This window comes from Streptomyces echinatus (assembly GCF_014203595.1).
GTDB lineage: Bacteria > Actinomycetota > Actinomycetes > Streptomycetales > Streptomycetaceae > Streptomyces > Streptomyces echinatus.
Window position 1 is genome coordinate 1 of record NZ_JACHJK010000007.1, and the last position, 57671, is coordinate 57671.

General features: G+C 72.3%; 44 protein-coding genes and 1 tRNA gene (1 of these 45 running past the window's edge). 14 read left to right on the forward strand and 31 right to left on the reverse strand.

All coding sequences use genetic code 11. The features are described 5' to 3' along the window. The first annotated feature begins 175 nt into the window (after positions 1 to 175). Complete coding sequence (locus FHS34_RS19890) at positions 176 to 1360, forward strand: IS701 family transposase (RefSeq protein WP_184968070.1); 1185 nt, start codon at positions 176 to 178, stop codon at positions 1358 to 1360. Between the two features lie 235 nt (positions 1361 to 1595). On the opposite strand, the gene FHS34_RS19895 is transcribed toward FHS34_RS19890, so the two are convergent. The 4 genes from FHS34_RS19895 to FHS34_RS19910 form a co-directional block, all read right to left on the reverse strand. Continuing rightward, entirely contained in the window at positions 1596 to 2237 is a 642-nt protein-coding gene (locus FHS34_RS19895; RefSeq protein ID WP_184967254.1) for a PadR family transcriptional regulator, read from the reverse strand. Positions 2238 to 2283: 46 nt separating this feature from the next. Next, positions 2284 to 2829: a DinB family protein gene (locus FHS34_RS19900; RefSeq protein WP_184967256.1), complete on the reverse strand. Its 546-nt coding sequence runs from the start codon at positions 2827 to 2829 to the stop codon at positions 2284 to 2286. A 125-nt stretch (positions 2830 to 2954) separates the two neighbouring features. Continuing rightward, positions 2955 to 4415: an aldehyde dehydrogenase family protein gene (locus FHS34_RS19905; protein WP_184967258.1), complete on the reverse strand. Its 1461-nt coding sequence runs from the start codon at positions 4413 to 4415 to the stop codon at positions 2955 to 2957. A gap of 95 nt (positions 4416 to 4510) precedes the next feature. Further along, positions 4511 to 5347 (reverse strand): Sco1979 family transcriptional regulator, encoded by an 837-nt coding sequence (locus FHS34_RS19910; protein WP_505383587.1) that lies wholly within the window; start codon positions 5345 to 5347, stop codon positions 4511 to 4513. Between the two features lie 354 nt (positions 5348 to 5701). On the opposite strand from FHS34_RS19910, the gene FHS34_RS19915 reads away from it, so the two are divergent. After that, entirely contained in the window at positions 5702 to 6178 is a 477-nt protein-coding gene (locus FHS34_RS19915) for an ATP-binding protein (RefSeq protein ID WP_184967260.1), read from the forward strand. A 119-nt stretch (positions 6179 to 6297) separates the two neighbouring features. Here FHS34_RS19915 and FHS34_RS19920 read toward each other — a convergent pair whose 3' ends face one another. The 4 genes from FHS34_RS19920 to FHS34_RS19935 all read right to left on the reverse strand — a co-directional run bounded on the left by FHS34_RS19920 (position 6298) and on the right by FHS34_RS19935 (position 7916). Continuing rightward, a complete protein-coding gene (locus tag FHS34_RS19920) occupies positions 6298 to 6570 on the reverse strand; it encodes a DUF397 domain-containing protein (RefSeq protein ID WP_184967262.1) in 273 nt (90 codons plus the stop codon). A gap of 146 nt (positions 6571 to 6716) precedes the next feature. Next, positions 6717 to 7190: an SRPBCC family protein gene (locus tag FHS34_RS19925; RefSeq protein WP_184967264.1), complete on the reverse strand. Its 474-nt coding sequence runs from the start codon at positions 7188 to 7190 to the stop codon at positions 6717 to 6719. Continuing rightward, positions 7187 to 7534 (reverse strand): ArsR/SmtB family transcription factor, encoded by a 348-nt coding sequence (locus FHS34_RS19930; protein WP_184967266.1) that lies wholly within the window; start codon positions 7532 to 7534, stop codon positions 7187 to 7189. The genes FHS34_RS19925 and FHS34_RS19930 overlap by 4 nt, the downstream gene beginning before the upstream one ends. Positions 7535 to 7541: 7 nt before the next feature. Beyond that, positions 7542 to 7916 (reverse strand): VOC family protein, encoded by a 375-nt coding sequence (locus tag FHS34_RS19935; protein WP_184967268.1) that lies wholly within the window; start codon positions 7914 to 7916, stop codon positions 7542 to 7544. Positions 7917 to 8347: 431 nt separating this feature from the next. On the opposite strand from FHS34_RS19935, the gene FHS34_RS19940 reads away from it, so the two are divergent. Together FHS34_RS19940 and FHS34_RS19945 are read left to right on the forward strand one after the other, a co-directional pair. Then, positions 8348 to 8800: a hypothetical protein gene (locus FHS34_RS19940; RefSeq protein ID WP_225817470.1), complete on the forward strand. Its 453-nt coding sequence runs from the start codon at positions 8348 to 8350 to the stop codon at positions 8798 to 8800. A 264-nt stretch (positions 8801 to 9064) separates the two neighbouring features. Beyond that, on the forward strand, positions 9065 to 9580 hold the full coding sequence (locus tag FHS34_RS19945; protein WP_184967273.1) for a DUF4232 domain-containing protein: 516 nt from the start codon (positions 9065 to 9067) through the stop codon (positions 9578 to 9580). 3 nt (positions 9581 to 9583) lie between these two features. On the opposite strand, the gene FHS34_RS19950 is transcribed toward FHS34_RS19945, so the two are convergent. After that, positions 9584 to 10690, reverse strand: coding sequence for a DUF2786 domain-containing protein (locus tag FHS34_RS19950; protein ID WP_184967275.1), 1107 nt, complete (start codon positions 10688 to 10690; stop codon positions 9584 to 9586). 194 nt (positions 10691 to 10884) lie between these two features. Between FHS34_RS19950 and FHS34_RS19955 the strand changes: the two genes are divergently transcribed. The 3 genes from FHS34_RS19955 (at position 10885) to FHS34_RS19965 (ending at position 14122) form a co-directional block, all read left to right on the forward strand. Next, complete coding sequence (locus FHS34_RS19955; protein ID WP_184967277.1) at positions 10885 to 11511, forward strand: LysE family translocator; 627 nt, start codon at positions 10885 to 10887, stop codon at positions 11509 to 11511. A 97-nt stretch (positions 11512 to 11608) separates the two neighbouring features. After that, on the forward strand, positions 11609 to 12385 hold the full coding sequence (locus FHS34_RS19960; protein ID WP_184967279.1) for a Clp protease N-terminal domain-containing protein: 777 nt from the start codon (positions 11609 to 11611) through the stop codon (positions 12383 to 12385). Positions 12386 to 12433: 48 nt separating this feature from the next. Further along, positions 12434 to 14122, forward strand: a complete 1689-nt coding sequence (locus FHS34_RS19965; protein ID WP_184967282.1) for a bifunctional 3'-5' exonuclease/DNA polymerase — start codon at positions 12434 to 12436, stop codon at positions 14120 to 14122. A 19-nt stretch (positions 14123 to 14141) separates the two neighbouring features. Here the strand turns inward: FHS34_RS19965 and FHS34_RS19970 are convergent, their stop codons facing one another. Both FHS34_RS19970 and FHS34_RS19975 read right to left on the reverse strand, forming a co-directional pair. After that, a complete protein-coding gene (locus FHS34_RS19970) occupies positions 14142 to 17582 on the reverse strand; it encodes an AfsR/SARP family transcriptional regulator (RefSeq protein WP_184967284.1) in 3441 nt (1146 codons plus the stop codon). A gap of 571 nt (positions 17583 to 18153) precedes the next feature. Continuing rightward, positions 18154 to 19047: a glycosyltransferase family 2 protein gene (locus FHS34_RS19975; protein WP_184967286.1), complete on the reverse strand. Its 894-nt coding sequence runs from the start codon at positions 19045 to 19047 to the stop codon at positions 18154 to 18156. A gap of 359 nt (positions 19048 to 19406) precedes the next feature. On the opposite strand from FHS34_RS19975, the gene FHS34_RS19980 reads away from it, so the two are divergent. Then, positions 19407 to 21128, forward strand: a complete 1722-nt coding sequence (locus FHS34_RS19980) for a SpoIIE family protein phosphatase (RefSeq protein ID WP_184967288.1) — start codon at positions 19407 to 19409, stop codon at positions 21126 to 21128. 84 nt (positions 21129 to 21212) lie between these two features. Here FHS34_RS19980 and FHS34_RS19985 read toward each other — a convergent pair. The 11 genes from FHS34_RS19985 to bldG all read right to left on the reverse strand — a co-directional run bounded on the left by FHS34_RS19985 (position 21213) and on the right by bldG (position 38647). Further along, positions 21213 to 21289: transfer RNA gene (locus FHS34_RS19985), tRNA-Thr, on the reverse strand. A 107-nt stretch (positions 21290 to 21396) separates the two neighbouring features. Beyond that, on the reverse strand, positions 21397 to 23007 hold the full coding sequence (locus FHS34_RS19990; RefSeq protein ID WP_184967290.1) for an alpha/beta hydrolase: 1611 nt from the start codon (positions 23005 to 23007) through the stop codon (positions 21397 to 21399). A 165-nt stretch (positions 23008 to 23172) separates the two neighbouring features. Continuing rightward, complete coding sequence (locus tag FHS34_RS19995) at positions 23173 to 24378, reverse strand: DNA polymerase III subunit delta' (RefSeq protein WP_184967292.1); 1206 nt, start codon at positions 24376 to 24378, stop codon at positions 23173 to 23175. A 484-nt stretch (positions 24379 to 24862) separates the two neighbouring features. Beyond that, entirely contained in the window at positions 24863 to 28318 is a 3456-nt protein-coding gene (gene tmk, locus FHS34_RS20000) for a dTMP kinase (protein WP_184967294.1), read from the reverse strand. A 177-nt stretch (positions 28319 to 28495) separates the two neighbouring features. Next, a complete protein-coding gene (topA, locus tag FHS34_RS20005; RefSeq protein ID WP_184967296.1) occupies positions 28496 to 31321 on the reverse strand; it encodes a type I DNA topoisomerase in 2826 nt (941 codons plus the stop codon). Between the two features lie 257 nt (positions 31322 to 31578). Further along, positions 31579 to 31776, reverse strand: a complete 198-nt coding sequence (locus FHS34_RS20010) for a hypothetical protein (RefSeq protein WP_184967298.1) — start codon at positions 31774 to 31776, stop codon at positions 31579 to 31581. A 644-nt stretch (positions 31777 to 32420) separates the two neighbouring features. Further along, positions 32421 to 33941 (reverse strand): N5-glutamine methyltransferase family protein, encoded by a 1521-nt coding sequence (locus tag FHS34_RS20015; protein WP_184967300.1) that lies wholly within the window; start codon positions 33939 to 33941, stop codon positions 32421 to 32423. 61 nt (positions 33942 to 34002) lie between these two features. Further along, the gene (locus FHS34_RS20020) at positions 34003 to 34638 is read right to left on the reverse strand and encodes a small secreted protein (protein ID WP_225817469.1); all 636 of its coding nucleotides are present in this window, start codon (positions 34636 to 34638) and stop codon (positions 34003 to 34005) included. A gap of 212 nt (positions 34639 to 34850) precedes the next feature. Next, positions 34851 to 37262, reverse strand: coding sequence for a sodium-translocating pyrophosphatase (locus FHS34_RS20025; RefSeq protein WP_184967304.1), 2412 nt, complete (start codon positions 37260 to 37262; stop codon positions 34851 to 34853). A 316-nt stretch (positions 37263 to 37578) separates the two neighbouring features. Further along, positions 37579 to 38010, reverse strand: a complete 432-nt coding sequence (locus tag FHS34_RS20030) for an ATP-binding protein (protein WP_184967306.1) — start codon at positions 38008 to 38010, stop codon at positions 37579 to 37581. Between the two features lie 295 nt (positions 38011 to 38305). After that, positions 38306 to 38647, reverse strand: coding sequence for an anti-sigma factor antagonist BldG (gene bldG, locus FHS34_RS20035; protein WP_010986038.1), 342 nt, complete (start codon positions 38645 to 38647; stop codon positions 38306 to 38308). Between the two features lie 81 nt (positions 38648 to 38728). On the opposite strand from bldG, the gene FHS34_RS20040 reads away from it, so the two are divergent. Beyond that, positions 38729 to 41362: a DNA 3'-5' helicase SftH gene (locus FHS34_RS20040; protein ID WP_225817468.1), complete on the forward strand. Its 2634-nt coding sequence runs from the start codon at positions 38729 to 38731 to the stop codon at positions 41360 to 41362. 39 nt (positions 41363 to 41401) lie between these two features. On the opposite strand, the gene FHS34_RS20045 is transcribed toward FHS34_RS20040, so the two are convergent. The 7 genes from FHS34_RS20045 to ssd form a co-directional block, all read right to left on the reverse strand. Then, complete coding sequence (locus FHS34_RS20045) at positions 41402 to 41743, reverse strand: Rv3654c family TadE-like protein (RefSeq protein WP_225817467.1); 342 nt, start codon at positions 41741 to 41743, stop codon at positions 41402 to 41404. A 206-nt stretch (positions 41744 to 41949) separates the two neighbouring features. Continuing rightward, positions 41950 to 42300 carry a TadE family type IV pilus minor pilin gene (locus FHS34_RS20050; protein ID WP_184967308.1) on the reverse strand — a complete coding sequence of 117 codons (351 nt, stop codon included), beginning with the start codon at positions 42298 to 42300 and terminating at the stop codon, positions 41950 to 41952. A gap of 22 nt (positions 42301 to 42322) precedes the next feature. Next, positions 42323 to 42523, reverse strand: coding sequence for a DUF4244 domain-containing protein (locus FHS34_RS20055; RefSeq protein ID WP_184967310.1), 201 nt, complete (start codon positions 42521 to 42523; stop codon positions 42323 to 42325). 93 nt (positions 42524 to 42616) lie between these two features. Continuing rightward, positions 42617 to 43396 carry a type II secretion system F family protein gene (locus FHS34_RS20060; RefSeq protein WP_372478569.1) on the reverse strand — a complete coding sequence of 260 codons (780 nt, stop codon included), beginning with the start codon at positions 43394 to 43396 and terminating at the stop codon, positions 42617 to 42619. Positions 43397 to 43517: 121 nt separating this feature from the next. Then, complete coding sequence (locus FHS34_RS20065) at positions 43518 to 44363, reverse strand: type II secretion system F family protein (RefSeq protein WP_184968077.1); 846 nt, start codon at positions 44361 to 44363, stop codon at positions 43518 to 43520. Between the two features lie 263 nt (positions 44364 to 44626). Then, positions 44627 to 45817 (reverse strand): TadA family conjugal transfer-associated ATPase, encoded by a 1191-nt coding sequence (locus FHS34_RS20070; RefSeq protein WP_184967321.1) that lies wholly within the window; start codon positions 45815 to 45817, stop codon positions 44627 to 44629. Next, positions 45814 to 46920 carry a septum site-determining protein Ssd gene (gene ssd, locus FHS34_RS20075; RefSeq protein WP_184967322.1) on the reverse strand — a complete coding sequence of 369 codons (1107 nt, stop codon included), beginning with the start codon at positions 46918 to 46920 and terminating at the stop codon, positions 45814 to 45816. The genes FHS34_RS20070 and ssd overlap by 4 nt, the downstream gene beginning before the upstream one ends. A 593-nt stretch (positions 46921 to 47513) precedes the next feature. On the opposite strand from ssd, the gene FHS34_RS20080 reads away from it, so the two are divergent. After that, positions 47514 to 48344 carry an HAD family hydrolase gene (locus tag FHS34_RS20080; RefSeq protein ID WP_184967324.1) on the forward strand — a complete coding sequence of 277 codons (831 nt, stop codon included), beginning with the start codon at positions 47514 to 47516 and terminating at the stop codon, positions 48342 to 48344. A gap of 336 nt (positions 48345 to 48680) precedes the next feature. Here the strand turns inward: FHS34_RS20080 and FHS34_RS20085 are convergent, their stop codons facing one another. After that, positions 48681 to 49505, reverse strand: coding sequence for a Fic family protein (locus tag FHS34_RS20085; protein ID WP_184967327.1), 825 nt, complete (start codon positions 49503 to 49505; stop codon positions 48681 to 48683). Between the two features lie 100 nt (positions 49506 to 49605). On the opposite strand from FHS34_RS20085, the gene FHS34_RS20090 reads away from it, so the two are divergent. Then, a complete protein-coding gene (locus FHS34_RS20090; RefSeq protein WP_184967329.1) occupies positions 49606 to 50586 on the forward strand; it encodes an ATP-binding protein in 981 nt (326 codons plus the stop codon). Positions 50587 to 50589: 3 nt separating this feature from the next. On the opposite strand, the gene FHS34_RS20095 is transcribed toward FHS34_RS20090, so the two are convergent. After that, the gene (locus FHS34_RS20095; protein ID WP_184967331.1) at positions 50590 to 51855 is read right to left on the reverse strand and encodes a polysaccharide deacetylase family protein; all 1266 of its coding nucleotides are present in this window, start codon (positions 51853 to 51855) and stop codon (positions 50590 to 50592) included. Positions 51856 to 52191: 336 nt separating this feature from the next. Between FHS34_RS20095 and FHS34_RS20100 the strand changes: the two genes are divergently transcribed. From FHS34_RS20100 to nhaA, 3 genes are all read left to right on the forward strand, one after another. Next, a complete protein-coding gene (locus FHS34_RS20100) occupies positions 52192 to 54537 on the forward strand; it encodes a SulP family inorganic anion transporter (protein ID WP_184967333.1) in 2346 nt (781 codons plus the stop codon). Between the two features lie 92 nt (positions 54538 to 54629). Then, positions 54630 to 56585 (forward strand): acetate--CoA ligase, encoded by a 1956-nt coding sequence (acs, locus tag FHS34_RS20105; protein WP_184967336.1) that lies wholly within the window; start codon positions 54630 to 54632, stop codon positions 56583 to 56585. 204 nt (positions 56586 to 56789) lie between these two features. Then, on the forward strand, positions 56790 to 57671 hold the 5' portion of the coding sequence (gene nhaA, locus FHS34_RS20110) for a Na+/H+ antiporter NhaA (RefSeq protein ID WP_184967338.1). The gene runs 555 nt beyond the window's last position; the window shows 882 of its 1437 coding nt (coding positions 1-882); it begins with the start codon at positions 56790 to 56792; the stop codon falls past the right edge of the window.

The following is a 57671-nucleotide window of genomic DNA, read 5'->3' on the forward strand; positions in this document are numbered from 1 at the left end:
ACCACGAGGTAAGAACGACTCCAGCCGATCCCACTCCGCATTCGTCAGGTCACCACGTCCCATGCAGCCAGCCTGCCCCCAACGCCCCACTCACGCAGGGAGATCCGAGAAACAGCGCCTAGTACTGCAACGGTGCTTGCTGTGACTGATGACCAGGTCGGTCGTTGGTGTGGTTATGGGTGGGGACCTTGCTGATGTCAGGTCGTGGGCGGGTGAACTGGAGGCTGTGCATGAGCGGTTCGCGCACCGTTTCAGCAGGTCGGAGCCGCGTGAGTCGACACTGGCCTATATGCGGGGGCTGATCGCTCCACTGCAGCGGAAGAACGGCTGGACGCTGGCGGAGGAAGCCGGCCACGCGGGCCCGGACCGCATCCACCGGATGTTGAATCGGATTGAGTGGGACGCCGATGAGGTCCTCGACGATGTGCGTCAGTACGTGGTCGACAACCTCGGCGACCCCGGCGCCGTCCTGGTCGTGGACGACACGGGCTTCTTGAAGAAGGGGACGCGGTCGGCCGGGGTGCAGCGGCAGTACTCCGGCACCGCCGGACGCACGGAGAACTGCCAGGTCGGTGTCTTCCTCGCCTATGCCACTGAGCGCGGGCGGACATTGATCGACCGCCGTCTGTATCTGCCCACCTCCTGGACTGATGACCGCGACAGGTGCCGCCGGGCCGGCATCGACGACGAGGTTGGCTTCGAGACGAAGGTGGCCATGGCCAAGGCGATGGTCCGCCGCGCCATCACGGACAAGATCCCGTTTCGATGGGTGACCGCAGATGCCGCCTACGGCTTCTCCAAGGGCTGGCGCTCGGAGCTGGAGCGGGCGGACGTCTTCCACGTCATGGCCACCACCCGGCACGACACCGTGGTCACCCGCTGGGCGATCGACCATCCCGTCCACGACCTGTTCAACGGCCTTGCCCGGCAGAAATGGAAGCGCCGTTCCTGCGGCAGTGGGGCTCACGGCCTGCGGATCTACGACTGGGCACGTGTCGAGGTGCGGCCCTGGCACCGGCCCGACCGCCGCCACTGGGTGATCGCCCGCCGCAGCGTGGCCCGCCCGCAGGAGATCTCCTACTACATCGCCTACTGCCCCGCCGAGACCACGCTTGATGACCTGATCCGCATCGCGGGCAGCCGATGGGCCATCGAAGAATGCTTCCAGAGCGCGAAACAGGAGTGCGGCCTGGACGACTACCAGGTCCGCCGCTACCCCGGATGGCACCGCCACATGACGCTCGCCATGGCCGCCCACGCCTGCCTGACCGTCCTGCGAGCCCGCGAACTGGATGCCGGGAAAGCAGAAACGGATCCTCCCAGCTCATCCACCTCAGCCTCGCCGAGATACGACGGCTGATCACCCGCCTCACCAACCGCCGGCCCACACCCGTCGAGCACATCCTGCACTGGTCGACCTGGCGCCGACGACGCCAACACCAAGCCCGCACCAGCCACTACAGACGACGCGGACACATCCCCTGACCTGGCCATCAGTCACGGCAAGCACCGTTGCAGTACTAGGACCGTCCCCGGCACCCGACCGGCCCCGGACGGCGGCGTCTCGTCGCCTCCCGGGGCGGGCCCTGAGGTCGTCAGCGGTCGTCGTCCGGATGCCGCTCCGCCGTCGCGTACGGGTTCTCCTGACCGTCGGCGAGCACACCGACGAAGGGCTCGCCCTCGCCCGCGAAGGTGTACGCGCCCGCCTCCAGGCGGTCGATCAGGCCCTGGGTCCAGGCCGCGTCGGAGTCGGCCGTGTGCAGCCAGAGGTTCATGATCTCGCCGATGTGGCCGAGCTGCCCGGGGCCGTCCTCGGGGACGTAGTCCTCGGTGACCGCGGCCCGCCACCGCCCGATCCCTTCGATCCGCTCCCGGAGCAGCTCCAGCACCTCGGCGCGGGGCAGTTCGACCAGGAATCCGATGGCCGCCGACTGGATGTCCGTCTTCTGGTCGTAGGCGACCAGGGACTCGCGCAGCAGCCGGAAGAACTCCTCGTCGCCGCGGTCCGTGATCTCGTACTCGGTGCGCGGCGGACCGCCCGCCGTGGACGGCGCGATCTCGTGCGCGTGCAGCAGTCCCTGCCGGGCCATCTGCTTGAGAGCGTGGTAGATCGAGCCCGGCTTGGCGTGGGACCACTCGTGCGCGCCCCAGTACTCCAGGTCGTTGCGGATCTGGTAGCCGTGGGCCCGCCCGTGCTGGCGCACCGCGCCCAGTACGAGAAGACGGATCGCTGACATGCGGTCCAGGTTATGGCCGGGGAGCCGCCCGGACCGCCGCGGAGCCTTACGCCTGTCCGGCCTGCGCCAGTGCCACCAGCTCGAACGCGGTCTTCCCGTCCAGCGACTCGCGGATGATGTCGGCGTGGCCGGCGTGCCGGGCCGTCTCGCGGATCAGGTGCAGGCACAGCCAGCGCAGCGAGACACGGCCCTCCGGCGGAAACCAGGGGTCGGGCGGCAGCGGGAAGGTGTCGTCCAGGCTGGGCGCGGAGCGGATGTACTTCTCCGTCTCGGCGGCCACCTGCTCCCAGTACGCCAGCTGCGAGGCGACCGTCTCGTCACCGACCAGCTGGAAGGTCTCGTGCCAGTTCGTCTCGTCCCGCTGCACCCGCGGCGGCTCCTGCCTGGCCCGGGCCAGCCAGCCCTGCTCCACCTCGGCGACGTGCTTGAGCAGGCCGCCGAGGGACAGCTCGCTGGCGCTGGGCCGGGTACGGGCCTGCTCCTCGGTCAGCCCGAGCAGCGCCCGGCGGATTCCGCCGCGCTGTTCCTCGATGAACGCGAGAAGCGCTCCGCGCTCGTCGCCCTTCGCCTCCGCCGGAACGTGCATGACCATGGCACGCCGCCTTTCGTCTGGCTGTCCGCCGGGGCCGTTTCCCCGACATGGAAGACGCTACGGGCCATTGCGGTCAGCAGCTGTCCGCAATGGCCCGGCGCCTCGAAAAAGGCGACCAGAGGTGACTAGAACGGGAATCCGCTGCGGCCGTGCTGCACCGAGATCCACTTGACCGTGGTGAACGCCTCCAGCGTCGTCTCGCCGTTGAGGCGGCCGAGGCCGGAGTGCTTCTCGCCGCCGAAGGGCACGATCGGCTCGTCGTGGACGGTGCCGTCGTTCACGTGGAACATGCCGGTGTCGATCCGCTTGGCGAAGGCCACGCCCCGCTCGACGTCCCCCGTGTGGACCGCGCCGCTGAGGCCGTAGGGGGTGCCGTTGACGATCCCGACCGCCTCCTCCTCGCCGTCGAACGGGACGAGGAAGACGACCGGGCCGAAGACCTCCTGCTGGAGCAGCGCGGAGTCGGCGGGGATGCCGGTCAGCACGCTCGGCTCGACCAGGTTGTCGGTCGTGGTGCCGCGCACCAGGGCGGTGGCGCCCTCGGCGAGCGCCTGCTCGACGGTGCCGGAGATCGCGCCCGCCTGCGCGGAGTTGATCACCGGGCCGATCACGGTCTCCGGGTCCCGCGGGTCGCCGACCTTGAGGGTGCGGACCTTGGCGACGAACTTCTCGGTGAACTCCTCGGCGACAGAACGGTCCACCAGGACGCGGTTCGCGGCCATGCAGACCTGGCCCTGGTGCACGAACCGGCTGAAGACCGCCGCGTCCACCGCGTAGTCGATGTCGGCGTCGTCCAGCACCACCAGCGCGCTGTTGCCGCCCAGTTCGAGGACCGAGCGCTTGAAGTGCTTGGCACAGACGGTGGCGACATGCCGGCCGATCTTGTCGGAACCGGTGAAGGAGATGACCTTCGGGACCGGGTGCTCGATGAACGCGTCGCCGATCTCGGCGATGTCGGTGACGACGACGTTCAGCAGGCCGCCGGGCAGCCCGGCCTCCTCGAAGATCTTCGCGATCAGGGTGCCGCCGGCGATCGGGGTGTTCTGGTGCGGCTTGAGCACCACGCCGTTGCCCAGCGCGAGGGCCGGTGCGACCGACTTCAGCGACAGCAGGAAGGGGAAGTTGAAGGGGCTGATCACGCCCACGACGCCGACCGGCACGCGGTAGACGCGGTTCTCCTTGCCCTCGGTCGGGGAGGGCAGGATCTTCCCCTCGGGGCGCAGCGCGAGGTGGATCGACTCGCGCAGGAACTCCTTGGCCAGGTGCAGCTCGAAACCGGCCTTCACGCGCGTGCCGCCCAGTTCCGCGATGATCAGGTCGGCTATCTCCTGCTCGCGGTCCTCTATCCACCGCAGCGCCCGCTCGAAGACCGCGCGCCGGGTGTAGGGGTTGGTCTCGCCCCACTTCTTCTGGGCACGGGCGGCCGCCCGGTAGGCCTCGTCCACCTCGTCGACCGTGGCCACCGTGATCGAGGCCAGTTTCTCGTCGTCGTAGGGGTTGAAGTCGATGACGTCCCAGGAGCCCGTGCCCGGGCGCCACTCGCCGTCGATGTACTGCTGGGACAGGTCGGTGAACCAGGACGCCATGTCATCCCTCAATCGCTAGCGGACACCAGATCTACGCCGGGTCTGATCGGTTGTCATCGTACTTGCGACAGAAGGGAGTTGAGCAGATCGATCGGTCAGGAGAGTTGCAGGAGGCCGCGGAGCAGGTCCCGGCTCTCGTCCGGGCCGGGGCTGTCCTGCTGCAGTTCCTTCAGGGCCTGCTCGTACTGGGCGACGTCCTCGCGCTTGTCCAGGTAGAGGGCACTGGTCAGCTGCTCCAGGTAGACGACGTCGGACAGGTCCGCGTCGGGGAAGCTGAGGATGGTGAACGCGCCGCTCTCGCCGGAGTGCCCGCCGAAGCTGAACGGCATGACCTGCAGCCGCACGTTGGGCCGCTCGGAGATGTCGATCAGGTGCTGCAGCTGGCCGCGCATCACCTCGCGGTCCCCGTAGGGACGGCGCAGGGCGGCCTCGTCCAGGACGATGTGGAACTCGGGGGCGTTGTCGGCGAGAAGGTACTTCTGCCGCTCCAGGCGCAGCGCGACCCGGCGTTCGACGTCGGCGACGCTCGCGCCCTGCATGCCGCGCCGGACCACCACGCGGGCGTACTCCTCGGTCTGCAGCAGGCCGTGCACGAACTGCACCTCGTAGGCGCGGATCAGTGAGGCGGCGCCCTCCAGGCCGACGTAGGTGGGGAACCAGGTGGGCAGGACGTCGGTGTAACTGTGCCACCAGCCCGCCACGTTGGCCTCCCGGGCGAGGGAGAGCAGCGACTCGCGCTCCGCCTCGTCGGTGATGCCGTAGAGCGTCAGCAGGTCCTCGACGTCTCTGGTCTTGAAGCTCACCCGGCCCAGCTCCATCCGGCTGATCTTCGACTCGGAGGCGCGGATCGAGTAACCCGCCGCCTCACGCGTGATCCCGCGCGCTTCCCGCAGCCGCCTGAGTTGCGAGCCGAGCAGCATCCGCCGCACCACCGATCCGGGCTCTCCCGCGCTCACGTTCGCCAGCCTCCCCAACCGTCTTCAGGGGCCGAAGTCTGCCACTAAAACACTCCGAGCAGTACTCGTCCGGTTACGGAAACGGAAAGAGCTCGGCCGTTTCTGGCGCGTTGAGACCGGGAAGAGGTCCGGACCTCTGACAGGACCGTCAGGAAGATGGCAGAAAAAATGGCCAAGAAGCGGTACGGGCAGTGCCATTTCGGTCGCGTGCACGTGCATCTGCCCTTGCATCTGCTCTACGCATCCGAAACCATGGGAGCCGCGCCACCGCTGCATCGCAACGACCGCGAATTCCCGGGAGTGCCTCGCATGGGGACGAATGGATCGACCATGCTCAAGCCGTTACGGCAGGGCCTTCCGCCGCTGGATCCCGCGGCCGTGTCCGATGCCGCCTCGTGCGCCCTCCCCGCCCGCTACGAAGCGGTGCGCGAAGCCCGGCACTTCACCCGGGACACCCTGGACAAGTGGGACGTCGGAGATCACTTCGACGACATATGCCTCGTCGTCTCCGAGCTCGTCACCAACGCCCTGCGCCACGCCGTGCCGGCCGACCCGTGCCGTACCGACGAGCGTCACCCGTCGGTACGGCTGCACCTGATGCGCTGGACCGAGCGGCTGGTGTGCGCGGTGCGCGACCCGAGCCACGAGACGCCGGTCCCGCGGGACTCGGACGACTTCTCCGCCGAGTCGGGCCGCGGCCTCTTCCTGGTCGACTCCTTCGCCGACAGCTGGGGCTGGCACCCGCTGGCCGGCACGCTGGAGGGCAAGGTGGTCTGGGCGCTGTTCCGGCTCCGGACGGCCGGCTGATCCGGTGACGACGCCGCACGCAGGGGATGTCTACGCGCGTATATCCATCGCGGACACCGCCTGTGCGCCGGCGCCCGCCCGACATCGTTGCCACCCTCCGCGGCGGCCGGCGCCGACGCTCAGCTGGCGATCAGGTGGTCGAACTCCCCGTCCTTGATGCCGAGGAGCATCGCCTCGATCTCCGCACGCGTGTAGACGAGCGCGGGGCCGTCCGGGAAACGCGAGTTGCGTACGGCGACCTCGCCCCCCGGCAGCCGCGCGAACTCCACGCAGGAGCCCTGCGAGTTGCTGTGCCTGCTCTTCTGCCAGGCCACTCCGTCCAGCTGCGTGGCAGCCATGCCGTTGTACACGTCGTCGTACCCCCCGTACACGCCGTCAACGTCGCGGTCCACAGGTCGCTCCCCGGTGGTGCACTGGCTGGTGAGGCCATAGATGCTGTGGTCAACTGACCCGGATCATAGCTCTCTTCACGTGCAGGTGCATGAGCAAATGCACGTGCACGAGGGGTGTTCCCGTGGTTACAGCTTTGACGTGCCCTTTACCCGAGCCGCTCCAGCGCCTGCCCAAGAGCAGGCAGGACATGTCCCCTCCAGCCCCCGTTCATGATGGTGCGCGCCATCATCTGAGCCGGGTCGTCCGGATCGAATCCCTCGTGCACTAGGAAGAGACGCGTACCGCGCCCTTCGTGTTCCAGGGTCCAGGTGATGGTCCAGTCCGCGGGATTGGCCGGATCGGCGTCCGTCCAGCGGAGGGACAGCATCCGCTCGGTGTCGTAGGCGAGCACCCGCACCTCTACGACGCCGGAGAAGCGGGAGTTGGGACGGGGGACGGAAGTCATCCGGTACCGGTGGCCGACCCGGAGCCGGAAGTCCTCCGCGCCGGGCATCTGCCAGCGCGCGAGCAGTTCGGGGTCGGTCAGGGCCCGCCAGACCTTGGCGGGCGGGTGCGGAAAGAATTGGTCGACGCGGATCGTGGTGAGGTCGTCCTCGTCACCGCCGGCTGCCGGGCTCATGACTCGCCATCGTCGGGCATCCGGTCGAGCAGATCACCGAGGCCCCTCAGCCGGTCGCGCCAGAACCGCTCGTACGGATGGAGCCAGTCCTGCACCTCGGCGAGCGGGGCCGCCTCCAGGCGGTAGATCCGCTGCCGTCCGGAGCGCTGCTCGGAGACGAGGCCGGCCTCCCGGAGCACCCTGAGGTGTTCCGAGAGGCTGGGGCGGCGCATCTCGAAGTGGTCGGCCAGGGCCTGCACGGCCTGGGGCCCGCGCTCGCGCAGCAGCCGCAGCACCTCGCGGCGGGTGGCGTTGGCGAGCGCGGCGAAGACCCGGTCCTCGGCGGCGGTACCCGTCGCGTTCATGGTGCGGTCAGAAGCCTTCCTTCTCCGTCAGCAGCATCAGACCGTTGCCGTCGGGGTCCGTGAAGGAGGCCATCCGCCCCCAGGGGAGTTCGTCCGGCCCCTGCACCGGGACGCCTGCCGCGGCGAGCCGGGCGCAGTCCGCGTCGACGTCGGTCGTGACCAACATGATCCCCCGGGCGGACCCGGGCTCGAAACCGCCCATCCCCGGGCCCGAGAGGGTGAAGACGGTCTGCGCGCCCTCGGGGGCGACCTGCAGCCAGCGGCCCGGGGGCAGCTCCCGGTCGACGGTGACCTCGAAGCCGAGGACGTCGGTGTAGAAGCGCAGGGCCCGGTCCTGGTCGGTGACGGGGAGCGTGACGAAAGAGGCGTGCGTGATGGTCATGCCGGGAGGATAGGTAGGGAATCACCTACGCGTCAATCGTAGGAGAATTCCTACCTATGGGCCTCGCCTGCTGGAGCAGGGCAGCAATACCGACTCCCGCGCGTGTCTGAGGCCTGCGTCGGCTGCCGCTGCTGCTGGGCGGCCGGCCCGATGTGGCCGGTGTGCCCGTGCCCCGGCGGCTCGGGGGCTCGGGGCCCCGGCGGCTCGGCGGCTCGGCGGCTCGGCGGCTCGGCGGCTGGCGGCTCGGCGGCTCTTGCCGCGGTCGGAGGCGGACTTCCGCGGCGGGTCGGTGGTCGTCACGGCACTCTTTCCGGTGGTCCTGCCGGTGACTGCTGGTAGCTTGCGCTGCGGGCCGTCCGGCTCGGCGGCCGGCCGATACCGCTTGGGGGATTCCGGTGACGAGTGCGACTGCGAAAGTACGGAGCGCGGCCGTGGCCGCGGGACTGGTGGGCACGTTGGCGCTGACGGCGTGCAGCGGCGGCTCCGGGGACGGGGACGGTTCCTCGTCCGCTCCGAGCACGTCCACGGCCCCGTCCGGGGCGGCGTCCTCCCCGGACGCGAGCGGTGCCTCCGCCGACATCCAGGGCAGCTGGATCACCACCGTCGGCGGCAAGGTCGTGGCCCTGGTGATCAACGGGAAGCAGGCCGGGAGCTTCGAGACCGGCGGGGCCGTGTGCAACGGGACCGCCGGAGCCGAGAACGGCATGCAGATGATCCACCTGACCTGCGCCGACGGCAGCGAGAACCGCACCACCGGCATGGTCGACTCGGTCGACGGTACGACGCTGAAGGTGACCTGGTCGGGCAAGACCGGCCAGGAGACCTACACCAAGGCGGACGGCGGCAAGCTGCCGTCGGGCCTGCCGACAGCGCTGACTCGGTGAGACGGGGGCGGCGACGGGGGTAGCGGGACGGGTTGTCTTCCGTTCCGAGGAGTGAGGCCAGGGCGCGAGTGGTTCGTTCCGGAGGAGTGAGGCCGCGGCGCGAGTGGTTCGTTCCGGAGGAGTGAGGCCGCGGCGCGAGTGGTTCGTTCCGCGGTGGACGGGGTCCTCGGTGAAGGTGGTTCTTCCGGAGGGGCGGGCGAGCGGGGGCCGGGCGCAGGCGCCATGATGCAAGGGCACCGTCACCACCAGGACAGGGACCTGCCCATGCGCGTCATTCCGCTCACCGTCACCGCCCTCGCCGCCGCCCTGCTGCTGACCGCCTGCGACGACGGTGGCGGCAAGAACGGCGAGAACGCCGGCTCGGCCTGCGAGATCGGCGGGGTCTCCGTGGAGATCGGGTCGGCGAGCGTGGCCCCGGCCGCCGGGGACAGCGGCGAGATCCCGGTCAGCATCACCAACCAGAGCGCCTCCTGCACCCTGGACCACTTCCCCGGCGTCTCGCTGAACGCCGGCGACGGCGAGAAGGCCGTGCCCGTGCTCAAGGGGGCGAAGGCCCAGACGCTGAAGCTCGCCAAGGGCGACTCCGCGAGCTTCTCCATCAGCTACGTGCGCGGCAAGGACGGCGACAAGAACGCCGTGGCGGCGCAGACCGTGAAGATCACCCTGCCAGGCTCGGACACCAGCCGGAGCTTCCCGTGGAAGTACGGCCCGGTGGCCGGCAAGGCCGACGGGAGCGGGCCGGACGCTTCGGTGAGCGCCTTCCAGCAGGTCGGCGACTGACGCTCACTCCAGCCGCGGGCGTGCCCTGACCTGCGCCCGGTCCGCCGCGCGTGCGCCCTCGGTCCAGCCCGCCGCGTCACTGACACCGCGCAGCCGGGTCGTGGTGGTCTCCGGGAACATGCGCTCCAGCCGGCCGGTGACGGCCGTCTCGCGCGTGGCCAGCACCGGCAGCAGGTCCTGGGTCACCTGGGTCTCGGCGGCGGCCGCGAGGCGGTCGCCGACGCGGTGGGCGTAGGCGGCGAGGAACGACTGCCGGAAGGTCTTGGTCCGCTTGCGCCCGCCGGCCCGCTGGGCGGCTTCCGCCGCCGTCATCGCGTGCGTGGCCTGCACCAGCAGCGAGGTGTAGAGCAGCTCGACCGCCTCCAGGTCCGCCTCGAAGCCGACGACCGTGGAGAAGGCGAGCGGTTCGTTCCACACCGCCCGGCAGTGGTTCGCGGTGGCCACCGCGTCCAGCAGGACGGCCTTGGCCTGTTCGTACGGCGGCTCGACCCCCAAGCGACAGGCGCCGGGCGCGTCCGGCGCGGGTGCCTCGGCGGCGAGCAGCGCCTCGTCGACGCTGTGCCGGGCCATCAGCTCCTGCGCCTTGGCGCTGAGCGCCTCCGCCTCCTCCGGATAGCCGGTGGCCTCGGCCTTGGCGAGCAGCGCGCGGATGCGGGTGAGCATGCGGGAGGCGGCCGGGCCGGTGGCGCGGCGGGGCTCCTCCAGGGGCTCCAGGGCGGGCAGGCCCAGCAGCAGGCGGTACAGCTCCAGGACGGCCGTGGAGTGCGAGAAGCGGTCGGCGGTGCGCTCGGGGGCGGCGGGCAGCGCCGCCAGCTGGTCGGCCCAGCGGCGCCCGCGCGGGCGGTCCTGCCCGGCCTGCGCCCGGATCAGCGTGGCGGCCAGCCGGACGTGTGTGTCCTCCAGTTCGCGCCGCACCAGCCGTACGACGTCGGCGGGCTGCCAGCCGCGCCGCCAGGCCTGCGCGACGAAGTCCTCACCGCGCCGCGTGAGTTCGGTGTCGGCGGCCGGGTCGGCGGCGAGCAGGGAGGCGCCCGTGTCGAGGCCGGTGTCGGTGTCGTCGTAGAGGGCCGCCCGGAAGGCCCGCTCGACGGTGCTGGCGGTACTGGTCACACCGCCGATCGTGCCACGCGCCACCGACAGGGGGCGCGGGCCGTCCACAACCTGTGGACAGCGGTCCGGGCGCGGCGGCTGCTCGACGGAATCGGCGCGACGGCCCACGGACGGCGCCCCGGGCGGCAGCGGCGCCGCTGTCTCACTCCCCGGAATTTCGCCCGCGCGCGTGGGCGGGTGCCAAGCATGGCCGCATGATGGACGCTTCTCTCTACGCGGCGTTCCTGGTCGCCGCGTTCGCACTCTGCATCACTCCCGGGCCCGACATGATGTTCATCGTGGCGGTGGGCGGCCGGGGCGGCCCGCTGACCGGGGTGACGGCCGCCGCGGGGGTGGCCTGCGCGATGTTCGCGCACGCCGTCGCCGCGGCGCTCGGCCTGTCCGCGCTGTTTCTGACCCTGCCCGCGCTGTACCACGTGCTGCGCTGGGCCGGCGCGGCCTATCTCCTGTTCCTCGCGGTCAGGGCGTTCCGCGGCGAGGGCGGGCCGACCGGGGCGGGGCCGGTGCCCGGGAAGGGACGCCGGCGGGCCTTCTGGCGCGGTGCCGTCACCAATCTCCTCAACCCGAAGGTGATCCTCTTCAACGTCTCCTTCCTGCCGCAGTTCGTGAACCCGGACCTGGGACACGTACGGGAACAGTTCCTCGTGCTGGGCTGCACGATCACGGTGATGGGCCTCCTGGTGGACGGCTCGGTCGGGCTGCTCTCCGGCAAACTCGCCTCGCTGCTGCGGCGCAGCCGGCGAGTGGCGCGGGGCCTGGACTGCTTCAGCGGGACGGTGTTCGCCGGGCTCGCGGTACGGCTGGCCGCCACGCCCAAGTAGGCCGCAGGAGGACCCCGAACCGACCGGAGGAGGACAGGGCATGGACATTGTCAACCATCGGTTGACACTCCCTAAGTGACAACCTACGGTTGACATCATGGCGAGCAACCCGAACCCCACGGCATCCGTGCGCCTCGACGACCTCATCGAGGCCATCAAGAAGGTTCACCACGAACCCCTCGACCAGCTCCAGGACGCGGTGATCGCCGCCGACCACCTCGGCGACGTGGCCGATCACCTGATCGGCCACTTTGTCGACCAGGCCCGGCGCTCGGGCGCGTCCTGGACCGACATCGGCCGGAGCATGGGCGTGACCCGGCAGGCGGCACAGAAGCGGTTCGTGCCCAAGGAGTCCGCCGACCTCGACCCCAGCCAGGGCTTCAGCCGCTACACCCCGCGCGCGCGGAACGTGGTCATGGCCGCGCACAACGAGGCCGTGGCCGCCCGCAGCCCCGAAGGACGCCCCGCGCACCTGGTCCTCGGCCTGCTGACCGAGCCCGAGGGCCTGGCCGCGAAGGCGATCACCACCCAGGGCGTCCTCCTGGACGCCGTACGCCAGGCCGCGACCGCCGCGCTGCCGCCCGCCGCGGACGAGGTCCCCGACCTCGTCCCGTACGGCCCCGAGGCCAAGAAGGTCCTGGAACTCACCTTCCGCGAGGCCCTCCGGCTCGGCCACAACTACATCGGCACCGAGCACCTCCTGCTGGCCCTGCTGGAGCACGAGAACGGCCGGGGCGTCCTCAACGGCCTGGGCATCACCAAGGCGTCCACCGAGGAGCGGCTCGCCGAGATGTTCGCGCTGCTGCTGGAGGGCACGCCCGACACCGGCGGCACGCAGGAGCAGAGCCGCGACACCGACGGCACGCAGAAGTAGAGCCGCAGGTCAGGCGCATTGTCAGACCTCCCTGCCACACTCGCATGCATGACCGACCGGTGGGCGCTCGCACCGGCCGAGGACGGAGGCGTGGACGTCGCCCCCCTCGGCCCGGACGGGCTGCCCAGCGGGCCGGTGCGGCGGGAGAGCGATCTCGCCGGGGCGGTGCGGAGCCGCCCGGAGGTGACGCGCTGGGTGTGGCGGTCGACCGCCGAGGTCTATCCGCGTCTGCTCGCCACGGGGGTGCGAGTGGAGCGGTGCTACGACATCGAGGACGCCGAGACACTCCTGCTGGGCCACGAGGGGCGGTACGGCGAGCCACGCTCGGCCGCCGCCGCCCTGGCCCGCCTCCGGGGCGGCCCCGTCCCGCCCGACCCGCCGCAGCGGTCGGCCGAACCGGGCGCCCAGTCACCGCTGTTCGAGCCCGCCGGCATCCGCCTGCCCCTGCCGGACCTGCTCGCGGTCTACGCCGACCAGCTGCGCCGGCACGAGAAGGCCGCCCATCCCGACCGGATGCGGCTGCTGACTGCCGCCGAGTCGGCCGGGATGCTGGTGGCCGCCGAGATGAACCGCACGGGTCTGCCCTGGAGCACCGAGGTCCACCGCGAGCTGCTGCACACCCTGCTCGGCGAACGCTACGCGGGCGGCGGCGAGCCGCGCCGCCTCGCCGAGCTGGCCGACGAGGTGTCCGCCGCCTTCGGCCGGCGGGTGCGCCCCGATCTGCCCGCCGACGTGGTCAAGGCCTTCGCCCAGGCCGGGATCAAGGTGAAGTCCACCCGCCGCTGGGAGATCCGGTCCGTCGACCACCCGGCCGTCGAGCCGTTGCTGGAGTACAAGAAGCTGTACCGCATCTGGGTGGCGCACGGCTGGTCCTGGCTGCAGGACTGGGTGCGCGACGGCCGCTTCCGCCCCGAGTTCCTCGCCGGCGGCACGGTCACCGGGCGCTGGGTGACGAACGGCGGGGGCGGCCTGCAGATCCCCAAGGTGATCCGCCGGGCCGTCGTCGCCGACCCCGGCTGGCGGCTGGTGGTGGCCGACGCCGACCAGATGGAACCGCGCGTGCTGGCCGCGATCTCCCGCGACCCCGGCCTGATGGAGGTGGCGGCCCGCGAGAGCGACCTGTACCAGTCCGTCTCCGACCGCGCCTTCTCCGGCGACCGTGACCAGGCCAAGATCGCCGTGCTCGGCGCGGTCTACGGCCAGACGTCCGGCGACGGCCTGAAGAACCTCGCCGCGCTCCGCCGCCGCTTCCCGAAGGCCGTCGCCTACGTCGACGAGGCGGCCCGCGCGGGCGAGGAGGGCCGCCTGGTGCGCACCTGGCTGGGCCGCACCTGCCCGCCGGCCGCCGGTGCGGGCGAGGACGCGGCGGAGGAGGCGGGCATCCCAGTCGGCGAGGAGGAGCCGGAGGGCCAGACCGGCTGGGTCCCCGGATACGCCTCCACCAACTCCCGCGCGCGGGGCCGCTTCGCGCGCAACTTCGTCGTCCAGGGCAGCGCCGCCGACTGGGCGCTGCTGCTGCTCGCCGCGCTGCGCCGGACCTGCGCGGAACTCCGGGCCGAACTGGTCTTCTTCCAGCACGACGAGGTGATCGTGCACTGCCCCGCCGAGGAGGCCGACACCGTCGCCGGGGCCATCCGCGAGGCCGCCGCCCTGGCCGGCCGGCTGACCTTCGGCGAGACACCGGTGCGCTTCCCGTTCACGACGGCGGTGGTGGAGTGCTACGCCGACGCCAAGTGAGCCGTTCCGGGCGGCCCGGTCAGCCCCTGAGAAGCTCCCGCAGCTCCGCCAGCACCACCTGCTCGTCCGTGCCGTCCAGCGCCGCCCGGGCCGCGCGCCAGGCCTCGTACGCCTCCGCCCGCCGACCCTGCTCGCGCAAGAGAAACCCGTGCTGGTGCAGGGCCAGTCCGCCCGTGTAGCGGTCGGCGCGGGCGTCGGCCCGGCGCAGCAGCTCGGCGCACTCGCGGGCCGCCCGCGCGTTCTCCCCCAGCCGCCGCAGCGCACGGACCAGGCCGAGCCGGGTCTGGGACTCACCGTGCCAGTCACCGTGCTCGCCGAGGATGCGCAGGCTCTCCTCGAAGTGCCGGGCGGCCGCGTCCGGTTCGCCGAGGGTGAGATGGGCGTAGCCGATGTTGCAGTGTGCCGAGTGGCGCACGATGACCGCGCCGATCCGGTCCCCGATCGCCAGCGAGCGCCGGTGCTGCTCGATGGCGGCGCGCGGGTCGGTGTGCTCGTAGAGGTTGCCGAGGTGGCTGCGGGTGACGGCCTCGCCGTAGGGGTCGTTCAGCAACCGCGAGTAGGCGAGGCTCTGCCGCAGCGCCTCGCCGGACTCCTCGAAGCGCCCGAGCCCCTCCAGCAGCAGCCCGCGGTTGTTCAGACAGCGCCGGATCCGGGAGGCCGTGCCCAGCCGCACCCAGATGTCCAGCGCCTCGTCCGTGAGGGTGAGTGCGTCGTTCTGCCGGCCCGTCAGGAAGTACAGGCCGGCGAGGTCACCGAGCGCGTACGCCTCGGCCGCCAGGTCGCCGAGCCGCCGTGCCGCCCCGAGCGCGGCCTGCCCCAGCACCTCCATCTCGGCGACCCGGCCGCTGCGCTGCACGTAGGGGAAGAGGAGCCGCGCGAGCACCGACAGATGGGCCGCCGTGCGCGGGTCACCGGTGTCCGCGTTCCGCGCCACCAGGGCGACGACGTTCTCCAGCTCGACCTCGCCCCAGGCGAAGGCCTGCTCGGCCGACTCGAAGGACGCCAGGGCGCCGACGTCCTCCGCGTGCCCGGCAGGCTGCGCGAAGGTCGGCCGCCGCCGGTCGTCCTGGTCGAGCCCGGGTTCCACGACCGCCGTCAGCATGCGCTCGGCGACGGCGGCGTACCAGCGGAGGGCGACGAGATCGGCTGCGGTGGGGGTGCCACCGGGGCCGGCGGCACCCTGGGCGCCCGAGCCGCCCGAGCCGCCCGAGGCGCCGGGAGCCTCGATGGCGCCGGAAGACCGAGGCCCGCCGGAAGCCTCGGGGGTGCCGGGAGCCTCGTCGGCGCCGGAACCCGCGGTGCCGGGGGTGGCCGCGATGCCGGGGGTGGCGGCGGCACGCGGGGCAGCGTCCGCCAGTTCGCGGGCGAAGTCCCGGACCAGGTCGTGCGGTGTGTAGCGGCCGTACGCCGTCTCCTCCAGCAGGGCGACGTCGACCAGACGGTCCAGGGCGGCCTCGGCCCGCCGCTCGTCGGTGCCGGTGAGACGGGCGATCAGCGGGGCACCGTACGTCGGCAGGTCGAGCACGCCGATGCGGCACAGCGCGAGGGCCGCGTCCCGGTCGGCCTCGCGCTCGGCGGCGGCGAGCGCGTCGTGGGCGACCGCCAGGGAGCGGCGGACGCTCAGGTCGTCGTACTCCAGGTGACGCAACCGTCCCCCCGTGGCGGCCAGCTGGCCGGCCAGCACGTCCGGGGTGAGCGCACGGCGGGCGGCCAGCCGGGCGGCGACCACACGCAGTGCCAGCGGGAGCCGGCCGGTCAGCTCGACCAGCGCGTGACCGGCGTCCAGCCCCGCGCGTCCGCTCACCGCGCGGAGCAGGGCCGCGCTGTCCTCGCCGGTCAGCGGGGTGAGCGGAAAGCGGCGGGCACCGTCGAGCGCGGTGAGCGGCGAACGGCTGGTGACGATCACCGCGCAGCCCGGCCCGGCCGGCAGCAGGGGCCGTACCTGCGCCGCATGGGCCGCGTCGTCCAGCACCAGCAGAATGCGGGCGGGGGCGAGCAGTGAGCGGAGCAACGCCGAGGCTGCGTCCGGGTGTTCGGGGATGTTCCGGGGGTCGACGCCGAGGTCGCGCAGCAGCGCGGCGAGCGCCTGCGTGGCGGTGAGCGGGGGCATGCCGGGGGTGGCGCCGTGCAGGTTGACGTAGAGCTGACCGTCGGTGAAACGTTCCCTCAGCTCATGGGCGACGTGCAGGGCCAGGGCGCTCTTGCCGACGCCGGCCATGCCGCTGATCACCACGACGGCGGGGGCCGGGGCGGGCGGCTCGGTCAGCGCCCGGCCCAGCTCGCGGCACACCTCTGCCCGTCCGGTGAAATGGGCGGGCGGGGCCGGCAGCTGGGCAGGGCGCGGGGTCTGCCGCGCCGCCGGAGCGGCGCCGTCCTGCGCGGAGCCGCCGTTCGCGGAGGACGCGAGGACCTCCGGGGCCCCGTGGGCCGTCGACGCCGTGGGAGCCGTGTGAGCCGTGGCGGACGCGGAGGAAGCGAAGCCTTCGGGGTCCGCGGAGTCCGCGGGGGCCCCGGCATCCCCGAGGGTGCCGGTGGGCGACTCGCCTTCCCGCCGCGGCCGTCCCTCCCGGCCGGACTGCCGCGGATCACCGGTCGCCTCGTCCCGCCACCAGCCCCCGCCGCTCCCCCGCAACACCTCGACATGGGCCTCGCGGACCGCGGCGCCGGGTTCGATGCCGAGTTCCTCCAGCAGGCGGGCACGCAGATCCCGGTGGACGGCGAGGGCCTCGGCCTGCCGGCCGGTGCGGTGCAGGGCGAGCATCAGTTGACGGTGGTACGCCTCGCGCAGCGGGTGCTCGGCGATCAGCGCCGCCAGCTCGGGGACCAGGGCGGCCAGGCGGGCGCCGCCGAGGGCGAGTTCGGCGTCGTAGCGCCACTCCAGCAGAAACAGCCGGGCCTGCTCCAGGCGCTGCACGAGGGCGTAGCCGCCGAAGTCGGCGGGGAGACCGCTGAGCGGGGTGCCGCGCCACAGCGCCAGAGCGGCGGCGCACGCCCGCACCACGCCCGGCCAGTCCCGCCGGGCGTGCGCGGCCCGCGCCTCGGTGACCCGGGCGTCGAAGACATGCACATCCAGTTCGCCCTGGTCGACCCGCAGCACGTAGCCGGGCGGTACGGCCCTGAGGCGCTCGGGGTCGTCGAGGAGACGGCGCAACCGGGTGACGTGGTTGTGCAGGGAGGCCTGCGCGGAGACGGGCGGCGCGCCGCCCCACAGCGCGTCCTTCAGCGACTCGACGGACACCACCCGGCCGGACTCCAGCAGCAGCGCGGCGAGCAGGGCGCGGACCTTGGGACTGCCGATGGCCCGGACGCAGTTGTCGGGGGCGTCGCCACCGGCCCGCTCGACGGGCCGGCCGGAAGAGCCGGAGGTCCCGGACGAGGGGTCGTACGAGATCCCGTACGGCGTCCGGTCGTAGAGGACCGGCGGTCCCAGCAGTCCGAAGCGCAGCTCGCACCGCCGCATCACGCCGCTCCACAGCCTTCCCGCGCGGCCGGGGCCGACCGCACTCCGTGGCGGGCGCGCGCCCGCCGCCGTCTGGCGGAATCCCGCCGTGTCCACAACGGTTTCCCGCCACCTTCTGCCTGTCGGTCCGGCACCGGAATCCGGTACTCCGACGGGCCGTTGCCGTTACGGCCGGACGACTTCCAGCCATCCGGTTCGCGGCTCACCGACGAACCGTTGGCCACATGTTAGCGATCCGTTGGCGAATCCTGATGTGATCATTGCATCGGATCCGGCCCGACGGCGCGCGCGTATGTCGCGTAACTCGGGGGAGTGTCGCCGCAGGCTGGGTCCGGGGACGACAAGGGCCCCGGTCGGCGGAGGTGAACGACCGGGGCCCCGTCCCGCCTTTCCGGCTTCCGGCCGCTCGCCCCGCGCCCCTGATCGCGGTCGGACCCGTTCCTCCCTCAGGTCGCGTCACAGGCCTCTATCCCGCAGATCGCCCCCCATACCGCCGAGGCTTCCCCCTCGGACCGCCGGGGCTTCCCCCTCAGACCGCCGGGGCTTCCCCCTCGGATCATGGGCTTCCCGCTCAGATCACCGGCGGACGCCCCAGCCGGGTCAGCCGCCACACCGTCCGCCAGCGCATCGGCCGCCGCTCCCCGGCCGGTTCCCGCAGGCCCTCGGCGAAACCGCCGAACCATGCCTTGAGCCCGGCCGGGGAGCGGGTCCGGGCGAGGGTGAGGAGCGTCCACACCCCGAGGTGCACCGGAACGAGCGGCAGGGGCAGCCGGCGCCGGACGAGCCAGACCCGGTTGCGGGCGTTGACCCGGTAGTAGATGGCGTGCCGGGCCGGTGAGGTCCAGGGGTGCTGGAGGAGCAGCTCGGGGGCGTACAGGATCTTCCAGCCGGCGTCGACGGCCCGCCAGGCGAGGTCGGTCTCCTCGTGCGCGAAGAAGAACTCGGCCGGCCAGTCCCCGGTCTCGGCCAGCATCGCCATCCGGAAGGCGTGCCCGCCACCGAGGAACCCGGTGACGTAACCGCCGCGCATCGGGTCGGACTTGCCCACCCGGGGCACGTGCCGCTGCTGGGTCCGGCCCTGCTCGTCGGCGATGCGGAAGCCGACGACGCCGAGGCGCGGGTCGGCGGCGTACAGGTCACGCACCCGGCGCAGCACGTCCGGGTCGACGAGCAGCCCGTCGTCGTCCAGCTCCACGACGACGTCCACGTCCCCGAAGTCCCTCAGCCGGGAGAGGGCCACGTTCCGGCCACCGGGACAGCCGAGGTTCTCCTCGACGTCGATGGCCGTGACCTCGCCGGGCAGGGAGAGCCGGCGGGCGAACTCGGGCAGCCGGCAGCCGTTGCCGACGATCACGATGCGGGCGGGGGCGATGTCCTGCTTGGCCACGGACTGGAGCAGGGCGTCGACCTCCGCGGGCCGGTTGCCCATCGTCACCACGGCGACGGCGATCCTCGGCTCCACCACGTCCCTCACCTCATCCGGCCGACGGCGACAGCGCTGCCCGACCGCGCGCTGCCCGCCGTTCACCAAGATGTTGCCTCAGAGCCCCCGGTTCACCTGACGCCGATTCACTTTGCCGCGTCTTTGATCCGGTTTTATGACCACGTTTGCCGGCTCCCACCCCTTGGATTCGTTGAAGGGGCAACCAGCCCGGGGCCAAGATGCGTCGGATCAGCCGTCCCCACACGATGGGAAAGGGGCCGACCTGCCCGGACAGCTGGGAGAAGACAGTGAATGCTGAACGACTCCCGCCGTCGTGGCTCTTTCCCCAGGCCCACGCCGCCCACGTGCCGAGAACCATGGGAAGCGAACCGTTCCTTCGGATGGTCGACGGCGTCCAGACGGTCTGCGAGTGCGGATTCCTGCGCGGGATCGTCGAAGGCACCACCGCCCCCGTGCTCATCCTGGACCGCCATCTGCGGCACCTCTACGTCAATCCGGCCTGGTCCCGGGTCACCGGGGTCCCGGCCTCCGCGTTCCTCGGCAGGACGCTCGCGGAGGTGCTGCCCGACGTGCAGACGTCCGAAGACGTGCTGATCGAGGTGCTCGCCGACGGCCGGCCCCGGGAGGTCACCCTGTCCGGCACCACACGCGTCCCCTCACCCGTGGGACGACGGCTCTGGCGCGCCGTCTTCCACCGGCTGGAGACGCAGGGCCAGGTGGTCGGCGTGTGCGGGATGGCCGTCGAGGTCAGCAACCTGCGCCAGTACCTGGACGACCTGGAGAACGCCCACCAGCGGCTCGCCCTCCTGGACGCCGCGGCCACCCGGGTCGGCACGACCCTCGACGTGGAGGCCACCTGCGCCGAACTGGCGGACTTCCTCGCACCCTCCCTCGCCGACATCGCCGCGGTCGGAATCGTGGAGAAGGAGTTCTTCGGCGTACCCCCGCCGCCGCCCGGAATGCTGCGCCTGCGCAAGATGAGCCTGACGGTGCCGCCGGAACTGCAACGGCACCTGAGCGAGCTCGGCGGGCCGAGGCCCTACATCGATCTCCCGCGCGGCTCGGCGCCCCGCCGCTGCATCGACAGCGGACGGCCCTGGCTGGGCAACCTGGCCTCCGACGAGCTGTTCGAGAAGGTCATCGCCGATCCCGACCGGCTGCGGATCTACCGGGCGGCCGGGGTTCACTCGGTGCTCATCGTCCCGCTGCCCACGGCCGGCCGCAGCGTCGGCGTGGTCATCCTCATGCGGATGGGAGCGTCCCCCTCCTTCAGCAACGACGACATCCTGACCGCGCAGGGCGTCGCCGCGCGGGCGGCCGTCTCCATCGACAGCGCCCACCGGTACAGCCACGAGCACACGATGACCCTGGAGCTCCAGCGCGCCCTGCTGTCCGAGCCCGACCGCCCGCACCCCACGGTCGAGGTGGCCACCCGCTATCTGCCGTCCGGCCGCAGCGCCCTCGTCGGCGGCGACTGGTACGACTCCATCGCGCTCCCCGACTGCCGCACCCTGCTGGTCATGGGCGACGTGATGGGGCACGGCTTCCAGGCCGCCGTGGCCATGAGCCAGTACCGTTCCGTCCTGCGCACCGTCGCCGCGTCCGGGCTGGCCGTGGACGCCATGCTCTCCGAGGCGGACCGCAGAGCGGCACGCATCGGCCTCGACCGCGTCGCCACCTGCCTGCTCGTCCTGCTGGACCCCGCGGCCGGGACCTGTACGGCGGCCACGGCCGGGCATCTGCCACCCCTCGTCATCCGCCCCAACGGCAGCACCGGCCTGATGCGCCTCCCGGCCGGCCCCCCGATCGGCACGGAACTCGGCGAGTACGAGATGACAACGTTCGCATTCGAACCGGGCTCCGTGCTGCTGCTCTACACAGACGGTCTCGTGGAGCAGCGGGGCGTGGACATCGACGACTCGGTGCGCGCCCTCACCGAGATGGGACTGTCCGCCGACGACTGTCTGGAGGACCTGCTGGACACCCTGCTGACCCAGCTGACCAGCGGCTTGTGCGAGGACGACATAGCCCTCCTCGCAGCCCGCCTCCGCCCCACCATCGCCCACCACCCCGAGAGCCTGCCGGAACCGGACGACCGCTGACGACACGCCTCGGGCTCCCTCAGCGGCTCCATGCCCACCGAACGACGAAAGACCAGCCAGGACATCCCTGACTGGTCTTTCCGATGGAGCCGCTTTCGGGATTCGAACCCGAGACCTACGCATTACGAGTGCGTTGCTCTGGCCATCTGAGCTAAAGCGGCGTGCTGCCAGCACCATGGTGCGATCAGCAACGTCGGTAAGTCTACACAGTTTCCGAGAGTGCTTCGTACCCACCCCGGAGCGGGCGGCCCCGGGGTGGGCGGCAGGGCTATGAGCAGCGCTTTCCGGCGGCCGGCGGGGTGCCCCGGAGGAGGTAGGCGTCGATCGCCGCGTCGATGCAGGAGCTTCCCCGGCCGTACGCCGTGTGGCCGTCGCCGTCGTAGGTCAGCAGGCGGGCCGAGGAGAGCTGGCCGGCCAGGGACCGGGCCCAGCGGTACGGCGTCGCCGGGTCGCGGACCGTACCGACCACCACGATCGGCGCCGCTCCCCTCGCCTCGATGCGGCGCGGCTCGCCCGTGGCCCGCACCGGCCAGTACGCGCAGTTCAGCGAGGCCCAGGCCAGACCCGGCCCGAAGACCGGGGACGCCTTCCCGAACGCGGGCAGGGCCTTCTCGACCTGTTCGGGACCGTTGAAGGCCGGCGGCAGGTCCAGGCAGTTCACGGCGGCGTTGGCCATCATCAGGTTGCTGTAGTGGCCGCTCGCGTCCCGCTCGTAGTAGAGGTCGGAGAGGGACAGCAGACCGGACCCGTCATGCTCCTTCATCGCCGAGGTCAGCGCCTCGCGCAGCCGCCCCCAGGACCCCTCGTCGTACATCGACGCGATCACCCCGTTGGTGGCCAGCGCCTCCCCGAGCTTGCGGCCCTCCGGCTCGCCCGCCGGGATGGGGTGGGCGTCCAACTGGCGGAAGAACGCCCTCAGGTGATCACCGACCTGCGCGGGCGTCGTGCCCTTTCCGCCGAGCGGGCAGTCGGTGTGCCGTACGCAGTCCTTCGCGAACGCCGCGAACGCCGTCTCGAAGCCCGCCGTCTGGTCCTGGTTCAACGTGCGGGAGTCCAGGGACGGGTCCATCGCGCCGTCCAGCACCATCCGGCCGACCCGCCCGGGGAACAGACCGGCGTACGTCGCCCCGAGCAGCGTGCCGTACGACGCCCCGACGTAGTTCAGCCTCCGGTCCCCCAGCACCGCCCGGAGGATGTCCATGTCCCGCGCCGCCTCCACGGTGGACACGTGCCGCAGCAGCCGCGCCGAGTGGGTTCCGCAGCTCTCCGCGAACGTCTGCTGCGCCGTGACCACCGCGTTGCGTTCCCGCTGGTCGTCGGGCGTCAGGTCGGTCTCCGTGTACGTGTCCATCTGCCGGCCGTTGAGGCATTGGACGGGCTCGCTGCGGGCGACGCCCCGGGGATCCATCGCCACCATGTCGTAGCGGGCGCGGACCTCTGCCGGATAGCCGAGGCCCGCGTAGTCCTGGAGGTACCCGATGGCCGAACCGCCCGGGCCTCCCGGGTTGACCAGCAGCGAGCCGATCGGCCTGCTCTTGCCGGTGGCCTTCTTGCGGGCGACGGCGAGCCGGATGGTGCCCGCGTCGGGGTTCGCGTAGTCCAGCGGGGCCTTCATCGTCGCGCACTGGAATCCGGGGACACCGCAGTCGCGCCAGCGCAGCCGCTGGTCGTAGTACGACGCCAGGGCCGACGGAGTCGAATGCGGCAGCGCGGCGAGCGCCGCCTCCACCGTCCCGCCGGCCGTGGTGGTCGAGGCCCCGGAGGAGCAGGCGGACACGAGCAGGGCGGTGGCCGTGAGGAGGGTGGCCGTGAATCGGGCCGTCGTCCGGGGGCGGGGCCCCCGGGTCCGGCGGGAGCGGGGGGATGGCCTGGTGTACATCAGGCGAGCGTAACGCTGGGCGACGGATCGGGTGCGCTGCGTGGACATGGGTGCCTCCTACGAGGGACACGGCGCCGTCCCCGAGCCGGGCCGGTCCCGCTGCCCGCACGGGTCGCACGGGGTCAATCGGGTCGCACGAGGCTCAGGCCGTCGCCGGCGCGGCTGTCAGCCCGCCCTCAGTGCCATCGTCATCGCCTCCACGGCGAGCAGCGGAGCCACGTTGCGGTCCAGGGCCTCGCGGCACGCGGAGATCGCCTCGATGCGGCGGAGCGTGGACTCGGGGGCGCCGGCGCGGGCCAGCCGCTCCAGGGCCTCCCCCGCGTCGGCGTTGGCGATCGCCACGCGCGTGCCGAGCTGCAAGGCGAGGACATCGCGGTAGAAAGCAGTGAGGTCACCGAGGGCGACGTCCAGGCTGTCGCGCTGGGTGCGGGTTCTGCGCCGCTTCTGCATGTCCTCCAAGTCCTTGATGACGCCCGCCGTACCGCGCGGCAGCCGGCCGCCCTGGGCCGCGCCGAGCGCCGCCTTCAGCTCCTCGGTCTCCTTGCCGTCCATCTCCTCGGCGAGCTGTCTGGCGTCCTCCGCGGCGGCGTCGACCAGCTCCTGGGCGGCCCTGAGGCAGGCGCCGACCTCGTCCAGCCGCAGCGGCAGCTTCAGGACGGCGGCGCGGCGCTCGCGGGCCGCCGGGTCGGTGGCCAGACGGCGGGCCCGGTCGACATGGCCCTGGGTGGCGCGGGCAGCGGACGCGGCGACCTCGGGCTCGATGCCGTCACGCCTTACGAGCATGTCGGCGACCGCCTCGACGGACGGCGTGCGCAGGGTCAGATGGCGGCAGCGGGAGCGGATCGTCGGCAGGACGTCCTCGACGGAGGGGGCACACAGCAGCCACACGGTGCGCGAGGCGGGCTCCTCCACGGCCTTCAGGACGGCGTTGGCCGACTTCTCGTTCAGCCGCTCGGCGTCCTCGACCAGAATGATCTGCCAGCGGCCGTTCGCCGGGGAGGTGAACGACTTGCGGACCGTGTCGCGCATGTCCTTGACCAGGATCTCGGAGCCGACCGCGGCCACCGTCGTGACATCCGCGTGGGTGCCGAGCAGCGCGGTGTGGCAGCCGTCGCAGAAGCCGCAGCCGGGGACACCGCCGAGGGCCCGGTCCGGGCTCACGCACTGCAGGGCCGCGGCGAAGGCCCGCGCCGCCTGGTTCCGGCCCGCGCCGGGCGGGCCCGTGAACAGCCAGGCGTGGGTCATCTTCGAGGCCGTGGGCGGCGGCTCGTCCGCCGCGGCGGCCGTGACGAGGGCGTCGGCGTCCCGCGCGGCGGCGTCGAGCACCGCGCTCACCTTCTCCTGCCCGACGAGGTCGTCCCACACGGTCATGGGTCACGCCGCCCTTCCGTCGCACTCCGCTTCCCGCCATCCATTGTGCGGGTGGGCACCGACAACGAGGTCCCACCGCCGACGAGGCCCGGCGTCGACGAGGTCCCGGCGTCGACGAGGTCCCGGCGTCGACGAATCTCCGACGCCACCGAGGTCCCGACGACGAGGCCGAGAGATCCGGACCCGGCGACCAGGCCCAGGCCCAGGCGACAACAGGCTCACCGGCGAGGGGGCCGCCCCGCCGGAAAGGCCGTACCCGGAGAAGCCCGTCGGCAAAGGGCGTCACCGGCTGGGGCCGACAAGCAGGCGCCCACTCGCAGGAAACCCCACCGGCAGAGGCACCTGCCGGCAGGAGGCCCACCGGCGGAGGTTCCCGCCGCCAGGAGGCCCACCGGCCCGGACGGGGGCGCCCGCAAGCACCGGGTCCTCGCCGGTGCCCGTGGGCGCCCCCGTCCGGAAGAGCCGTCGGAAGAGCTCGTGCCGGTCAGCCGCGTCGGCCCCGGCCGCGGCCCTTGCGGCCCTGCTGATCCGCGCCGTCACCCTGGTCGCCGTTCTTCGGCTCGTCGTACGAACCCAGCAGTTCGTCGGCCAGCGTCGGCAGGTCGTCCAGCGGGGTCTCCTCGGCCCAGTCGGACCGCGGCCGGCGGCGGGGCGTGCCGTCGGCGTCGAGCTGGGGCATCTCACGGGTGCGCGGCTCGGAGCCGTCGGGGCCCGCGGCGGACCGCTCGTCCCGGAAGAAGCCGGGCGGCACCCGGTCCGCCGGGGCGTCGTCGCGCACCGGCGGCAGCACTGCGGTCTCGTCGGCGGCGCCCGGAGCCACCCGCGGCGCCTCGGCCGTACCGTCGGCGGAGACCGGCGGCAGCACGGTCGTCTCGTCCGCCGCGCCCGGGGGCACCTGCGGCAGCACCGCCGTCTCCTCAGCCGGCCCGGAGGGCACCGGCGGCTGCGGCAGCTCGGTGGTCATCTCGGCGTCCGACTGGCGGCCCCGGGCGTCGTCGGCCCAGCCGCCGCGCTCCTCGCGCACCGGCCGCAGCACCGTCGTCTCGTCCGTGCCCCGCGTGTCCGGCGCGTGCGTGTCCGGCGCGTCCGTGCCCTGCCCGTCCGCGCTGCGCTCCGCCGCACCCGGCTCCCGAGCGTCCGGTGCCTGGGCGTCCGGCGACACCACCGGCGTCGGGACGGTCTCCTCGGCGCCCCGGACCACATCCGGTGAGACGACCGGCGTGGGGACCGTGACGGCGTCGGCAACCACGCCCGGGGCCGTCGGCCGCGGCGCGCTGGGCCTGCGGGCCGCCGCGTCGGCCGCCGCCGCGGCCTCGGCCGCCTGCCGACGGGCCTCCTCGGCGCGCAGCAGCGCCTCCTCGGCCTTGCGCTGCGCCTCCAGACGCCGGGCGTCCTCCTCGGCACGCAGCCGCGCCTGCCGGGCCTCCTCCTCGGCGCGGACCCGGGCCTCTTCCTCGGCCTGCCTGCGGCGCCGCTCCTCCTCGGCCTTGCGGCGTGCCTCCTCCTCGGCGCGCGCCTTCTCCTCGGCGAGCAGCCGCTGCCGCTCCTCCTCCGCGCGCCGGGCCGCTTCCTCGGCCCGCAGCCGGGCCTCCTCCGCCTGCCGTTCGGCCTCGCGCCGCTGCGCCTCCTCCAGCTCGCGCCGCTTGCGCTCCTCCTCCTCGGCGCGCAGCCGGGCGAGCTGCTCCTGGCGCTCGCGCTCCAGGCGCTCCTCCTCGGCCTTGCGGGCGGCCTCTTCCTCGGCCTTGCGGCGGGCCTCCTCCTCGGCCTGCCTGCGCGCCTCCTCCCGGGCCTCGATCTCGGCCTCGGACAGCGGCAGCACTGTGTCCAGCCGGTGCCGGATCACGGTGGTGACGGCCTCGGGCTCCTGGCCCGCGTCCACGATCAGGTAACGCCCGGGGTCGGAAGCGGCCAGTGTGAGGAAACCGGCCCGCACGCGCGCGTGGAACTCCGCCGGCTCCGACTCCAGCCGGTCCGGCGCCTCGGTGAACCGCTCGCGGGCGGTCTCCGGGGAGACGTCCAGCAGGACGGTGAGGTGCGGGACGAGCCCGTTGGTGGCCCAGCGGTTGATGCGGGCGATCTCGGTCGGGGACAGGTCGCGGCCGGCGCCCTGGTAGGCGACGGAGGAGTCGATGTAACGGTCGGAGATCACCACCGCGCCGCGCTCCAGGGCGGGGCGTACGACCGTGTCGACGTGCTCCGCGCGGTCGGCGGCGTACAGCAGCGCCTCCGCGCGGTGCGACAGGCCCGCCGAGGACACGTCCAGCAGGATCGACCGCAGCCGCTTGCCGACCGGGGTGGCCCCCGGCTCGCGGGTGAGCACGACCTCGTGCCCCTTGGCGCGGATCCACTCGGCGAGCGCCTCGGCCTGGGTGGACTTGCCGGCGCCGTCACCGCCCTCCAGGGCGATGAAGAAGCCGTTCGCCGCCGGGACCGTGACCGGGTCGTCGCCGCCGAGCAGCGCGTCCCTGAGGTCTTGGCGCAGCGGCACGCCGGAACGGTCGTCGACCTTGGCGAGCACCAGCGCGGCCACCGGCAGCAGCAGCGCGCCGACCAGCATCAGCGTGAAGGCCGCCCCGCCGTGCGCGAAGACGAACCTGCCGTTCTCCAGCCGGTGCGGGCCGATCAGGGCCGCGACCACTGGCGCGACCAGGACGCCGAGCGCTGTGAAGACGCGGACCACGGCGTGCAGGTGCTCGGTGGTGCGCGCCCGGCGGTATTCCTCGGTCTCCTGGTCGAGCAGGGTGTGCCCGGTGTTGGCGGCCACGCCCGCGGCGGCACCGGCCAGCGTGACGATCAGCAGGACCGTGGTGACGTCCGGGACCAGCCCGGCGGCCAGCAGCGCGATGCCGGTGACGGCGATCGCCAGGGCGAGCAGACGGCGGCGGGACAGCGAGGGCAGCAACGCGGGGGCGGTGCGGATACCGACGGCGACTCCGCCGGTCAGGCCCAGCACCAGCAGGCCGTACAGCACCGGGCCGCCGCCCAGGTCCTTGGCGTGCAGCACGCAGACCGAGACGGCCGCCGCGATCGCCCCGGCGACGCCGGCGCAGGCCGGGATCAGCAGCGGGACGGCTCCCGTGCGGCCCTTGTCGACGCCGGTGCCGGTGCGCGGGCGGCGCAGGCCCTCCAGCGGGGACCGCGGGCGCGGGGTGCGCGTGTCGGGCAGTTCCAGGTACGTCAGCACGGACAGGGAGGCGGCGAACAGGCCCGCCGCCACGTACGACGCGAGGGCCGCCTGGTGCTGGTCGAACCAGGCCACGCCGGTGCCCAGCAGGTTGTTCAGCAGGGAGGCGGTGACCAGGGTGGCGGCGGCCAGCGGGACCGCGAGGAAACCGGTGCGCAGCGCGAGGCGGCGCAGGGCGTCCAGGTGGTCCGGCAGCGGCCGTACGGTGGCGCCCTCCGGTGGCGGGCCCGGCAGCAGGGCCGGGGCGGCGCTCTCCCGGCACACCGTCCACAGCCGCTCGGCGACGCCGGTGACGAAGGCGGTGACCAGCAGGACGGCGAGCGCGTCGTCGGGGATCCAGTCGATCCACAGGGGCGCGACGATCAGCAGCGCGGCGCGCAGGCCGTCGGCACCGACCATGGTCCAGCGGCGGTCGAGCGGGCCCTCCTGCGCGGTGAGCGAGGTCAGCGGGCCGAGGAGGACGGCTCCGAAGAACAGTGTGGCGAGGATGCGGGCGCCGAAGACCGTCGCCACCGCGAACGCCACGCCTCGGTAGCCACCGCCGAAGGCCCCCTCGTCGATTGCCGCCTGGAGGACCAGGACGACCAGCACGAGAAGGGAGAGGGCGTCACCGACACCGCTCACCAGTTGCGCGCTCCACAGGCGCCGCAGCTGCGGGCGGCGCAACAGGGAACGGACGGCGCGCTCGCGGGAGTCCGCGACCAGGGCGTCGTCCGGGGGGGTGGGGTGGGCCGTTGGCTGCTCGGCTCGCGTCATGCGTTCAGCCTATCCGCAGCCGCCGACACCACACCTCGCCCGTCCTGGCATGCGCACGCCCCGGCATCGAAGTGATGCCGGGGCGTGCGCTCTGCGATTCCCAAGGCCGCGACTCCGAAGGCCACGGTCCGAAGGGGCCGACCGTCACGGCCCGAAGGCTCCGGTCCGGAAGGCGCGTCAGTCCTCCGCGCCGGAAGCCGCCGTCTTCGAAGCCGCCTTCTTCGCGGTGGTCTTCTTGGCGGTCGTCTTCTTCGCGGCCGTCGTCTTCTTCGCGGCCGTCTTCTTGGCGGCGGTCTTCTTCGCCGGGGCCGTCTTCTTCGCCGCCGCCTTCTTCGCGGTCTTCTTGGCCGGGCTCTTCGCGCGCTTCTCGGCGAGCAGCTCGAAACCACGCTCAGGAGTGATCGTCTCGACACTGTCACCGGAGCGGAGGGTGGCGTTGGTCTCGCCGTCGGTGACGTACGGGCCGAACCGGCCGTCCTTCACCACGACCGGCTTGCCGGACACCGGGTCCTCGCCCAGCTCCTTCAGCGGCGGCTTGGCGGCGGCCCGGCCACGCTGCTTCGGCTGGGCGTAGATCGCCTGGGCCTCCTCCAGCGTGATCGTGAAGAGCTGGTCCTCGGTCTGCAGCGAGCGCGAGTCCGTGCCCTTCTTCAGGTACGGGCCGTAGCGGCCGTTCTGCGCGGTGATCTCCACGCCCTCGGCGTCCGTGCCGACGACACGCGGCAGCGACATCAGCTTCAGCGCGTCCTCGAGCGTCACCGTGTCGAGCGACATCGTCTTGAAGAGCGAGGCCGTCCGCGGCTTGACCGCGTTCTTGCCGGTCTTGGGGGTGCCGTCGGGGAGCACCTCGGTGACGTACGGGCCGTAGCGGCCGGCCTTGGCCACGATCGGGTGACCCGTCTGCGGGTCGGTGCCCAGCTCGAAGTCGCCGCTGGGCTTGGCCAGCAGTTCCTCGGCCAGCTCGACGGTGAGCTCGTCCGGCGCCAGGTCGTCCGGGATGTCGGCGCGCTGGTGCTGCTCGGTGTCCTTCTCGCCACGCTCGATGTACGGGCCGTAGCGGCCGACGCGGAGCACGATCTCGTTGCCCACCGGGAACGACGACACCTCGCGCGCGTCGATCGCGCCCAGGTCGGTCACCAGTTCCTTGAGGCCGCCGAGGTGGTCCCCGTCGCCGTTGCCGGCCTCGGCCGCGCCGCCCGTCGCCGTGCCCTCGCCGAAGTAGAAGCGCTTCAGCCACGGCACGGCCTTCGCCTCACCGGCCGCGATCCGGTCGAGGTCGTCCTCCATCCTGGCGGTGAAGTCGTAGTCGACGAGCCGCCCGAAGTGCTTCTCCAGGAGGTTCACCACGGCGAAGGACAGGAAGGACGGCACCAGGGCCGTGCCCTTCTTGAAGACGTAGCCGCGGTCGAGGATCGTGCCGATGATCGACGCGTACGTCGACGGGCGGCCGATCTCGCGCTCTTCCAGCTCCTTGACCAGCGAGGCCTCGGTGTAGCGGGCCGGAGGCTTGGTGGCGTGGCCGTCGACCGTGATCTCCTCGGCGGACAGCGCGTCGCCCTCGGCGACCTGGGGCAGCCGGCGCTCGCGGTCGTCCAGCTCGGCGTTCGGGTCGTCGGCACCCTCGACGTAGGCCTTCAGGAAGCCGTGGAAGGTGATCGTCTTGCCGGAGGCGCTGAACTCGACGTCCCGGCCGTCGGCGGCGGCACCGCCGATCCGGACGGTGACGCTGTTGCCGGTCGCGTCCTTCATCTGGGAAGCGACGGTCCGCTTCCAGATCAGCTCGTAGAGCTTGAACTGGTCGCCGGTCAGGCCGGTCTCCGCGGGCGTGCGGAAACGATCACCCGAAGGGCGGATCGCCTCGTGCGCCTCCTGCGCGTTCTTGACCTTCGCGGCGTAGGTGCGCGGCTGCGGCGGCAGGTAGTCGGCGCCGTACAGCTGCGTGACCTGGGCGCGGGCCGCGGCGATCGCGGTGTCGCTCAGCGTCGTGGAGTCCGTACGCATGTACGTGATGTAGCCGTTCTCGTACAGCTTCTGGGCGACCTGCATGGTCGCCTTCGCACCGAAGCCCAGCTTGCGGCTGGCCTCCTGCTGCAGCGTCGTCGTACGGAACGGGGCGTACGGCGAGCGGCGGTACGGCTTGGACTCGACGGACCGCACGGAGAAGCGGGTGTTCTCCAGGGCGGCGGCGAGGGCGCGGGCGTTCGCCTCGTCGAGGTGAAGGGTGTTCGCACCCTTGAGCTGTCCCAGGGAGTCGAAGTCGCGGCCCTGCGCGACCCGCCTGCCGTCGACGGTCTGCAGGCGGGCGACCAGCGACGACGGGTCCGAGGGGTCTCCCGCACGGCCGGTCGCGAAGGTGCCCGTCAGGTCCCAGTACTCGGCGGAACGGAAGGCGATGCGCTCGCGTTCCCGCTCGACGACGAGTCGTGTGGCGACGGACTGCACGCGGCCGGCCGACAGCCGGGGCATGACCTTCTTCCACAGGACCGGCGAGACCTCGTAGCCGTAGAGGCGGTCGAGGATGCGGCGGGTCTCCTGGGCGTCGACCAGCTTCTGGTTGAGCTGGCGCGGGTTGGCGACGGCCTCGCGGATCGCGTCCTTGGTGATCTCGTGGAACACCATGCGCTTGACCGGGATCTTCGGCTTCAGGACCTCCTGGAGGTGCCAGGCGATCGCCTCGCCCTCCCGGTCCTCATCGGTGGCGAGGAAGAGCTCGTCGGAGTCCTTCAGCAGGTCCTTGAGCTTCTTGACCTGTGCCTTCTTGTCCGCGTTGATGACATAGATCGGCTGGAAGTCATGTTCGACGTCCACACCGAGGCGGCGGACCTCGCCGGTGTACTTGTCCGGCACCTCCGCGGCGCCGGTGGGAAGGTCGCGGATGTGCCCGACGCTCGCCTCGACGGTGTAGCCGGGGCCGAGATAGCCCTTGATCGTCTTCGCCTTGGCAGGCGACTCGACGATGACGAGTCGGCGACCGCCCTGGGCGGTCTCGCTGGTCGGGGACAACTTCGCTCTTCTCTCCGGTCGACGCTGGGGCCTCCCCAGGCCTTCGTCCCGGGGTCGCGGCGTGCTGCTGGCTCGTGTGACGCTGCGGAGTGTGACGCTACATCCCGCCCCCGTGTCAAACGGGAAAAGCCCACAACGGCCACTCGAACGGTAACCCGACTACCGGCATTCCTGCCGCCCGGACTGTCCGACCGCTGTCGCACCTCTGTCCGGAGCGTGACGCTCCCCTTACCCTCCGGACACGGTGTCCGCCGGGCTCAGAGCCGGGTCAGGCAGTACACACCGAGGGCCAGCGCGGCCATCCCGGCGACGCTCGCGGCGGTGGCAGATGCGATCCGATTCACACCGGCGGCAACCGGTTCCCGGCGCCTGACGCGCGTCCCGGTCCAGGCCAGCAGACCTGCCCCGAACAGGGCGAACACCACTCCCGCGAAGATCGCCGGTCCGCTCTCCATCGGCCGCCCACCCCTTCCCTGCCGTCGGCTCTGCCCAGCGCCGGGAGGGTGGCACGCGCGGGAGACGCGCGGGCGACATCGGGGTGAACGGAAGGCCGACATGCAATCGAACGCACGCCCGAACGGGTCCGCCCCCGACCCCTCGGCCATATTTTTCCGGCCGTTTTCCGGAAACGGGTCCACACCCGTCTCCTGCGGCATCCTCCCGCGACCCGTGCCCCCGGCATACGACGACGCTCGCGCCGGTCGCAAGACGCCCGCACTCGGACGGAAATGCCCGGGTCCGGTCGGAAGACGCCAGAGCCGAGGCCGGAAGGTGATCGCGCCGAAGCCGGAAGACGCCCGCGTCAGGGTCGGCAGATGATCACGTCCCCTTCCCCAGCCACATCCGCAGCCGCAGCACATCCGCCTCCACTTCCGCGTCCTCAGTCACGTCCGCCCCGCGGAGGATCGCGCACGCATCCGCAGATCATCGGAGCCCGCGTCTACGAGGGCACGAGCATCCGGCGTACGGCACCCGCCCGGCACCGCATCGCTGTCCGGCACCGCACCGTCCGCTCGGCGCCCTCGACCGGCGGCCACGGCATCCACGCCGGTGCCGGGTCCTCGGCACGGCACCGCGCACCGGCTTCGGCGCACCGGCTTCAGCGCACCGGCTCCAGGAAGCCCTGTTCCACCAGCAGCCGGATCTGTGCGGGGGTGCGGTCGCGGAGCAGCACCGGGTCCTCGCCGACGAGCTGCGCGATGGCGTCCAGGATCCGGCCCGCGCTCAGCGTACCGTCGCAGACGCCCGCGAACCCCGCGCCGACCGTGTCCACCTTCGTCGCCCGGCGCATGCCCCGGTGCTGCCGCAGCACGACGTGCTCGGGGTCCTCGGCGCCGGGCAGCCCGACCTGTTCCTGGACCACCTCGGCGACGAGCTTGAAGTGGCTGTCCAGCAGCGCCGCGTCGTCGTGCTCCCGGAGGTAGTCGAGACGGTCGAAGTGCGCCCGGATCGTCTCCCCGAGCGGCTGCTCGACCGGGTGCGGCCACTCCTCCACGGTGACGACGGGCTCGGCGGACCCGGTCCTGCGCAGGGTGATCCAGCCGAATCCGATCGCCTTGACCTTGCACGCCTCGAACTCGTCGAGCCAGGCGTCGTACCGCGCCTGGTACTCCGCCGGGTCGCCACGGTGGTCTCCGGCGTCCCTCAGCCACAGCTCGGCGTACTGCGTGACGTCCTGCACCTCGCGCTGCACGATCCAGGCATCGCACCCGCGCGGCACCCATGACCTGAGTCTGTCCTGCCAGTCCTCCCCCGCCACGTGCTGCCAGTTCGCGAGGAACTGCGCGAACCCGCCCTCGTTCAGCCGTTCCCCCGCCTGCTGAACGAGCGAGCGGCACAGATCGTCCCCGCCCATGCCGCCGTCGCGGTACGTCAGCCGGGCGCCCGGGGAGATCACGAAGGGCGGGTTGGAGACGATGAGGTCGAACGTCTCGTCGTCTGCGACCGGCTCGAACAGGGAGCCCTCGCGCAGGTCGGCGGCGGGCGCGCCGGAGAGCGCGAGCGTGAGCGCGGTGATGTGCAGCGCGCGCGGGTTGAGATCGGTCGCCGTCACGCGCGTGGCGTGCTGGGCGGCGTGCAGTGCCTGGATGCCGGAGCCGGTGCCGAGGTCCAGGGCGGAGGCGACGGGGGTGCGGACGGTGATGCCGGCGAGCGTCGTGGAGGCGCCGCCGACGCCCAGGACGACGCCCTCGTCGCGCTGCCCGATGCCGCCGGCGCCACCGACCGCGCACCCGAGGTCGGAGACGATGAACCAGTCCTCGCCGCCGGGACCGCCGTACGGCCGTACGTCCACGGTCGCGGCCACCTCGTCACCGCCCACGCGCGTGAGCCAGCCGGCCTCCAGTGCCTCCTCGACGGGCAGAACGGCCTCCACGCGCGCGTGGAGCACCGGTTGCTGGAGCAGGAACAGCCGTACGAGCGTCTCCAGCGGCGTGTCGCCACGGGTCGCCCGCAGGGCGGGCACGGTCTCACTACGGGCCAGCGCCGCGTACGCGGGGGCGCCGAGCAGGTCGAGCAGCCCGTCGGCGGTGAAGGAGGCGGCCAGCAGCGCGTCCCTCAGGCGCGCGGCGGTGTCGGGCCGGTCGGATGCGGGCAGGGGAGCGAGTCCGGAGTCAGTCACGCCCCCATTGTGGCCCGGGGCGGCCGCCCGGTGCCGACTCCGCGCAGACCGCCGGCCGACGTCAGCCGGTGGTCGCCTGACCCGTCGCCTGACCCGTCAGCTGACCCGTCGGCTGACCCGCCGCGGACGCGGCGACCTTGCAGCTCGGCTGCTCGGCCATCGCTTCCTTGACGTCGCCCTGTTCGAGCCGCTTCAGCGCCTGCGTGCCGTTGTCGCCCTGCTTGCCGACTTCCTTCGTCTGGATGGCGACCTCCTTGAGACCCTTGGCGAACTTGCCCTGGTCCTTGGTGTCGAGGCCGTCGACCTTCTTCTTCAGTTCGGCGTACGACGTGGAGAGGCCCGCGAGGTTCTTGGACGCGTCCTGCTGCAGCTTGGCGCCGCCGTCGACCCCCGGGGGCGCTCCGGCGGTGTCGAGGGCGTTCGCGAGCGTCTTGTAGCCGTCGGCCAGGTCCTGGAAGGCCTCGACGTACGTCTGCTGGGCGCTCTTGGGCGGCAGGTTGCTGTCCGTGGCGATGGCCGCGATGGACGCGTTGGCCGACTTGATCTTCGTGCTCTGCGCGGGCACCGCGTCGCACACCGTCTTGGCCCAGGACACCAGCTTGGGGTCGGGCCCCTTGTCACCGCCGCTGCTGCAACCCGTCGCCGCCACTACCAGTACCGCACCGCCGGACAGTGCGGCCGCGAGCTTCTTGTTCACCGGATCGGTCCCTTCCATGGCTCTCGGCCCCCGGAATCTACACGGCGGACGGGGTTCCTCCCCGAGCCGGAGGAGGTATCAGTCAGCTTTTGTGACTATTTGCACCATGAGAGAGAAGGCTCACGACGTGGGTGATCACACACGGAAGCGGGCGGACGGCACGTGCGTACGCGCCGTCCGCCCGCCTGTGGACCGGGCCTTCTGGGCCTGCCCTACGAAACCACTGCCGCGTCGGGCGAGTTGGCGATCCGCTCGGCGCTCGTCTCGTCGTCGTCCCCGACGGCGATGCCGCGCCGCTTGGAGACGTACACGGCGACGACGATCACCAGAAGGGCGAGGATCGCGACCCCGATCCGCACTCCGAGGTTCTTGTCCTCACCGTAGGAGAACTTGATCACCGCCGGCGCGATGAGCAGCGAGACCAGGTTCATGACCTTCAGCAGCGGGTTGATCGCCGGCCCGGCGGTGTCCTTGAAGGGGTCACCGACCGTGTCGCCGATCACCGTGGCCGCGTGGGCCTCGCTGCCCTTGCCGCCGTGGTGGCCGTCCTCCACCAGCTTCTTGGCGTTGTCCCAGGCTCCGCCGGAGTTGGCCAGGAACACCGCCATCAGCGTGCCCGAGCCGATGGCGCCGGCGAGGTAGGAGCCGAGCGCACCGACGCCGAGCGTGAACCCGATGAAGATCGGCGCCATGACGGCGAGCAGACCGGGCGTGGCCAGCTCCCGCAGGGCGTCCTTGGTGCAGATGTCGACGACCTTGCCGTACTCGGGCGTCTCGGTGTAGTCCATGATCCCGGGCTTCTCACGGAACTGCCGGCGCACCTCGAAGACCACCGAACCCGCCGAGCGGGACACGGCGTTGATGGCCAGTCCGGAGAAGAGGAAGACGACCGCGGCGCCCGCGATGAGGCCGACGAGGTTGTTGGGCTGCGAGATGTCCAGGGACAGGCTGAGCGGCGATCCGGGCCCGGTCAGCTTCGTCCCGACGTCCTGCACGTTGGTGGTGATCGCGTCGCGGTAAGACCCGAACAGCGCCGACGCGGCCAGGACGGCGGTGGCGATGGCGATGCCCTTGGTGATGGCCTTGGTCGTGTTGCCGACCGCGTCCAGGTTGGTGAGCACCCGCGCGCCCGCGCCCTCGACGTCGCCGGACATCTCGGCGATGCCCTGCGCGTTGTCGGAGACAGGCCCGAAGGTGTCCATGGCGACGATCACGCCGACCGTGGTGAGCAGGCCGGTACCGGCCAGGGCGACCGCGAACAGCGCCAGCATGATCGACGTACCGCCGAGCAGGAAGGCGCCGTACACGCCGAGCCCGATGAGCAGGGCCGTGTACACGGCGGACTCCAGACCGACCGAGATGCCGGACAGGACGACGGTGGCCGGGCCCGTGAGGGAGGTCTTGCCGATGTCCCGCACCGGGCGGCGGTTGGTCTCCGTGAAGTAGCCGGTCAGCTGCTGGATGACGGCGGCGAGCAGGATGCCGATGGCCACCGCGACCAGCGCCAGGAGACGCGGGTCGCCGTCCTTGCCCTTGATCGCCGCGTCGGTGACCCCGTCGAGGTCGGCGTACTTCGACGGCAGATAGAGGAAGACCGCGACCGCGACCAGCACCAGCGAGATCACCGCGGAGATGAAGAAGCCTCGGTTGATCGCGCTCATGCCGCTGCGGTCGCTGCGGCGCGGAGCGACCGCGAAGATGCCGATCATCGCCGTGATGACGCCGATGGCGGGCACCAGCAGCGGGAAGGCCAGTCCCGAGTCGCCGAAGGCGGCCTTGCCGAGGATCAGCGCGGCCACCAGGGTGACGGCGTACGACTCGAAGAGGTCGGCCGCCATGCCGGCGCAGTCGCCGACGTTGTCGCCCACGTTGTCGGCGATGGTCGCGGCATTGCGCGGGTCGTCCTCCGGAATGCCCTGTTCGACCTTGCCGACCAGGTCGGCGCCGACGTCGGCGGCCTTGGTGAAGATGCCGCCGCCCACTCGCATGAACATCGCGATCAGGGCGGCACCGAGGCCGAAGCCCTCCAGCACCTTCGGCGCGTCGGCCGCGTACACCAGCACCACGCAGGAGGCGCCCAGCAGGCCGAGGCCCACCGTGAACATGCCGACGACGCCGCCTGTGCGAAATGCGATCTTCATCGCGGTGTGCGAGACGGTGGTGAGATCCTTTTCGGGTTCGCCTTCCGCCGGTGTGGCTTCCCGGGCCGCCGCGGCGACCCGCACGTTGCTGCGCACGGCGAGCCACATGCCGATATAGCCGGTGGCTGCCGAGAATGCCGCTCCGATCAGGAAGAACAACGAGCGGCCGGCCCGCTGATTCCAGTCGTCCGCGGGCAGCAGCATGAGCAGGAAGAAGACGACCACGGCGAATACGCCGAGCGTGCGCAACTGTCGGGCGAGATACGCCTTGGCGCCTTCCTGGACCGCCTCGGCGATCCGTTTCATGCTGTCGGTGCCCTCGCCCGCCGCGAGCACCTGACGCACCAGGATCCCCGCGACCACCAGCGCGGCCACGGCGACGGCCGCGATGACGGCCACGATGATCCGATTGTCGTCGGTCAGTACCGCGGCCGCGAGGGATGTGGGGTGACCCAGCTGATGTGGGGTAGAAAGCCCCGCCATTCGTCCTCCTTGACGCTTGGGCTGAGCTCAAGATGTGGACGGATTGTAGGTACCCCCGAGTGATCTAAACAGGGGACGGTAAGTGGAATCAGCCTTCTGATGCTCTTCAGCAAATGATCGAGGCGCCACCATGGGACCCGAAAGGGGTAACGCCCTAAAAGCATTGACGGCCGCATTGGCGCTTGATCAAATTATCAGGCTATTGATCGTGAATTGCTTCACGAATTCCGGGACGCGCCGGAAAACGCGACGAGGGCCCTGCTCAGCAGGGCCCTCGGGAAGGGGTACCACGGCCCGCAGGCGGACCGCGGGCGACTCAGAGGAGTGCCGTGACCGGCGGTGCGGTCGGCCAGGTCATGCGGATCAGGCCACCGTTCTGCCCGGTGGTGACTTCCACGTCGTCGACGAGGCCGCTGATGACCGCGAGGCCCATCTCGTCCTCCTCGATCTCCGCGTCGCCGTCCTGCGCGCCGGGCGTGTCGCCGCCCGGCACGGCGTGCGGCGCCTCGTCGCCGACCTCGATGGAGAACTGTTTCTCCTCTTCGATCAGCGCCACCTTCACCGGTGCCGTGACGCCACTGTTCCGGTGCAGCCCGACGGCGCGGGAGCACGCCTCGCCCACGGCGAGGCGGACCTCGTCCAGGACGGCCTCGTCCACTCCGGCCCTGCGCGCCACCGCTGCCGCCACCAGACGGGCGGTCCGGACGTGCTCGGGCAGCGCGCTGAAGCGGAGTTCGACGGTGGCCATGCATCCCCCTCGCGACTACGGGCGTGCGGTCGGGGTCGGGGCCGCCGAGCGCCCGCACCCCTTGGTGTACTTCTGTGCCCCGGGCCTCTTCACCGGCCCCGGAGCGGACCGGCGCACAGGCCTGGGAAGGAACCGGGCACCGGCCCGGCGCGGTCGACAGTCCGGCGCGGAACGGTCATCGGTCCGACAGGGGACGGTCACCGGCCCGGCGCGGTCAGCTGTCCGGCATCGGTCCAGACGGGACCGGCCGACGTCCGGGCCCCCTCGGGAGCCCGGCGCCGGCGACCGGTCCGGGTCAGTCGGTGGCCGCGACCGCTTCCTCGACCGAGGTGTGGATCGGGAACACCTTGGTGAGGCCGGTGATGCGGAAGATCTTCAGAATGCGCTCCTGGTTGCAGACCAGGCGCAGCGAGCCCTCATGGGCACGAACTCGCTTCAGGCCGCCGACCAGCACGCCGAGCCCGGTGGAGTCGAGGAAGTCCACGCCCTCCATGTCGACGACGAGGTGGAAATTCCCGTCGTTCACCAGCTCGACCAGCTGCTCGCGCAGCTTGGGCGCGGTATATACGTCGATTTCGCCACCGACCTCGACGACCGTACGATCGCCGACGGTACGGGTCGACAGGGACAGGTCCACGGATCCTCCAGCACCTTGCTATCGAGCGGTTGTCCCTCGGGCTCCTCGGCTTGCGGCCCTCGGGACGTTTCGCCAGCCGCGATGGCATTCAATCACTTACCGGCAGGCGTGCACGACGCCTTGACTCCATTGTCCGTCACGCCAGTGACACACTCGGTGCCAATGGCCAAGAATCACCGATCCGATCGAACCCCGGCGAACCCGGCGTCCCGCCCGTCTCCGGGCGCGGTCCTGGACCGGCTCGCCTCCGGGCCGAGCCGGGCTGCGCGCATCACTCATACGGAGCACTTGCCCCCGCGCGCGGGCCGCCATGCCGTCTGGCCTGACCGTATTCGGTCCGAGGTGATCGCGGCCGTCCAGGCGTGCGGCATCGAGCATCCCTGGGCGCACCAGGCGCTGGCCGCCGAGCACGCCCTGGAGGGCGACTCGGTGGTCGTCGCCACCGGCACCGCCTCCGGCAAGTCCCTGGCCTACCTCGTGCCCGTCCTTTCCACCCTCATGGATGGCGCCGAAGCGCCGAACGGCCGCGGCGCCACCGCCCTGTACCTGTCCCCCACCAAGGCGCTGGCGGCGGACCAGTGCCGGTCGGTGAAGGAACTTTCACAACCTTTGGGCAATGCCGTACGCCCAGCCGTGTACGACGGCGACACCCCGTTCGAGGAACGCGAGTGGATCCGCCAGTACGGCAACTACGTCCTCACCAACCCGGACATGCTGCACCGCGGGATACTTCCCTCCCACCCGCGCTGGTCCTCCTTCCTGAAGTCGCTCCGGTACGTCGTCATCGACGAGTGCCACACCTACCGGGGCGTCTTCGGCTCGCATGTCGCCCAGGTGCTGCGCCGGCTGCGCCGTCTGTGTGCCCGCTACGGCTCCTCCCCCGTCTTCCTGCTGGCCTCGGCGACCGCTGCCGAGCCCGCGGTCGCCGCCGGCCGGCTGACCGGGCTGCCGGTGGTCGAGGTCGCCGACGACGCGTCCCCGCGCGGGGAGCTGGTGTTCGCCCTCTGGGAGCCCCCGCTCACCGATCTGCAGGGTGAGAAGGGCGCGCCCGTCCGGCGTACCGCCACCGCCGAGACCGCCGACCTGCTGACCGACCTCACCGTGCAGGGCGTGCGCTCGGTCGCCTTCGTACGCTCCCGGCGCGGCGCCGAGCTGATCTCGGTCATCACCCAGGAGAGACTCGCCGAGGTCGACCGCTCCCTGGTCCGGCGTGTCGCCGCCTACCGCGGGGGCTACCTCCCCGAGGAGCGCCGCGCCCTGGAGCGCGCCCTGCACTCCGGCGAACTCCTCGGCCTCGCCGCCACGACGGCCCTGGAGCTGGGCGTGGACGTCTCCGGCCTGGACGCGGTGGTGATCGCCGGCTACCCGGGCACCCGCGCGTCCCTGTGGCAGCAGGCGGGCCGCGCGGGCCGCTCCGGCGAGGGCGCCCTCGCCGTCCTCGTGGCCCGTGACGACCCGCTGGACACCTTCCTCGTCCATCATCCCGAGGCCCTGTTCGACCAACCGGTGGAATCGACCGTCCTCGACCCCGACAATCCCTACGTCCTCGCCCCGCACCTGTGCGCCGCCGCCGCGGAGCTGCCGCTGACCGAGGAGGACCTGGACCTCTTCGGCCCCGCCTGCGCGGACGTGCTGCCGCAGCTGGAGGCCGCGAAGCTGCTGCGCCGGCGGACGAAGGCCTGGCACTGGACCCGCCGGGAGCGGGCCGCCGACCTCACCGACATCCGCGGCGCCGGCGGCCGGCCGGTGCAGGTCGTCGAGTCCGGGACGGGCCGCCTGCTCGGCACGGTCGACGCGGGCGCCGCGCACTCCACGGTCCACGAGGGCGCCGTCCACCTGCACCAGGGCCGCACCTACCTGGTGCGCACCCTGGACCTGGAGGACTCGGTCGCCCTGGTCGAGCAGGCGGACCCGCCGTACTCGACGGTCGCCCGCGACACCACGTCGATCTCCATCCTGGAGACGGACACCGAGATCCCGTGGGGCGCCGGCCGCCTCTGCTACGGCTCGGTGGAGGTCACCAACCAGGTGGTCTCCTACCTCCGCAGACGCCTCATCACCGGCGAGGTGCTCGGCGAGACGAAACTCGACCTGCCGCCCCGTACGCTGCGCACCCGCGCGGTGTGGTGGACGGTCACCGACGACCAGCTGGACGAGGCACGGATCATCCCGGAGATCCTCGGCGGCTCCCTGCACGCCGCCGAGCACGCGTCCATCGGCATGCTGCCCCTCTTCGCGACCTGCGACCGCTGGGACATCGGCGGCGTCTCGGTCCCGCTGCACCCCGACACCCTCCTCCCCACGGTCTTCGTCTACGACGGCCACCCCGGCGGCGCGGGATTCGCCGAGCGCGCCTTCCACACGGCCCGCGCCTGGCTCTCCGCCACCCGCGAGGCCATCGCGTCCTGCGAGTGCGAGGCCGGCTGCCCGTCCTGCATCCAGTCCCCCAAGTGCGGCAACGGCAACGACCCGCTCCACAAGCGGGGCGCCGTACGCCTGCTCACGGTGCTGCTGCGGGGGGCGCCGGAGGAGACGCCGGGGAAGGAAGAGCGGCCGGAAGGTGCGCTGAGGGAGGCGGAACGAGCGGCGGAGGAGGAACCGGTGGCGGAGGAGGAACCGGTGGCGGAGGAGGAACCGGTGGCGGAGGAGGAACCGGTGGCGGAGGAGGAACCGGTGGCGGAGGAGAAGCCGACGGAAGAGGCGCGGGCCGACTAGGGGCCGGGGGCCGACCCGGCGGCGGGGCCGGCCCCACCGTCATCCAGGCGCCACCCCCACCGGCGCCTCGGGCCGCGCCGGACCCGCCGGACCCGCTCTCGCCCTGACCTCCGCCGTGAACGGTCCTCTTCCCGCGGCCGCCGTCACCTCCGAGGTGTCGCCCACGACGGCGCACCGCACCAGCCGTACCCCTTGGGCCGCCGCCAGCCGTTCGGCCCGGGCGCAGGCCGCCGGGCCGCCCTCGCTCCAGTGGTCCGCCGCGGCGAGCGCCGCCAGATCCGCGCCGCCGGCCGCCCGGTGCCGGACGACGACAGCCTGCCCGAGAGCGAGAACGGCGCCGAACACCACGCACAGCACGGCGATCGCCCCCAGGCTCCACACGGTGGCGGACCCCCGGTCGGTGTCCTCCCGCCGGCCCCGGCGACCATGCGGCCTGCGCCGGGCCTCCGCGCGGTCACGCCGCTCGCTCCGCCACCGCCCCGGCCATCCACGGCACCCCTCACCCCGCACCCGAGCGAGGTCCTCCCGGTCGGCCCGCCGCCCCGGGAGGGCGTGCCCCCCTTCGCCGTCCGGCTCTTCCTCGCGCCTCACGGCCCCGCCTCCCCCGTCCGTACCGTCGCCCCCACGGTGTCCTCGACGAGCGCCACGGCCTCCTCCCGTACCTCGAACGGCAGGCCGCTCAGCACCGGGGGCTCGGCCACCACCGTCACCCTGACCTTGTCGCCCTCGCGTGCGACGGTCACCCGCGCTCCCCGCGGCGCCGCTTCCCGGGTCACCGTCACCACCGCGTCCGCCGGGTCCTGACGGGCGGCGGCCCGGGCGCCGGCACGGGCCGCGTCCACGCACTCGATCTGCGCCGCCACCACGAGCAGGCCCCAGACCAGCGCCATCGTGAACGCCACCAGCACGCACAGCACCACGGCCGCCTCGGCGGTCACGAACCCCCGGTCCCCGCCCCGCTCACATCCGCGCACTGAGGGCCTTCTTCACGATGGCCGCCAGCTCCGCCCGCACCTGGCCGCTGGTGACGACCTCGTAGAGCAGCACCGCGAACCCGACGGCCGCGATGATCCCCATGGCGTACTCGGAGGTCACCATTCCGGCGTCCTGACGGCACACCCCGCTGAACCGGGCCGCCGTTTTCCTGATCTTTCCGAACATCTCAACCCCCGTAAGGTTCTGGTCTGTAGTCGTTCCACGCGCGCGATCCACGCGCTTGTCCCACGTCTGCGTGCCGGTCCGTCTCGGTAGGCCTCACCCCCTTCCGGTCACCCCGCCCGCCAGCCCGATCACGACGGGCAGCACCCCGACCGCGATGAACGCCGGCAGGAAGCACAGGCCGACCGGCGCGGAGATCCCCACGGCCGCCCGGCGCGCCCGTGCCGTCGCCGTGCGGGCCCACTCCGCCCGCGCGTCCGCCGCGAGCCGGGCGGCCGGTCCGGCCGCGGGAAGCCCGGACTCGTCGGCCCGCTCCAGCAACCGCGCCAGGGCACCCGCGCCAGGCAGCGGGGCCAGACTCCGCCAGGCGTGCGCCGGTGCGCCGCCGAGCCGGACCTCCGCCGCGCCCCTCGCGAGTGCCTGTCCGACGGGTCCGCCGAGGGCCTCGCCCACCGCGTGGGCGGCGACCACCGGACCGGCACCGGCCGCGATGCAGGCCGCCAGCAGGTCGGCCGCGAGCGGGAGTTGGGGTGCGGCCGCCGCGGTGTCGATCGCCTCCTTCGGGCCGGCCGCCGTCTGCCGGCCCCGCCACCGCCAGAGCACGACGCCGACGCCCAGCCCGAGAACGGCCCCCACAGCCCCGCCGACCAGCACCCACACACCGCATGCCGCACCCGCCGGCGCCGGCCACCGCCGTACGGCGTCCGGAATCGCGAACCGCGTTCTGCCGGAGGGTGCTTCGAGCCCCAGCAGTCCGGCCACCCGGATCCGCGTCCGACGCCGACGCCGCGCCAGCTCCAGCCTCCGCACACCCCAGCCGAGGACCAGCATCCCGGCCCCGGCCATCCCCAACCTGTGGACAACTTCCCCGCTCACACCGCCCGCCCTTCCCGCACGTGTCGACCTGCCCGCCATTCCGCACATCCCGGATCTTTCGCCGCCCTCCGGACACCACCCCCTTCTCACACGGCACACCACCCCCGGCCCGGCCCCCCTCTCACACCGCCTCGGCCCTCCGCACGATCCACACCGCCCACCACATCCCGGCCGTCTCGAACACCGCCCCGGCGGCCAGACAGCCGAGACCTGCTCCGCTGTGCAGCAGGACGCGCAACGGATCCGCTCCCATGGCCGTGCCGAGGAGCAGGCCGAGGGCGGGCAGCGCGGCGAGCAGCACCGCGGTGGCGCGGGCTCCCGCCAACTGGGCCCGCAGATCGGCCCGCTGGTCCCGCTCGGCGCGCAGGGCCGCCTCCAGCCGGTCCAGGCCGGCGACGAGTCCGGCTCCCTGGTCCACCGCCACGCGCCAGCACGCGGCGAGTCCGAGCAGCCCTTCGGCGCCCTGCTGCCGCGCCGCCGCGGCGAGCGCGCCGGGCACGTCTCCGCCGAACCGCGCCGCCGCCACCACGGCGGCCTGCGCGTCACCGAGTCCGCCGGAGTCCCGCGCGGCCCGCAGCAGCGCCGCCCCCGGCTGCCGTCCCGCCCGCACCTCCCCGGCGAGCGCCCCGCACAGGGCGATCACCGCGTCGGCCCGCCGTTCCCGGTCCTGCCGGGCCTGCCGGGCCAGCCGCACCCGGCGCAGCACCGGCACCCCGGCCGCCCCCGCGACGACCGGAATCACCGAGGAGCCCAGCAGGGCCACCACAAGGCCGGCGACCGGCGCCCACCACTCGGCGCCCAACCGGCCGCCCCAGCGCCGCAGTTCCGCGAGTGCCCGTTCCGGGGCGGGCGGTCCGGTCGCCACCGTCCCGCCGCCTGCCAGTAGCAGCCGGGCCCTGCGCATCCCGTAGTGCCGGCCTCCCAGCAGCCAGGCCAGCGCGCCGAGACAGAGCAGCGCGGCTCCCATGGACGTCCCACCGATCACTTCCGTCACCTCTCTCGTCATCCAGGGACCCGGCCCGCTCACGGGTCCCACCTCTCGCCACCGGGGCATCCGCCTCCCGCCATCCGGGAACCGCCTCGCACGGGACTCCGGCCTTCCGCCCTCCAGGGCCCCACCCCGACACACGGCCCCCGCCTCTCGCAGTCCGGGGAACCCACCCCGCACACCGCCCCGCCTCCCGTCGTCCGGGCATCACCCCGCACACAGCCCCCGCCCGCCCGGACTGTTCACTCGTCCGCGAACTCACCCGACGCGGCCAGGAGGTGCCGCAGCCGCTCCCAACCCCGCTCCCGCGCGAACGCCCGCTCGCCCCAGCGCAGTGCGGGTACCGTCCGCACCAGCCCGCCGGCGTCCCGCTCCAGCACATGCACCTCGTCGATCCGGCGCCGTCCGGACCGGTCCCGCACCAGGTGCACCACCACCGAGAGGGCGGCCGCCAGCTGGCTGTGCAGCGCGGCCCGGTCCAGCCCGGCGGCCGTGGCCAGCGCCTCCAGCCGGGCCGGTACATCCGCGGCGGCGTTGGCGTGAACCGTGCAGCAGCCGCCTTCGTGTCCGGTGTTGAGGGCCGCGAGCAGATGCACGACCTCGGGTCCGCGTACCTCGCCGACGACCAGCCGGTCCGGCCGCATCCGCAGCGCCTGCCGCACGAGGTCCTCCAGGGTGACCAGGCCTGCGCCCTCCTGGTTGGCGGGCCTGGTCTCCAGCCGGACGACGTGCGGGTGGTCGGGCCGCAGCTCGGCGGAGTCCTCGGCGAGCACGATCCGTTCGCCCGGTCCGACGAGGCCGAGCAGGGCGCTGAGCAAGGTGGTCTTGCCGCATCCGGTGCCGCCGCTGACCAGGAAGGACAGCCGGGCCGCCAGCAGCGCCCGCAGGATCCGGTCGCCGCCGGGCGGCACCGTGCCGGCCGCGACGAGTTCCTCGACGGTGAAGGCCCGGGGCCGTACCACCCGCAGGGCCAGGCAGGTGCAGCCGACGGCGACCGGGGGCAGCACCGCGTGCAGCCGGGTTCCGTCGGGCAGCCGCGCGTCCGCCCAGGGCCGGGCGTCGTCCAGCCGGCGTCCGGCGACGGCGGCCAGTCGCTGCGCGAGACGACGCACGGCGGCCGCGTCGGGGAAGGTCACCGGGGTCAGTTGCAGTCCGCCGCCGCGATCCACCCACACCCGGTCCGGGGCGGAGACCAGGACGTCGGTGACGTCCTGGTCGGCGAGCAGCGGTTCCAGGGGGCCGGTGCCGACGAGTTCGGACCGCAGGTGTTCGGCCGCGCCGAGGACCTCGGCGTCGCCGAGCACCCGGCCCTGTTCGCGCAGTGCCTGGGCCACTCGGGCGGGAGTGGGTTCGGCGCCGCTCTCGGCGAGCCAGCGGCGGACGCCGTCGAGCAGGGCCGCGCCGTCGGCCCGGTCGAGTCCGGGCAGGGTCATCGGGTGCCTCCCGCCTCGACGAGCGCGCGCTCCCAGAAGTGCGCGCAGAAGCGGGCGAGCGGCCCCCGCCCGGTCGCGCCGGGGGGCTTCGCGGCGCCGTGCGGGCGCAGCAGCGCCGGTTCGACGGGTACTTCGCCGGCCAGCGGCAGACCGAGCAGCCGGGCCACCTCGCGGTCGTCGAGGCCGGGTGCGTAGGGCCCGCGCACCGCCACCCGCAGGTCGCGTACGACCATGCCGACGGCGGAGGCGACCCGGCCGGCGGCCGCGACCGCCCGCAGTTCGGCCGGGACGACGAGCAGGGCCAGGTCGAGCTGGGCGAGGGCTTCGGCGACCCCCTCGTCGAGCCGGCGGGGCAGGTCGACCACGACCGTGCCGCCGCGCCGCCGGGCGGCGGCCAGCACCGCGCGCACCGCCGGGGAAGGAACGGCGACGCAGTCGCCGCGGTCCCAGCTGAGCACGCGAAGGGAGTGCAGCTGGGGCAGCGACTCCTCCAGGGCGCCACCGCCGACGCGGCCCCGGGAGGCGGCGAAGGCGGGCCAGCGCAGCCCTTCCGCGCCCTCGCCGCCGAGGAGTACGTCGAGTCCGCCGCCGAGCGGGTCGGCGTCCACCAGCAGGGTGCGCAGTCCTTCGCGTGCGGAGGTGACGGCGAGCGCGCAGGCGAGCGTGGACGCCCCGGCACCGCCCCGGCCGCCGATCACCCCGACGGTGAGGGCCGGGCGGCCGATGCCCTCGGCGACGTCGGCGATGCGGTCGACCAACCACGGCTCGCCGTCGGGGAGCATCAGGACGTGGTCGGCTCCGATCTGGACGGCTCGTTTCCATACCCCTGGGTCGTCCTGGTCCAGGCCGACCAGCACCACTCCGGGCCGGCGCGCGACGCCGTTCACCCGGCGGGCGGCGTCGTCGCCGACAAGCACGAGCGGGGCCGCCGCCCAGCCGTCGCCGGATTCCGGTACGCCGTGGTGGACCTCGGGTGTGGCGCCCGCCGCCGCGCACAGGCGCAGCAGATCGTCCAGGAGCGCGGCGTCCTCGGTGAGGATGAGCGGCCGTCCGGGCCGGTCTCCGGGGCCGGGCGGCGGGTCGTGGGTGACGGTTCCGGTCACGGGTGTTCCCCCTTCGCTGCACGGGCCGCGCGGCCCCGACGGCCACGCGATTCCCAAAGGTGTGAAGAACCGGCAAGCGGCCTCCATATGAACGGCCGATAGGAACCGGCCATACGCGCCCGGGCAATCAGAACCGGCCATGAACTCGCCGTGGCCGAAGCGCGTGGGAATCACGGTGCAGCGATCCGCGAAATAAAGTGGATCTTGGGCGAAAACTGTGGACAACGCCGGTCCTGTGAATAACTCCGTCACCCATACCGGTGACCCCTGTACTGATCCCTGTGCGACTTCCACAGAGCAGCGCCGCAATTACCCTCAGTAACAGATCATGGACATGCCGAAGCGGTGCCGACAACGGCACGATGCCGGCCGTGCGGCCGCGCGGAGGAAGGAGAAGGAGGGGAAAACCCATCCGGACATGCGACGACCCCCGCCGGGGGGGAGAGCGGGGGTCGTCCCCACGGCCGACTCGGGGGGGGGAGGAGTCGGACCGGGTTAGCACGGTCGCGAACGATCCGTGACTTCCATGGTGTACCCGAGAGCCCTCTCAGGCAAACCCACGCGCCCCACCTTACGCCGAATGGTGGGCGCCTATGCTCAGGGACGTGGAAAACCACTCCTTGCCCCGCGCAGCAGCCTTCTTTGACCTGGACAAGACGGTCATTGCTAAGTCGAGCACGCTCACCTTCAGCAAGTCCTTCTACCAAGGCGGTCTGATCAACCGCAGGGCCGCCCTGCGTACCGCATACGCCCAGTTCGTCTTCCTGGCCGGCGGCCTCGACCACGACCAGATGGAGCGCATGCGTGAGTATCTCTCCGCGCTGTGCCGAGGCTGGAACGTCCAGCAGGTCCGGGAGATCGTCGCCGAGACCCTGCACGACCTGATCGACCCGATCATCTACGACGAGGCCGCCTCCCTCATCGAGGAGCACCACGCGGCCGGCCGCGACGTCGTGATCGTGTCCACCTCGGGCGCGGAGGTGGTCGAACCGGTCGGCGAGCTGCTGGGCGCGGACCGCGTGGTCGCCACCCGCATGGTCGTGGGCGAGGACGGCTGTTTCACCGGAGAGGTGGAGTACTACGCCTACGGCCCGACGAAGGCCGAGGCCGTCAGGGAGCTCGCCGCGTCCGAGGGCTACGACCTCGACCGCTGCTACGCCTACAGCGACTCGGCGACCGATCTGCCCATGCTCCGGACCGTCGGCCACCCGCACGCGGTGAACCCGGACCGCGCGCTGCGCCGCGAGGCACTCGCGCAAGGGTGGCCGGTTCTGGAGTTCCGCCGCCCGGTCCCGCTCAAGAAGCGGCTGCCCACGTTCTCCGTCCCGCCCCGCCCTGCGCTGGTCGCGGCGGCGGCCCTAAGCGCGGCGGCCGCGACCGCCGGGCTCGTCTGGTACACCAGCCGGCGTCGCGGCACGGCCTGACCCGCACCCGATTCACCCCTGTTCGCACCTGAAAGTAAAGAAGTGCAGGCAGGGGTTCCGCTTCGTCCCGGCTCGCGGTACAAAGAACGTAGGCCCGCGAGACCAAAGGACATCCGAGAGGATCCCCTGACACTACGCACTTGGCCCCACGGACCCCGCATGAACATCGGGCACCCACGCGACGTCGACCCGTCGATTACGGGCCAGCCGCACCAGGTGACGGGCAAAGTATCCCGACCTGATGGGCAACATATCGAGGACGCTTGGTAACCGGGTGAGCATGCCAGCGGCGGTACGAAAAATCGTACCGCCGCAACCCTTGTCCGGGGCTTCTCCTCAGGCCGCGCCGCGCTGCAGCGCCTCGCACACCGCCGTCGACTCACGCACGCCCAGCTCCACCGCCCTGCCGCAGTGGGCGATCCACGCCGCCATGCCCTCGGGGGTGCCGGAGACGTAACCGTCGAGGGCGGCCAGATAGGAGGCGCGGCCCAGCTCGGCGTGTCCGACCTCGGCCGGGCAGATCGCCTTCGGGTCCAGCCCGCTGCCGATCAGCACGATCCGCTCGGCCGCGCGCGCGATCAGGCCGTTGTGGGACACGAAGGGGCGCAGCGCGAGCAGCTCGCCGTGCACCACGGCGGCCGTCACCAGGGCGGGGGCCGAGGTACCGGCGATGATCAGGTCCGCCAGCCCCTCCAGCCGTCCCGCGACCTCCCCGGCGGCCGGCAGCGGCAGCTCGACCAGCGGTTCGTCCACCGGTTCGCCGGCCTGCCGCGGCCTGCCGACCCGGTCGTCGTCGCTCGCCGCGGCGACCAAGTGGAGCCGGGCCAGCACCCGCAGGGGCGACTGGCGCCAGATGGACAGCAGCTGTCCCCCCTCGGCGGAGAGCCGCAGGGCCGCGCCGACGACCCGGGCCTCGGCGTCGGCGCCGAAGTCGGTGCGCCGCCGCACCTCCTCCAGCGCCCAGTCCGCACCGGACAGGGCAGCCGAGCCACGGGCGCCGCGCAGCGCCGCCTCGGAGGTGATCTCGTTGCTGCGGCGGCGCATGATCCGGTGCCCGTAGACCCGGTCCACGGCCTTGCGCACGGACTCCACGGACTCGGCCACACCGGGCAGCGAGCCCAGGGCCGCGAGCGGATCGGCGGTCGCGCCTGTCGTACTCATGAGTACGACAGTACGCACCTCACCGGCCGACCCCACGAAGGAGTGGTCTTCTTCACTCCCCCTGACACGTACAGCTATCGCCCGACTACCTTTGGTGAACATGAAAATTGCTTTCGTCGGGAAGGGCGGCAGCGGCAAGACCACGCTCTCCTCCCTCTTCATCCGCCATCTCGCCGCCGCCGGCGCCCCGGTCGTCGCCATCGACGCGGACATCAACCAGCACCTCGGCCCCGCACTCGGCCTCGGCGAGGAGGAGGCGGCGGCACTGCCCGCCATGGGCGAACGTCTGCCGCTGATCAAGGACTACCTGCGCGGCAACAACCCGCGCATCGCCTCGGCCGCGACGATGATCAAGACGACGCCGCCCGGCGAGGGCTCGCGGCTGGTCCGGGTCCGGGAGCCCAACCCGGTCTACGACGCCTGCGCGCGTCCGGTGGAACTCGACGGCGGCGCCGTCCGTTTGATGGTCACGGGCCCCTTCACGGACGCCGACCTGGGGGTCGCCTGCTACCACTCCAAGACGGGAGCGGTGGAGCTGTTCCTGAACCACCTCGTCGACGGCCCCGACGAGTACGTCGTGGTCGACATGACGGCCGGTTCGGACTCCTTCGCCTCCGGCATGTTCACCCGCTTCGACATGACGTTCCTCGTCGCCGAGCCGACCCGGAAGGGGGTCTCCGTCTACCGCCAGTACAAGGAGTACGCCCGCGACTTCGGGGTCGCCCTGAAGGTGGTCGGCAACAAGATCCAGGAACCGGACGACATCGACTTCCTGCGCGACGAGGTCGGGGACGACCTGCTCGTGACGGTCGGACGCTCGGACTGGGTGCGCGCCATGGAGAAGGGCCGCCCGCCCCGGTTCGATCTCCTGGAGGAGACCAACGCCCGCGCCCTGGACACCCTCCGGGCCACCGTCGACGCCACCCACGAGCGGCGCGACTGGGAGCGCTACACCCGTCAGATGGTGCACTTCCACCTGAAGAACGCCGAGTCCTGGGGGAACGAGCGCACGGGGATCGACCTGGCGGCCCAGGTCGACCCCCACTTCGTGCTCGGCGAGAGTGTGGCGACGCCCGCCTGACGCCTACCGCTTGTCCGCCGGCGCCCCGGGCACTCCCTTGGGCGCCGGGGCCGGCCGGCCGGACAGGAAGGACGCCCAGCCCTGCCGGGGCGCCTCGCCCACCTCCAGGGTGCGCAGCCGGGCCAGGGTCCCCGGGTCCTGGGCGTCCAGCCAGTCGACCAGCTGGCGGAAGGAGACGCAGCGCACCTCGGGCTTGGTGCACACCTCCTTCACCACGTCCTCGACGGCGCGCATGTAGGTGCCGCCGTTCCAGGACTCGAAGTGGTTGCCGATGATCAGGGGCGCGCGGTTGCCGTCGTAGGCGCGGTAGAAGCCCTTCAGGAGCCCGTCGCGCATCTGGCTGCCCCAGTAGTCGAACTTGTCCGGGTCGCCCTGGGTCTCGGTGCCGGACTGGTTGACCATGAAGTTGTAGTCCATGGTCAGCTGCTCATAGGTGTGCCCCGGGAAGGGCACCAGCTGCATGGACAGGTCCCACAGCCCCTCCTTCCTCTTGGGCCAGATCTGGTCGTTGACCCCGCTGGAGTCATAGCGGAAGCCCAGCTGGCGGGCGGCCTTCATGAAGTTCTTCTGCCCCTCCAGACAGGGTGTGCGGGCGCCGATCAGCTCCTTTTCGTAGTCGAAGGGCAGCGGGGCCTCGTCCTTCATCCCGGCGTTGGTCCTCCAGGACTTCACGAACTTCTTGGCCTGGGCGATCTCGCTCTTCCACTCGTCCACCGACCAGGTGCCGACACCGCCGTCGGGCCCGCAGAAGTGACCGTTGAAGTGGGTGCCGATCTCGTTGCCCTCCAGCCAGGCCAGTCGTACCTGTTCGAGGGTGTCGGCGATGCCCTGCTCGTCGTTGAAGCCGATGTCGGAGCGGCCCGGCGCATGCTGCGGCGGCTTGTACAGGTCGCGCTTCTCCTCGGGCAGCATGTACACGCCGCTGAGGAAGTAGGTCATGGTCGCGTTGTTCTCCTTGGCGACCTTGCGGAAGTGCGAGAACAGCTTCTGGCTGTCCTCGCCCGCGCCGTCCCAGGAGAAGACCACGAACTGCGGAGGCTTCTGACCGGGACTCAGCCTTTCAGGGCTGGGCAGATGCGGCTGGGATCCGGTGTACGCGGTGGATCCGTCGCCGATCGGCCGGAACACACTGCCCGGCGCCGGCGCCCCCTTCCGCGGGCCGGACGCCCCTTGCTTCGCACCGCTGGAGTCGGTCGCACAGCCGGCGAGCGACGCCGCACAGGCCGCGGCGACCATGGCGCCGACGGCGATCCTCTGGGTGGCGGCCATGTTCCGCCCACCTTCTTCCTTCTCTCAGGCACACGCTGACGAGGGCCATTTGTGGTGATTTGCCGGGCTTGGCCTGGCAGCGCCGTCAAGGTCGCACAAGATCGAGAAGGAATTAGTACGACAAGCCGATCAAATGATTAGTTCACTCCGGCGAGCGATCTTCTGCCCCGTTTGCCCCGAAAAATCATGCTTGACCTTTACGTGGCATTACGGTTCTTTTACCGAGCGTTGCTCCATCCCGCCGCTGCACGCCGTGACCCACGGCCGCGACCGACCCCGCCCATCACGGCGGGCCCACCCAGTCCGCGACCGCGCCGCCCCGGAGGAGACGGGAACATGCCAGCCTGCGCACCCCTTCACACCGAGCACCCCCACTCGCCGCACAGCCCCGCACCGACACGCCGCCGCCCCCGGATCGAGGGCGCCGACCTGTCCGCGGCCGTCGCGGTCTTCCTGATCGCCCTGCCCCTGTCCCTCGGCATCGCCCTGGCCACCGGCGCCCCGCTGCAGGCCGGCCTCGTCGCCGCCGCCGTCGGCGGAGTCGTCGCCGGACGGCTGGGCGGCTGCCCGCTCCAGGTCAGCGGGCCCGCCGCCGGACTCACCGTGGTCACCGCCGACCTGATCCACCGTTACGGCTGGCGGGCGACCTGCGGTATCACGGTGCTCGCCGGTGTCGCCCAGCTCGGCCTCGGCTGCCTGCGAGTGGCGCGCGGCGCGCTCGCGGTCAGCCCGGCCGTGGTGCACGGCATGCTCGCCGGCATCGGCATCACCATCGCCGTCGCCCAGCTGCACATCGTCCTCGGCGGCAGCCCGGACAGCTCCGTCCTCGCCAACCTGCGGGATCTGCCCGCCCAGTTGGCCGGCCTGCACCCGGCGGCGGTGACGATGAGCGTGCTGACCCTGACCCTGCTGCTGGCCTGGCCGCGCCTGCCCGGGCGCGCCGGCCGGCTGCTGCGCAAGGTGCCGGCCGCCCTCGTGGCCGTGAGCGGAGCCGCCGCCACCGCGGCCCTCACCGGCCTGGCCCTGCCCCGGGTCGACCTGCCGTCCTGGCACAGCCACGCCCTGGCCGGACTCCCCGAGGGACCGGTGCTCGGTGTGGCGGCCGCCGTGCTCACCACCACCCTGGTGTGCAGCGTGCAGTCGCTGCTCGGGGCGGTGGCCGTGGACAAACTGGTCGCCTCCCGTCCCGGGCCCCAGTCCCGTGTCGGCCGCTCCGACCTGGACCGGGAACTGCTCGGCCAGGGCGCCGCCAACATCGTCTCGGGAGCCCTCGGCGGGCTGCCGGTCGCGGGAGTGGCGGTGCGCAGTACCGCGAACGTGAAATCAGGGGCGGTCAGCCGGAACTCCACGATGCTGCACGGCGTTCTCGTAGTAGTCGCCGCGCTGCTGATGGTCCCGGTCCTGGAGGAGATCCCGCTCGCCTCCCTCGCCGCACTGGTGATGGCCGTCGGCATCCAGATGGTGTCCCTGCACCACATCCGCACGGTGACGCGCCACCGCGAAGTGCCGGTCTACGCCGCGACCGCACTCGGTGTGGTGTTCCTCGGCGTCCTGCAGGGCGTGTGCCTCGGAGTCGCCGTGGCCGTCGCCATCGCCCTGCACCGCCTCGCCCACACCCGCATCACCCACACCGAGAAGGAAGGAGTCCATCACGTACGGGTCCGCGGCCAGCTGACCTTCCTCGCCGTGCCCCGGCTCAGCAGAGCACTGCATCTCGTACCCCAAGGCACCCACGCCGTCGTGGAGTTGGACGGTTCGTTCATGGACCACGCGGCGTACGAGTCGCTGCAGGACTGGCGCGGTGCCCACCTCGCACGGGGTGGAACGGCCGAGCTGACGGGCCGGCGCGACGGAATCCGGACCGCCGGGCAGGCCCCGCCCGCCGAGTGCCGGTGCCACCCCTGGACCCCCTGGCGCAACCATCAGTCCTGCTTCGCCGGTGCCCCCGCCGCCCCGGCCGGGCGGGAGGCGGGCCGGGAACTGGCCCGTGGCATCAGCTCGTTCCAGCGGAACACCGCGCCGCTGGTGCGCGACGAGCTGGCGCGGCTCGCCCGGGAGGGCCAGCGACCCGCCCAGCTGTTCCTCACCTGCGCCGACTCCCGGCTCGTCACGTCGATGATCACAGCCAGTGGTCCCGGCGACCTGTTCGTCGTCCGCAACGTCGGCAACCTGGTGCCGCCGCCGGGCGAGGAGCACGGTGACGACTCGGTGGCCGCCGCCATCGAGTACGCGGTGGACGTGCTCGGGGTGCGCTCGATCACGGTGTGCGGGCACTCCGGGTGCGGGGCGATGCAGGCGCTGCTCACCACCGGGCCCGATGACCGGAGCACTCCGCTGCGGCGGTGGCTGCGGCACGGGCTGCCGAGTCTGACCCGGATGGCCGGAGACCTGCGCGGCCGGCCCCGGCTGGCCGGGCGGGCCCCCGTTGACGCGGTGGAGCTGCTGTGCCTGACCAATGTCGTCCAGCAGCTGGCGCACCTGCGGGCGCACGAGCCGGTCGCCCGGGCGCTGGCCAGGGGAGAGCTGGAGCTGCACGGCATGTACTTCCACGTGGGCGAGGCCCAGGCGTACCTGCTCGCGGGACCGGAGGGAGGAACGGTGTTCGAGGACGTCGCGGAAGGCGTCCGCCGAGGTGAGGAGGCATGCGGCCCGGCACGACCCAGGAGCCGGGGACAGGTCTAAACCAATTTTTCCGTCGACCCTTGTCATCGGACCCCCGCGTCTGATGAGCTGTGGCCTGGGACACAACGGACACCCTTCGAAAGGGAGATGTCGTGAGCAACGAAAGCCTGGCCAACCTGCTGAAGGAAGAGCGCAGGTTCGCGCCGCCCGCCGACCTGGCCGCGCACGCCAACGTCACCGCGGAGGCGTACGAGCAGGCCAAGGCTGACAGGCTCGGCTTCTGGGCCGAGCAGGCCCGTCGGCTGACCTGGGCCAAGGAACCGACCGAGACGCTGGACTGGTCCAACCCGCCGTTCGCGAAGTGGTTCAAGGACGGCGAGCTGAACGCCGCGTACAACTGCGTGGACCGGCATGTGGAGGCGGGCCATGGGGACCGTGTCGCCATCCACTTCGAGGGTGAGCCCGGCGACAGCCGCGCGATCACCTACGCGGAGCTGAAGGACGAGGTCTCCCGGGCCGCCAACGCCCTGCTGGAGCTGGGCGTGCGCAAGGGCGACCGGGTCGCCATCTACATGCCGATGATCCCGGAGACCGCGATCGCGATGCTGGCCTCGGCCCGTATCGGCGCGGCGCACTCGGTCGTCTTCGGCGGATTCTCCGCGGACGCTCTCGCGACCCGGATCCAGGACGCGGCCGCCAAGGTCGTCATCACCGCCGACGGCGGCTACCGGCGCGGCAAGCCGTCCGCGCTCAAGCCGGCCGTCGACGAGGCGGTCGAGAAGGCGGGCGGTGTCGAGCACGTGCTCGTGGTGCGCCGTACCGGGCAGGAGGTGGTCTGGAACGGCGAGCGGGACGTGTGGTGGCACGAGCTGGTGGGCCGGCAGTCGGCCGAGCACACCCCGGAGGCGTTCGACGCGGAGCACCCGCTGTTCATCCTCTACACCTCCGGTACGACGGGGAAGCCGAAGGGCATCCTGCACACCTCCGGCGGCTACCTCACCCAGACGGCCTACACCCACTGGGCGGTGTTCGACCTCAAGCCGGAGACGGACGTGTACTGGTGCACGGCCGACGTCGGCTGGGTGACCGGGCACTCGTACATCGTGTACGGCCCGCTGGCCAACGGCGCCACGCAGGTGATGTACGAGGGCACGCCGGACACCCCGCACCAGGGCCGGTTCTGGGAGATCGTGCAGAAGTACAAGGTCACGATCCTCTACACCGCGCCCACCGCGATCCGGACGTTCATGAAGTGGGGCGACGACATCCCCGCCAAGTTCGATCTGAGCAGCCTGCGGGTCCTGGGGTCGGTCGGTGAGCCCATCAACCCCGAGGCCTGGGTCTGGTACCGCAAGCACATCGGGGCCGACGCCACGCCCGTCGTGGACACATGGTGGCAGACCGAGACCGGCGCCATGATGATCACGCCGCTGCCCGGGGTCACCGAGGCCAAGCCCGGTTCGGCGCAGCGGCCGCTGCCCGGCATCAGCGCGACCGTCGTCGACGACGAGGCGAACGAGGTGCCCGACGGCGGCGGCGGTTACCTGGTGCTCACCGAGCCGTGGCCGTCGATGCTGCGCACCATCTGGGGCGACGACCAGCGGTTCCTCGACACCTACTGGTCCCGCTTCGAGGGCAAGTACTTCGCCGGGGACGGGGCGAAGAAGGACGACGACGGCGACATCTGGCTGCTGGGCCGGGTGGACGACGTGATGCTCGTCTCCGGGCACAACATCTCCACCACCGAGGTGGAGTCCGCGCTCGTCTCGCACCCGTCGGTCGCCGAGGCCGCCGTCGTGGGCGCCGCGGACGAGACCACCGGCCAGGCCATCGTCGCGTTCGTGATCCTGCGCGGCACGGTCTCGGAGACCGACCAGCTCGTCGGTGAGCTGCGCAACCACGTCGGTGCCACGCTCGGTCCGATCGCCAAGCCCAAGCGGATCCTGCCGGTCGCGGAGCTGCCCAAGACCCGCTCCGGCAAGATCATGCGGCGCCTGCTGCGGGACGTCGCGGAGAACAGGGAGCTGGGCGATGTCACCACCCTGACCGACAGTACGGTCATGTCGCTCATCCAGGACAAACTGCCCTCTGCGCCCAGCGAGGACTGAGCGCACCCGGAGGCGTGAACGGCACCCCGGGGGGCACTCGGCCGGCGAACGTGCCGGGTGCCCCGCGGGTGACTAACGTAAAGATCACCGGACCCGGCACGCCCCACGTTAGGTAAACTAAACAAAGTGCCGCAGGAGCGGCACGCCAGGTGCGCCGGGAAGTCTGGTCGGCATGTGCGTCCCGCCTGCCCCCGGAGGTCTCCCGTGACCGCGCCCCGCACCACCCCCCGCAAGGTCCTCGGCCGGCTGTCCCTGCCCGAGCGGACCTTCGTCGCGAACGCGCTGCGCACCGAGACCGTGGGCGGCACCCTGCTGCTCCTGGCCGCCGTCGCGGCGCTGCTGTGGGCGAACATCCCCGCCCTGCGCGACAGCTACACGAGCGTCGGCCACTTCCACCTCGGCCCCGGCGCCCTCGGCCTGCATCTCTCCGTGGCCCACTGGGCCGCCGACGGACTGCTCGCCGTGTTCTTCTTCGTCGCCGGCATCGAGCTCAAGCGTGAGCTGGTCGCAGGCGACCTGCGCGACCCCCGGGCGGCCGTGCTGCCGGTCGTGGCGGCGCTGTGCGGGATGGCCGTACCGGCGCTCGTCTACACGCTCACCGCCCTCGCCGGGCACGGCTCTCCGCAGGGCTGGGCGGTGCCCACCGCCACCGACATCGCCTTCGCCCTCGCCGTCCTCGCGGTCATCGGCACCTCACTGCCCAGCGCCCTGCGCGCCTTCCTGCTCACGCTCGCGGTCGTCGACGACCTCTTCGCGATCCTGATCATCGCGGTCTTCTTCACGGACCGGCTGAACTTCGCCGCCCTCGGCGGGGCCGCCGCCGGCCTCGCCGTGTTCTGGCTGCTGCTGCGCAAGGGCGTGCGCGGCTGGTACGTGTACGTGCCGCTCGCCCTCGTCGTCTGGGCACTGATGTACAACAGCGGCGTGCACGCCACCATCGCCGGCGTGGCGATGGGCCTGATGCTGCGCTGCACCCCCCGAGAAGGTGAGCGGCACTCCCCGGCCGAACACGTCGAGCATCTGGTGCGGCCCCTGTCGGCCGGGCTGGCCGTCCCGCTGTTCGCGCTGTTCAGCGCCGGTGTGCCG

What these genes read in the sequence shown, in the direction of transcription:
- FHS34_RS19890 (WP_184968070.1), top strand. Translation starts at nt 176, where the DNA reads ATGGGTGGGGACCTTGCTGATGTCAGGTCGTGGGCGGGTGAACTGGAG.
- FHS34_RS19895 (WP_184967254.1), bottom strand. Translation starts at nt 2,237, where the DNA reads ATGTCAGCGATCCGTCTTCTCGTACTGGGCGCGGTGCGCCAGCACGGG.
- FHS34_RS19900 (WP_184967256.1), bottom strand. Translation starts at nt 2,829, where the DNA reads ATGGTCATGCACGTTCCGGCGGAGGCGAAGGGCGACGAGCGCGGAGCG.
- FHS34_RS19905 (WP_184967258.1), bottom strand. Translation starts at nt 4,415, where the DNA reads ATGGCGTCCTGGTTCACCGACCTGTCCCAGCAGTACATCGACGGCGAG.
- FHS34_RS19915 (WP_184967260.1), top strand. Translation starts at nt 5,702, where the DNA reads ATGCTCAAGCCGTTACGGCAGGGCCTTCCGCCGCTGGATCCCGCGGCC.
- FHS34_RS19925 (WP_184967264.1), bottom strand. Translation starts at nt 7,190, where the DNA reads ATGAGCCCGGCAGCCGGCGGTGACGAGGACGACCTCACCACGATCCGC.
- FHS34_RS19930 (WP_184967266.1), bottom strand. Translation starts at nt 7,534, where the DNA reads ATGAACGCGACGGGTACCGCCGCCGAGGACCGGGTCTTCGCCGCGCTC.
- FHS34_RS19935 (WP_184967268.1), bottom strand. Translation starts at nt 7,916, where the DNA reads ATGACCATCACGCACGCCTCTTTCGTCACGCTCCCCGTCACCGACCAG.
- FHS34_RS19945 (WP_184967273.1), top strand. Translation starts at nt 9,065, where the DNA reads ATGCGCGTCATTCCGCTCACCGTCACCGCCCTCGCCGCCGCCCTGCTG.
- FHS34_RS19955 (WP_184967277.1), top strand. Translation starts at nt 10,885, where the DNA reads ATGATGGACGCTTCTCTCTACGCGGCGTTCCTGGTCGCCGCGTTCGCA.
- FHS34_RS19960 (WP_184967279.1), top strand. Translation starts at nt 11,609, where the DNA reads ATGGCGAGCAACCCGAACCCCACGGCATCCGTGCGCCTCGACGACCTC.
- FHS34_RS19965 (WP_184967282.1), top strand. Translation starts at nt 12,434, where the DNA reads ATGACCGACCGGTGGGCGCTCGCACCGGCCGAGGACGGAGGCGTGGAC.
- FHS34_RS19970 (WP_184967284.1), bottom strand. Translation starts at nt 17,582, where the DNA reads ATGCGGCGGTGCGAGCTGCGCTTCGGACTGCTGGGACCGCCGGTCCTC.
- FHS34_RS19980 (WP_184967288.1), top strand. Translation starts at nt 19,407, where the DNA reads ATGGTCGACGGCGTCCAGACGGTCTGCGAGTGCGGATTCCTGCGCGGG.
- FHS34_RS19990 (WP_184967290.1), bottom strand. Translation starts at nt 23,007, where the DNA reads ATGTACACCAGGCCATCCCCCCGCTCCCGCCGGACCCGGGGGCCCCGC.
- FHS34_RS19995 (WP_184967292.1), bottom strand. Translation starts at nt 24,378, where the DNA reads ATGACCGTGTGGGACGACCTCGTCGGGCAGGAGAAGGTGAGCGCGGTG.
- tmk (WP_184967294.1), bottom strand. Translation starts at nt 28,318, where the DNA reads ATGACGCGAGCCGAGCAGCCAACGGCCCACCCCACCCCCCCGGACGAC.
- FHS34_RS20010 (WP_184967298.1), bottom strand. Translation starts at nt 31,776, where the DNA reads ATGGAGAGCGGACCGGCGATCTTCGCGGGAGTGGTGTTCGCCCTGTTC.
- FHS34_RS20025 (WP_184967304.1), bottom strand. Translation starts at nt 37,262, where the DNA reads ATGGCGGGGCTTTCTACCCCACATCAGCTGGGTCACCCCACATCCCTC.
- FHS34_RS20030 (WP_184967306.1), bottom strand. Translation starts at nt 38,010, where the DNA reads ATGGCCACCGTCGAACTCCGCTTCAGCGCGCTGCCCGAGCACGTCCGG.
- FHS34_RS20040 (WP_225817468.1), top strand. Translation starts at nt 38,729, where the DNA reads ATGGCATTCAATCACTTACCGGCAGGCGTGCACGACGCCTTGACTCCA.
- FHS34_RS20055 (WP_184967310.1), bottom strand. Translation starts at nt 42,523, where the DNA reads ATGTTCGGAAAGATCAGGAAAACGGCGGCCCGGTTCAGCGGGGTGTGC.
- FHS34_RS20065 (WP_184968077.1), bottom strand. Translation starts at nt 44,363, where the DNA reads ATGGGAGCCGCGCTGCTCTGTCTCGGCGCGCTGGCCTGGCTGCTGGGA.
- FHS34_RS20070 (WP_184967321.1), bottom strand. Translation starts at nt 45,817, where the DNA reads ATGACCCTGCCCGGACTCGACCGGGCCGACGGCGCGGCCCTGCTCGAC.
- FHS34_RS20080 (WP_184967324.1), top strand. Translation starts at nt 47,514, where the DNA reads ATGCTCAGGGACGTGGAAAACCACTCCTTGCCCCGCGCAGCAGCCTTC.
- FHS34_RS20085 (WP_184967327.1), bottom strand. Translation starts at nt 49,505, where the DNA reads ATGAGTACGACAGGCGCGACCGCCGATCCGCTCGCGGCCCTGGGCTCG.
- FHS34_RS20090 (WP_184967329.1), top strand. Translation starts at nt 49,606, where the DNA reads ATGAAAATTGCTTTCGTCGGGAAGGGCGGCAGCGGCAAGACCACGCTC.
- FHS34_RS20095 (WP_184967331.1), bottom strand. Translation starts at nt 51,855, where the DNA reads ATGGCCGCCACCCAGAGGATCGCCGTCGGCGCCATGGTCGCCGCGGCC.
- FHS34_RS20100 (WP_184967333.1), top strand. Translation starts at nt 52,192, where the DNA reads ATGCCAGCCTGCGCACCCCTTCACACCGAGCACCCCCACTCGCCGCAC.